Genomic DNA, 57039 nt, shown 5'->3' with positions numbered 1-57039 from the left:
AGCGCGGTCAGGACGCGGCCGATTTCGCCGGTCCAGGTCAGCAGCGGGGCGCCCTTGAACGGGGCCGCCTGGTAGCTCTCCTCGTCGATGGCGACCACCACCGCCGGACTTGTTGCGGCGTCGTGACGGTTGCCGAAGGCCTCGAAGCGCAGCCATGTCAGCGCATCCAGCGACAGGCCGCGGGCGCGCTCGAACGCCGGCGACGCAAACAACGCCGCGCAGGCCAGCGCGATGACGATCACGGCGAGCGCGTCGCGCGTCCGGCGTCCGATCGCCACCGCCACCTGCGTTCAGTCTCAGTTGAGCCGGATCAACCGCCCGACCGCAGGGCCGGGGCCCGCTTTGGCCTGTGCGTCGACCTTGAAGACGATCCGGGACGGCCCGAAGCTCGCGGCATAGATACCACCCGGAGTCAGAGGGTGGCTGGTGCCGGCAAAATCGTAGAAGCGGCCTTTGAATTGCCGGCCGGAGAGCTCGACCTGCTGACGCTCGCCGGGCTGGTCGATGCGCTCGACGATCAGGGTGCCGCGGCCCTTGGCTTCAAAGATCGGTGACGCGCCGTAGATGACCGCCTGTGCCACCGGCGCGCTATCCGGCCCGACGCTGCGTACGATCGTCGCCGCGACCTCGCTGGTCTCGCGGGAGGTCGCCTGCGCGTGGCTGGCGTCGCAATTGACGATGTCGCTCTTGAGCGTCGCGCCGTCGACCTTGCTCTCGGAGGGGCCGACCGTGACGCTGCCGGCGCCGCTGACGCTCTCGCGGCGGCAGGATTTGAGATAGCTCATGACCACCGCGCCATCGGGGCCGAGCTTGATGACCTGTCCGGGCGCGACGTAATCCATCAGCTCGGCGCCGGCGACCTCGCCCTGGACGTCCTCGACCAGAGCGGCGGCGGGCCCGGCCCAAGCCGTCGGCGGCCCGGCAAGAGCCAGAGCGGCGAGCCCGGCCAGGGCTGCGACGATGAACGTCGGTAATTTCATGATGAGCTCCGTGATCGCAACCGGCGGCGCCTTGTCCCCAACCGCAGCTGTCCCAGTGGTGGGACGTCGGAGGGGATCGAGAGGTTCGAGCGCATAGCATACCCAGGGGAAACAGGCATCGCCCCGATGTGACCTGGATCACGGAAGAGTTGGTTGAGGTTGGTCCCAAGCCGCGGTTGATGCGTTGCATGAGGTCGCGACCGCGTTGATGCGCAGCTGAGGGAGTGAGTTGATGGCGGGTTTGAAGTCGATGGTCGTGCGGCCGAGTCTTTCGGTTTCGGGGCTGGCGGTCTCGGCTCTGGCGGTGTTGGCTCTGGCGCTCTTGGTTGCTGGCCCGGCCCTGCATGCCCAGGATGCGCCGGCAGCCGCGCAGGAGCACGCGGCGTCCGGCAGCGGCCCGCGCAGCGGTTCCGCCGGCAACCGCGCCGCCAACGCGCCGGCCTCGCCGTCGGCTGCCGAGCAGCACAAGCTGCCGGCGGATTCCACGACCAGCCAGACGATCGAACTGCCCGGCCGCACGCTGTCCTTCAGCGCGACCGCGGGATCGATCCGCCTGTTCGACGACAAGAGCGAGCCGCAGGCCGACATCGCCTACACCTCGTATCAGCTTGAGGGCACCGAGCGCGCCAGCCGCCCGGTCACGTTCTTCTTCAATGGCGGGCCCGGCGCGTCCTCGGCCTATCTGCAGCTCGGAAACGCCGGGCCGTGGCGGATCTCGATCGATGCGGCCAGCATCACGCCCTCATCGAAGCCTGATCTGATGCCCAATGCCGACACCTGGCTCGATTTCACTGATCTTGTCTTCATCGATCCTGTCGGCACCGGCTACAGCCGCTTCGTCGCGTCCGGCGACGAGGTCCGCAAGCGCTTCTTCTCGGTCGATGGCGATGTGCGCTCGCTGGCGCTGGTGGTTCGCCGCTGGCTGGAGAAGCACGACCGGCTGGCATCGCCGAAATTCATCGCGGCCGAGAGTTATGGCGGCATTCGCGGTCCGAAGATCGTGAACAACCTGCAGCACGATCAGGGAATTGGCATCAATGGTCTGATCCTGCTGTCGCCGCTGATGGATTTCCGCGACTATTCCGGCTCGAGCCTGATGCAATATGTCGCCAGCCTGCCAAGCTATGCCGCCGTGGCGAAGCAGCTCAAGGGGCCGGTGACCCGCGCCGATCTCGCCGACGTCGAGCGTTACGCCAGCGGCGATTTCCTGCTCGATCTCGTCAAGGGCGAGGCCGATCTGGACGCGACCAACCGGCTCGCGGACAAAGTTGCAAGCCTGACCGGGATCGACCCGGCGGTCAGCCGCAGGCTGGCCGGCCGCTTCGACGTCTCCGAGTTTCGCCGCGAGTTCGATCGCAAGAACGGCCGCATCGCCGGGCGCTATGACGGCTCGGTGCTGGGCATCGATCCCTATCCGGATTCGAGCCGGTCACGCAGCGCCGATCCCTCCGGTGACGTGCTGACGGCGCCGCTCACCAGCGCGGCTGTCGAATTGACGACCCGCAAGCTGAACTGGCGGCCCGACGGATCCTACGAACTTCTGAGCGGGGCGGTGAACCGGTCGTGGGATTTCGGCCGCGGCATCAGCCCGCCGGAGTCGACCAGCGAACTTCGGCAGATCCTCGCGCTCGATCCCAAGCTCAAGCTCCTGGTCGGACATGGTCTGTTCGACCTCGCGACGCCGTATTACGGCTCCAAGATCCTGCTCGATCAATTGCCCGCCTTCGCGCGGCCGCCGCGGGTGAAGCTCGTGGTCTATCCGGGCGGCCACATGTTCTATTCGCGCGACGATGCACGGCAGGCGTTCCGCGGCGAGGCCGAGGCGCTGATGAAGTAGGGCAGGCAGGTCGCCAATGCGGGAGGGCTTCGTCCATCGTCGTTGCGAGCGCAGCGAAGCAAACCCGAATCCCGCGCACGACTCTGGATTGCTTCGCTGCGCTCGCAAGGACGGTGGAGAGAGCGTCGCGCACAGCATGACCCCGGATGCCGCGATCGCTCTGCCGGTGATCGCGGCTATATCGTCTTCTTGCGGCGGCCTTTCGGGTATTTGCGTTCCATCTCTGCCCGGAGCACGCGCTCCGGCCGGACCCGCGCACCGGCCAGCCAGATCTCGCTGATGCCGGACTTGGTGCGGACACGTCTCACCGCTTCGCCATGGCTGGCATAGCCGGCGGCCTGCACGATGCGGCCGGCATCGCGGCCGGTGACCTCGATGCGGGCGGCATCCAGGAATGGGTTGATGAACACCGGATTGGCGACCATCACCTGCGTGTTGAAAGGCACGAGATCGACGGCGCCCCACAGCGTCCACCAACGTCCGGTCCAGTCACGGGTGGTGCGCGAGGGCGCGCCATGGGTGGCGAAGGCCTGCAGGATGAACTTGACGCCGTTGGCCCAGCCGGGCGCCCAGCCATCGATGGCGTTGGTCAGCACGGTGATCGCGATCTCCCGTGCAGGGATCACCGAGGTCCGCGAAATATAGCCCTGGAAGCCACCGCCATGGCCGAACCAGTCGAAGCCCGCGGTGGTGCCGCTCATCAGCGCGAGGCCGTAATAGGCTTCCTCGATATCCTGCGGGACGCGCCATTGCCGGCGGATCATTTCGCGGCGGCTTGCCACGGATAGCAGGCTCTTTTTTGAGTTGGGCGCGAGCTGGGCGAAGAAGCGCGCGGTGTCGGCGGCGGTGGCGACCACGCCGGCGGCGGCCATGATGGCCTGGGTCGGGTTGTCGCCGGGAATGACCACGCGGCGGCCCACCGGCACGGTGCGCGAATGACCGCGGGCGAACGGGACACCTTTGCCAAGCAGCGTCATGTCGGGCGCGCTCTCGCGCAAGCCCAGTGGCGTCATGATCTCGCGCTGCAGCCAGGAAGGGTAGGGCTCACCGGTGATCTGCTCGATCACGAGACCGAGCAGGCCATAGCCATGGTTGGAATATTTGAAGCGGCTGTTCGGCTCGATCGCCGGCGCGAGCCTCAACTCGGCGAGCAACTCGTCCTTGTCGAGGTAAGGCCGCCCATTGGTGAACTGCCCAGAATCGTTTCCATCCCGCAGCAGGCCCGCGGTATGCGACAGCAATTGGCTGAGGGTGGCCGTGGCGACGTCCGGATGCAGATCCTTGACGTAGTCGCCGACCGGATCGTCCAGCTTCAGCCGCTTCTGCTCGCGCAGCCGCATGATGCCGGCGGCCGTGAACGCCTTGGTGTGCGAGGCGATCCGGAAGCGATGCCGCGGCGTCAGCTTCTCGCCGCTGTCGAGATTGGCGTGGCCATAGGCCGCCTCCAGGACGATCTCGCCGCGATGAGCGATCGCGAGGATACAGCCGGGCTGGCCGGAGACCTCGACCTGGAACGCCAGCCAATCCTTGATGTAACCGAGGGCGGCGCCGAGCCAGGGCTCCACGAGGCAATCTCCCGTTCAAAGGACGAAATGAAAATGGACTGCAGCCATCCCCCATCCTTAGCCGACAAGTGGCGATCAACAAACGAAAATGGCGCAACCCTTTCGGGTTGCGCCACTGTCGAGATCGGCTCTGGTCCGATCGCGTCTTAGTAGACGAGGCCGGTGCCCGGCTGCTTCTCGAGCGCGTCGGCCAGCGAGCGATATTCGGCGCTGTTGGTACCGGCGAGCTGCGCCACCTTGTCGAGGTGGTACCTGGCCTGCTCGCGGTTGCCCTGCTCGAGCTGCCACAGGCCGTAATACTGCCAGGTGCGCACATGGTTCGGATCATCCGCCAGCGCCTGCTCGTAATACTGCTTGGAGGCCTGGTAGTTGCCGAGCTTGCGGTAGGAGTAGCCAATGAGGTTGGCGACGTCGGCGACGTCCTCACGGTTCAGCGCCTTGAGCTGTTCGATCGCGGTGGCGTAGTCGCCGCGGTCATAGATCGAGGTGTAGGCCGTGCGATAGGCTGCGAGGAACTTCGGATCTTCGATGCTCGAGCTCTTGTCCTTCTTCTTCTTGGACGAATCCGAGGCCGGCGGCGACGACGGGGTGTCGCTGCCCGCGGCATAGGCCTTAGACAGAAGCAGCGGCCCGGAGGCCACGGCCATCGAGAACAGCGCCAGCGTGGCGATCCTGATCGCAGACTTTTTCATTCGTATCTCCCGAGTTGTCGATCCAACAGGTGACTGCATGCGGAGAAGAACTTCCGCAGCTGCGAAATATTCCCGGCCATTTGCGCGGATTTTGCGCCGCGATCGGTGCATTATACTGGCCACTTGATGACAGGCTAGTCATCTCGATGACCATCCCTTCATGTCGATGAACCGAAATCCCCGCTTTACTTCAGGGTGGGTTCAGCGCCGGTTCCTTATCGTCGTTTCCATGATCACGAGCCCATCCAGACGGGATGGTGCCTCCAGATCTTCACATCACGGAGACGACCATGCTGAAGAAAATGTCCGTCGCGCTGCTCGCCGCTTCCATCCTGGCTGCGCCTGCCTTCGCCGCTGGTCCTGCAAAAACCGATACGTCCGCGAAGTCCACGCAGACCACGGGCACGGCCAAGCCCGATGCAACGAAGACCGAGGCGACGAAGACCGATGCCTCCAAGACCGTCGGCGGGACGCAGGCTGGCGACAAGAGCAACGAGATGAAGCCGGCCGTCGACAAGGCGAAGGGCAAGCCTCATGCGTCGCTGCTCCGCCACAAGCATCGCCACGTTGCTCACCTTCGCCATCACCACAACGTGAAGGTCTCGCACGCCGCCGTGAAGAAGTCGGCCCACGCCAAACTGAGCCTCAAGCGTGTGACCCCGGCGACCCGCCGCGGGTGAGCGGCGATCCCTGGACACGGATACGGATAGAGTGGAGTCTGCCGCCGGAGCGCCTTGGGCGCGGCCGGCGGCAGCCGGCTGACGCCGGTGTGAGGCGTGACGGATAGGCTCGCGGCCTGCTTTGGGCTAGAAGCACCCGTGGAGAGGTCTTCAGGGTCGGGCGCTGTGGGCATGGGGAAAACGAGCTGGTGGCCGGCGTTGCTGGCGCTGCTGCTGATGGGATGTGCGAGCGGCGGTCCCGCGGCGTTCATGAGCGAGGATAGCCGCGGTATCTCCTACACGGGCGATCGCGGCGTCGGCAGCCAGCATTTTCCGCCGAACTACCGCAGTGAAATCCTGGCCTATCTGAAAACCTATCTGAACAATCCGGTCGGTGTGCGCGACGGCGTGATGGCAGAGCCTGTGCAAAGGACCGTCGGCGGCCGCCTGCGCTATGTCAGCTGTCTGCGCTTTGCGGCGCGCGAGTCCGACGGGAGCTACCGTTCGCCGCGAGAGCGCGCGGCGGTGTTCGTGGACGGCCGTTTCGATCGCCTGATCGAGGAGGCCGGTGAGCTTTGTGCCGGATCGACCTATGTTGCGTTTCCGGAACTGGCCAGCCTGACCCGGTAGTGCGCGCCCAATCGCCGCCGTCGCCCGGATGAGCAGGCGCCGATCGGCGCCGGCGGAAGCAACATGAGGGGGCCGCGGGCAGACTTGGCGGGCTGCTCGCTCCCTGCAGCTTTGCATCTCTGCCACGTCGTCGCAGGGGCTTGTCGGGGCGGCCTGTCGATCACAACTCCGAGACGGGTTCAAACGCGTTGCCGCCTCATCTCGACCAAATGTCGGGCGAGGCGTGCAGCTTCACGAAATATTCGGGAAGCCTATGGAACAAAAGGCCTTTGTTGCTCGCTGGTGACATGCGCGGACCAATCACAGCTGCGTCAGCGCCATCGGGCAACCCAAATGCGGCCATGATGTTCGATAGATGTCGCAAACGAAGAACGGGGACGTCCCATGAAGCGCGTTTTTTTGAGTGCAGTGGCTTTGACTGTTTTGGCTGCGCCGGCATTCGCCGCGGACATGCCGGCCCGCACCTACACCAAGGCGCCAGTCTACACCCCGCCACAGGCGATCTATAACTGGACCGGCTTCTATATCGGCGGTCATCTCGGCGGTGCCTTCGCGGGCAACAACAGCCTGGAGGGCAACAACGGCCGTTTCCTCGGGGGCGTCCAGGGCGGGTTCGATTACCAGTTCGCGCCGAATTGGGTGCTGGGTATCGAGGCCCAGTACAGCTGGATGGATCGCAACACGACCAATTTCGGCTTCCCGGGGGCCACGGTGGTGAGCTCGACCGGGGCCAACCAACTCGGCTCGGTCACCGGCCGGCTGGGCTACACCTGGGGACCGGCGCTGCTCTACGCCAAGGGCGGTTATGCTTGGCGTGACGGCAATGCGCTCGGCGTGAACGTCGCCGGCGTGCCCGCCGGGTTCACCACCAGCGGCAACACCAAGGATGGCTATACCGTTGGCGGCGGCCTGGAATACATGTTCGCGCCGAACTGGTCGGCCAAAGCCGAGTATCAGTACTATAATTTTGGCAATACCACCTTTACGGGAGGTCCAGCCCCGGTGGTGGGGAGCCGCTTCAACAGCGACGAGCATACCGTCAAGGTCGGTGTGAACTATCGCTTTGGCTGGAGTGGCCCAACCAGCAAGTACTGACCGCGTCGCGGACCCCCAGGGGGCGGCGATATGGACTTCAAAGAATTGGAAACGCCCGCGCAAGCCGCGGGCGTTTTGCTGTCCGGCGGGGGCGCGGGGGCGGTGGTTTCGAAGCCGCTCACGCACTGCAAAAAAATTTTCACACCGTCGTGAAACTTTCGACACGAGTTGTTATTATGAGTCCGCCGGTTTGATGGATCATCCCACATGCGTATCTTGGTGTCCGTGCTGTTGTTGTCCGCGGCTGCTTTGCCGTGCTCCGCCCAGACCGTCTTGAAGTCCGAACCGTTGATGCTGGCGCCTTACGAGGTCGCGCTGGTGCAAGCCGCGTCCTGCCCGTCAGGGAAGGTGCTGAAGGTGACCGGGGCGATCCGCGGCGTCAGCCGCAAGCGTTCCTGTGTTGCCCTCCCGGCCGAAACCGCTTCGCTGGCAACTGCGACGCCGTAAGGTCTGCTTCGTAACGGTCTGCTTCATGGCGACTATCCGGCGGGCTGCTCCCAGGGCTGCCCGGCGGCTAGCTTTATCCCGATTACAGGCTCCATCCCGCTACGGGGCTTCGGTGCGCGATCTCCTGCGTCAGGACGCGAACGGGATGTTGAACTCCTGCTCGGCTTCGGCGCGGTTCTGCCAGGGATCTTCCTCCGGCTCCGGCGCGCAGGCCCGGATCTCGTAATCATTGTCGAGCTGCAGATGCACGGATGACCGGCGGGCGCTGATCGTCACGTCAACCACCAGCCCGCTCTGCCGCGCCAATCTCCAGACATCCCCCTCGGTTGGATAGGCCTTGCTCAACTTGGCTTCGTTACAGAACAGGGCATAGGGCATTCCAAACAGCTCCAGAGAGGCGAAGGATGAACCGAGGATGAATGGCGGTTGCAGCAAGAGACGGGCGTGTTCTGGGCCGGAAAGCGGCCTTTTCGGTTCGTCCGAGTCGTAAACGAGTCCTAAATTTTTGGAAAAATAAACCGTGGGACTCCCAGGCTAGAATCGCCAGATGGTTAAGCCATGGGAACCGATCTCCACATCTTTTGCGGGCGGATCCAGCTCACGCTCGCCTTTGGGCTGTTGCTCGCCTTTGTCGCCAATGTGGCGCTGCTGTGCGCGTGGCTGTAGCGCAAGCACGTCGATGTTCGGCTTCATTTCGATCGTCATGGTGGCGTGGTGGTTCAAACAGGCGGCTCCGGGCCGCCTCAATCCTCGGGGATCACGGTCCCGGCGGCCGAGGCCTTCAGCCGTTCAAGCGTCGCGCTGAAATATTCCTGGCGTTCACGATTGAAGCGCTCCTGGTGAGCCCGGAAACGGGCGACCCGGGCGCGAATTTCCGCCTGCATGTCGCGTTGCAGATCGAGCTGTGAGGCGATGCTGGTGAAGGCCTCGCGCCGCGGCCGATCTGCCCGCGTGAGATCGAGGCGACGCGTCTCGGCGTCCGCTGTGAGGTTGAGGTCGGATGGCTCAGCCTGGCCCGATCGCTCGGGGACCTCACGCGGCGGCTCGCGCCACTCCGGAGCCGGAGCCAAGGACGCCAGTGCGGCCGTCGTCGACGCGGTGCGCGCCGCATCGGGCAACGGTGTGACGGGCAGTGCGGTGACGGGCGGTTGTGGTGAGACCGCTGCTTTCGTCGCCGCAGACGGCAGTTCGAACTGCGAGAAGTCAGCCGGCTTGCCGGTGACCGCCTGCACGAACGCCATCGTCTGCGCGATCAAGGCGTCGCGATCTTCCTTCCAGGTCATCACGCTCGTCCCCCGTCGCTGCCACAATTGCAGCAAAGCCAGAGATTCAAATCAAGCTGATCTACCAGCAGCTTCTGGGGACAAATGAGAGTCGGCTATGAGATGTGGCAACAATATCGCCACAGTTGAGGCGGCCATGGAGGCCGCCTACCCAAAGCGGTATGCCCAACGCAAAGCGCGTTGAGATCGTTCCCGTGCATATAGGCTTTTTCTGCTTGGCTTGACAGAGCAGGGTGGCTCTCGTCATGACGTGCCAGGCAGCCCGGACGTCGGGAGGCCTGCAGCTCGCAACCTGGACGCCTCCGGCGCACCCCGCAATTTCCCAATGGACAACCCGTCGCGCTCCGAGCGGTCGCGCAAGGCCGCGCTCACCGCCGCTCTCACCATCATCGCTCGCGATGGGCCGGGGCGGCTGACGCTCGACGCGATCGCGCGCGAGAGCGGGCTGAGCAAGGGGGGGCTGATGCACCAGTTTCCCAACAAGGAGGCTGTGCTTAAGGCTCTGCTTGAACAGCAATTCGCGCATTTCGACGAATTCGCTCGCAAGTTCAGGGCTGAAGCAGGACAAGCGACGAACCAGCCTGAACTGGCCACGCAGATCGCGATTTCGCGCGAACTGATCGCCCAGCAATATTCGGTGGCGCAGGCCATGCTGGGCGCGCTCGCTCAGGAGCCCGGTCTGCTCGCCGACGCCCGCGCCAAGGATGGCGAGAGGGTGGCCGAGATCCGCGGTGAGGCTCAAGACGCCGATCTTGCCGTGCTCCGCTGGGCCGCGGCGCGGGGGCTGGCGTTGATGGCGATGCTGCGCGTCTCGCCTCTGGAGCAGGTGGATCTCGACCGGCTGTTCGCGCGCCTGCTCGATGACACCCAATGGGCCGGATTCGCGCAGGCCGATCGCCCGCGCTGAGGCCGCGCTCGGCCCGGGAGCCTCCCGCAATGTCGCCGGGATGCAACCGGGGCCAGAGCGAGACGAGCCTGTCCCCGGAGGAGAGTTGATTTCGCACCCGACATTGTTTCCCTTTACAAACCGTCTGGTCGGTTTTATTGATGGCAGTTGTTGTGCTACGCAACATCCAGAGCACCCGAGGGAGATGATGATGATGACGGTTCGAGTCCGCGCGTCCGGTGCTGCGGCGCTCGCCGTGGCAGGGCTTTGCGCCGGCTGCAATACGGTGACGCCGGTCGCTTATTCCGAGGTGGCTTCGGCGCGCTATCTCGCGCCGAACGCCGCCGATGCCTCGGGGCGGATGCCTTATCGCTACAGCGCGCCTGCCGACTGGCGCAGCTACGACAAGGTGATGCTCGATCCCGTCGTGATCTATCGCGGCAGGGACCACCAGTTCGGCGACATGTCGGAGGCAGACAAAGCGAAGCTCGCCGGCTACATGCGGACGCGCTTTTTGGACAGCCTGTCGGCGCGCTTCCAGCCGGTCCATCGGCGCGGGCCGAACACGCTGCGGGTGCGGCTCACCTTGACGGGCGCCGTCGCCAACACGCCGGTGCTCGGTACGGCCTCGCGCTTCGATCTCGCCGGCGCCGTCTACAACGGCGTGCAGAGTGCGCGCGACGGGGAGGGACTGCTGACCGGATCGGTGTTCTACGCCGCGGAGATCTTCGATGCCGCGGATGGTCGGCTGCTGAACGCCTTCGTCAGCAAGCAATATCCCACCCCCTACGACATCAAGGCCAGTGTCGGCGCGCTCGCGGCCGCCGAAGCCGGGATCGACAAGGGCGCCGATGCCCTGGTCGCCCAGCTGCAGTGAGCGGCCGCCGGGCGCCGGCGCGCGCATGTCAGTGCCTGCCGCGTCGTGCCGCGCCTGGGCTCGCAGGGGTTCGGGCAGGGCTTGGAGCGGGGATTGGAATTGAAGGCACCGGCATCGCGACCGACCGTCCGCGGAGCAGCCATGCGGCACGCCAGCCGCACCATCGCAAGCGCCGCCTGAGTGCGTGGCTCGAGGCGGTGGAGACCATGAGGGTCCTGGACATGACATTGAGATTCGTCTTGCGCGTCGGCCTGCGCATCGTCGTCAGCCTGCTCCTGTCCATGGCGGAGGGCCGCGGTCATGCTGCGCCCGTCAGCGATCCGCTCGGCACCTGGCTGACGGAGGACGGCCGCGCCCGGATCCGGATCGAACGCTGTGGCGCGATGACGGACCGCATTTGCGGCTACGTGGTCTGGATGAAGGAGACGGCCGACGCCAAGGGGCAGCCATTCCGCGACCGGCTGAACCCTGATCCAGCGCGGCGCAGCCGGCCATTGCTCGGCCATCAGATGCTGCTGGGCTTGAAGTTGAACGCAGACGGTCGCCATGCCGGCGAGGTCTATAACGCCGAGGACGGCAAGACCTATAGTGTCTCGATCTGGCGCGAGGGCCCGAAGATGCTCGCCGTCAAGGGCTGCCTGCTCGGCCTGTTCTGCGCCACCCAGGGCTGGGCGCTGACGACGGACCTGGTGCCGGGTCAACTCGTCGCCGCAACCGGCGAGGGCGGGGGGCCGGTGGCCGATCCGGAATGGGCCGCGCCAAAGCTGTCCCCGGCCGTCAAGCCCCCGGCGGCGGCACCGATCAAGATGAAGGCGAATTGAGCACGAGCTGCGGGCCGAGCCCTGATCCGACCGCGCAGGGCGATGGTGCCGGCTGAGGGGATTGAACCCCCGACCTTCGGTTTACAAAACCGCTGCTCTACCGCTGAGCTAAGCCGGCGAATGGCGCCAGGAATCGCACCATGAGAGGTTGCACGACTGGCGCGGAAGTCTCGCGCTCAAATCGCGGGTGCGAGGCTCCGAAGCGCGGTGTTCCTACCAGAGTTGTTCGGCGGAGGCTACTGCCGTCGCACCGGCTTGGCGGTCGCTTGCAGGCCATAACTTGCGGGTCATAAAAAGGGCGGCCTCGCGGCCGCCCTTTACGACGCTGTCCGTGGTGGACGTTATTGGCAGATGTGCATGGCGCCGTCGCTGCCCTTGAACATGGTGCCGGGACGGCAGACCAGGCCGTTGCGGGTGGCGTAGCTGTTCCAGTCGCCGTAATAGCCGTTCGGACCGCGATCATAGGTCGGCTGGCCGTATCGGTAGGGACCGGCATCGTAGGCATAGGCGTCAGCGGTGCGGAACGGCGCCGTGGCGATGGCGCCAGCGGTTCCGATGGCCGCGCCAGCCACGCCGGCGGCGGTGCCAACGGCCCCGGCCGCGATATCGGCCGGCCAGAAGCCGGTGCTGCGGCGGTTCCAGTCATTATTCCAGCCGTTGTTGTTCCAGCCCTCATCGCCGCGCCGTTGCATCATCCCGGCATCGCCGCGGCGTTGCATCATCCCGGCATCGCCGCGGCGTTGCATCATCCCGGCGTCGCCGCGGCGCTGCATCATCCCCGCGTCGCCGCGGCTTTGCATCATTCCGGCATCGTCGTGCTGCTGCATCATCGCGGCGTCGTGGCGGGCCATGTGACGGTGGTGCATGTCGCGCGCCATCGCGGGGCCGGCCAGGGCCGTCGCGACAAGGGAAGCGCCGAGAATTGCTGATCGGATCATTTGTAACTCCGTCGTTGCGCCCCGACTCCTAAGCACGTGATCGTTGCGATGTTCCGCCGCACCCCGATGTTTTTGATCGGCCACGCGCGCGATCGAGCTGCGCAAGGTGTTCACCACGACGCGCGCATGATGGTGAGTCGTTAACCGTCCGTCGTGAAGCCGCCCTACGCTTTAACTCGGATGAATGGCCGACGCGTTAGGCTTACCGGCAGATTGAGCCGTGCTCTTAACCCATCGGAGCGCGCGCTGCGGTAATTCTGGTAGGGCAATCGGGGCGTGAATTCATGCGTTTTGCAACAGCTATTGCAATTCTGATCGGCACGGCGCCGGTCGCGCTCGCCAGCGAAGGCTTCGAGATCGTGATTCCGCAGCGCCCCGGCGTGCCTGTCGTCATCAATGGCATCGACGCGTCTTACGCCGTGGTCGAAGGCCAGTACGGTCTCGGCCGAGGCAACTACATGCAGCCCATGATCTATGGTGGCCGGCCGGTCGAGCCCGAGCCGCATGTCGGCCACTATTACCCGAGTCTCGGATCGAAGCCGGGCTATGGCCGGATGGAAATCGAGCCGCCGGCCGAGCGCAAGCTGCCGAAGCCGGCCGAGAGCTATTCCCGCTCATGGGGCGCCGAATCCATGATGCAGCCGGCTGAACCCCAGGTGCCGATGTATCCGCCCGCCGTCATCCTTGCGCCGGAGCGGGGCGGGCCGCGCGGCTACGACACGCCACCGCGGCCCTATCGACGTTAGCGCAGCCTGATGCGCCGGTTGAGTTGACGAAGTTCGAAACAAAAAAGCAGATCCAGGAGAAAATAATGCGTCGCGTGATTTCAGGACTGATCGGCATTGCCGGCCTCGCTCTTGCGGGCAGCGCGCCCGCGATGGCCTGCGGCTATTCCTCATGCGCGCCGTGCGGCTATGCGAGCCCGTGCGCGCCGAGCGTCGCCTATCAGCCGGCCTACACCTACCAGCCGGCCTACAGCTATCATTACGGCCACGCCTATGGCGCGGCGGGCTGCGGCAGCTGCGGCGTGCGTTACGAGCGTCTCGCCGAGCCGACGCATCAATACTACTACGTCAACCAGGGGCCGACCTACACCGGTCCGGGCGCGTTCGCGCCTTATCCCGTCTACCAGGAGAGCGCGATCCCGGTTTATCGCTATCACCATCGCCACCACGCCTATGAGGAGACCCGCGTCGCCCCTCCCATGGTGTATGGCCATCCTCGCAGCGCCTATCGCTGGGGGGCCTCGTCCTATTATCACGGCCACCGCGTGCTGCGCCGCTACTACTGAGCTTTTCGGCTGAGCTGATCGCAAACGCCCGTGCGCTCCGGCGCGCGGGCGTTTCGTCATTTGGGCATCAATCCAAGCCGGCTCGCGCCGATATAGAGCGCGAGCACGGCGGCATTGGAGACGTTGAGACTCTTGATGGCGCCGGGCATGTCGAGCCGGGCGACCACGCTGCAGGTCTCGCGCGTCAACTGCCGCAGGCCCTTGCCCTCGGCCCCGAGCACCAGCGCCAGCGGCTCGCGCAGCGCCACCGCGGCGATGTCGGTCGGGCCGGCGCTGTCGAGGCCGACCGTCTGGAAGCCGCGCTCGTCGAGCCGGGTCAGCGCGCGGGCGAGGTTCTGCACCGCGATGATCGGCACCAGCTCCAGCGCCCCGGACGCGGACTTCGCCAGCACGCCGGTGGCCTCCGGGCTGTGGCGCGCGGTGGTCACGATCGCCTTGACGTCGAACGCCGCCGCCGACCGCAGGATGGCGCCGACATTGTGCGGATCGGTGATCTGGTCGAGCACCAGGATCATGCCCTCGGCCGCCAGCGTGTCGATGTCGGGCGAGGGCAGGGGATCAGCTTCGGCGAGCAGGCCCTGGTGCACGGCGTCCGGGCCGAGCCGCTGGTCGATCTGGCTCGGACGCACGATCTCCGGTGTCACTCTGGTCTCGATCCGCTCGTCGGCGAGCCGGCGCGCGGCGTTTTCGGTCAGATACAGCTTGCGAATCCTGCGTTTCGGATTGCCGAGCGCCAGCGTCACGGTGTGCCAGCCGTAGAGGATGACAGGGCCGTCCGACCCCTGTTCGCGGTCCCGCCACGGCTGCGGACGCTCGAATTTGCGCGGCTTGCCGGCGAATTTGCCGGAAGATTTGCCGCCTTGGCGGGGAAATGGGGGCTTTCGGTCGCGGTCGCTCATGCCAGAGCTTCTGTCACGGCGAACGGATTCTGGCAATTTGGCACCGCCAAGGCGGGAAAAATCGTTGTCCTTGGTTGACTTTGAGGGGCCGGTTCGATCATAAGGGCCCCGGCCGCGCACGCCCCTCATTTGGGCTCCGCGGTCTTACCGTCTCCATGGCGCTGATGGTCCCCAACCGCTGTTCCGCGGCCGGCCTTCAACTGCCATCGACACGGGGGAGTGTCCCGAGTGGCAAAGGGAGCTGACTGTAAATCAGCCGCCTCATGGCTTCGCAGGTTCGAGTCCTGCCTCCCCCACCATCGAATGCCTCCTAAAGATCGAGCTGATCGAGAAGCCGCCGAAAGACGGCAGCGTGCTGACTGAATCGCATCCGGGTCTCGGGCGGGATCAGACAGTGTCCGCCGTAAGCTTCCGGCGGGGACCATATCCCCAACTTGCGACAAAGGCCCGTCGCTCCCCGATGTCCCGAAGGATGATTCGCGACCAGGAGGGGGAGGGCATGGTGGCCGGCTCGCCCCGCATGCCTTGAACGGGCTGGTCGAGGTCTTCAAGCGCAGTGCCGCCCTGTCGGTGATCCCAGGTCGTGACGGTTGCGTCGGATTGCCGCTGCGAGCTCATCGCGAGCCCCACCAGCGAAATCATCAAGAGCCGCAGCCATTGGCGAGCCAAAAGTCTTTGGTTCGAAATCAGAACGAATATCCGCGGCAATAAGGGCCGCTTGCGTCGGGAAGACCGCCGGGACTCCACGTCAAATTCGGCGGACATGAGCGCCTTTCCCCGAAGCCGGCCGGAGTCGTCGAGTGCAGAGCGGCAGGGCCCGAGCCCGATTGTCTCTTGACGGGTTCAAAAATAGAACTGTAGGCTCTCGTCCAGGTCGAACGCGATGGCCATGCTGTTTCGCTGTGCGCGCTCCCTCGTGGGGAGACGCCGGCGAGCCAAGAACAATCGTGTACCACGCGCCAAAAGGTGCGGGTTTGGGAGGACAACGAATGAAGACACAGTGGATTCTCGCCGCGGCGCTGTCGCTCGTCGCCGGGCAGGTGGCCGTCGCCGCAGACACGCCCGGCGTCACGGCGACAGAAATCAAGATCGGCGGCGTATTCCCCTTCAGCGGGCCGGCGTCGTCGCTCGGTCTCGTTGGTCGCGGGCTGATCGCCTATATCCAGTCGCTCAACGATCGCGGCGGCATTAATGGGCGCAAGATCAACTACATCACGTATGATGACGGCTACAGCCCGCCCAAGACGGTCGAGCACGTCCGCAAGCTGGTCGAGAGCGACGAGGTCGCCTTCATGTATGGCCAGCTCGGGACCGCAGGAATCTCGGCCACGGCGAAGTATCTGCGGACGAAGGGGGTGCCCAGCGTCGCCATCATCAGCGGCTCGGCCAAGTTCACGAATGTCTCGGACTATCCGCTGATCACCACCGGGCTCGTCAGCTACGACACGGAAGGAAAGATCTACGCGAAGTACCTGACGAAGGCGCTGCCGAACGCCAAATACGCCATTCTTTATCAGAACGATGATCTTGGGAAAGACTACGTCAACGCCTTCAAGTCCTATCTCGGCAAGAACTTCGACAGCAAGGTCGTCAGCGCCTCCTACGAGGTCAGCGAGCCGACCATCGATTCGCAAGTCACCAACCTGAAGAGCTCGGGCGCCGAGGCGCTGGTGATCGCCGGCACGCCGAAATTCGCCGCGCAGGCGATCCGGCAGGCCTATTTGATCGGCTGGAAGGCCACGGTGATCGTCAACTTTCCCTCCGGATCAGTCGGCGGGACGCTGGCGCCTGCTGGGCTCGACAAGTCGGTCGGGGTGATCGTCGGCAGCACCAACAAGGATGCGCTCGACGAGTCCTGGAAGAGCGATCCGGGCGTGCAGGCCTACCGGGCCTTTTTCGACAAATATCTGCAGGGCGCGGACCTGTCCAACGGCAGTTATCTGACCGGCTATCAGCAGGGCCTGGTGCTGGAACAGATTCTCAAGCAATGCGGCGACGACCTGTCGCGCAAGAACATCCTCGCCCAGGCCAAGAGCCTGCGCGACTTCGTCGTGCCGACGGCGCTTCCGGGAGTCAAGGTCAACACGAGCGAGACGGAGAACATGATCTGGACCCAGATGCGTCTGCAACGCTGGACTGGTTCGGCCTGGGAAGCCTTCGGCGACGTTCTGGACGCCAAGTCTGACTGATGAGTCTGAGCTGACAAGTCCGACCGATCCTTCGCACAAGTCGGGTGCCGCCGAGGCGGCATCCGTGCCGGTGGGACGTGTGCCGCCTGATTGCGACGGTGTGCATCCTTGCTTGCGGCCGTCGCCGCGCCCGGCCGTGCTTTTTGTGTTTTGCTGCAATCCGGGTGGGAGATCTCAATGTCGACACATAAGCTGACATTTGCGCCGAGGGAGCTGTCGATCGACACTCGGTCCGATGGAACGCTGATTCTGCGCTCGCCGATCGCATGGAGTCCGTGCGAATGGCGGATCACCGATTTTCTTCCGCACTGGGCCGGCGCGGCTTCGGACCGCGTCTTTCTCGCGCAACGCAACCAGGCAGGCGGGTGGGACGAGATCAGCTACGGCGAAGCCTGGCTGCAGGTACAGGCGGTCGGCCAAAGCCTGATCGACCTGGGCGCCACGACCGGCGACCGGCTGGCGATTCTGTCCGGCAACTCGATCGAGCATGCAATCGTGGCGTTCGCCGCAATGTCGATCGGCGTGATTGTGGCGCCGGTGTCGCCGAACTACTCGATGATGCCGGGCGGGCTGGCGCGCTTGAAGGACATCGCCGAGGTGCTGCAGCCGCGCTTCGTGTTCGTGCAGAGCGGCTCGCAATTCTCTGCAGGGCGCGCCATTCCAGAATTGGCCGCAGCGACGTGGATCAGCGTCGACGGTGCACCTGAGACGATCCCCTTCCGCGCGCTCGCCGTCAAGGCGCCTGGAGACGGGTTCGCCCAGGCTGCCGCAGCATTGTCCTGCGACGCCGTCGCCAAGATCCTGTTCACCTCGGGCTCGACCGGCCTGCCGAAGGGCGTCCTGAATACCCACCGCATGATGGCCAGCGCGCTGCAGATGGGCATCCTGCTGGTTTCGCCTTCGCCGCATCCGATCCAGGTCGAATGGCTGCCCTGGCATCATACCATGGGCGGCAACGTCATTCTTCACGGCATTCTCAAGAATGGTGGGACGCTCTATATCGACGATGGCCGGCCTTTGCCGCAACTCTTCCACAAGACGATCGCCAATCTCACCGAGATCTCGCCGACGGCGATGTTCAACGTGCCCGCCGGCTACAATCTGTTGTGCGAGGCGATCGAGCGGGATGCGGACATCGGTGCGCGGGTGTTCAAACGCATGGACCGGCTGAGCTACGCCGGAGCCGCCATCTCCGAGGGGACGCTCGAGAAGCTTTATCGGCTGACCTCGTCGATCACTGGACGCCAGATTCCGGTGATGTCGGGCTATGGCACGACCGAGACCGCGCCGACGATCAGCACGACGCACTGGGCGACCGATCAACCGGGCGAGATCGGCCTGCCGGCGCCCGGGCTGCAGCTGAAGCTGATCCCGGTGTCCGACACTTACGAGGTGCGGGTGAAGGGGCCGAACGTCACGCCGGGCTATCTCGGTCGGCCCGATCTCACCGCGATGGCGTTCGATGAGGAGGGGTTCTATCGCATCGGCGATACGGTCTCGTTCATCGATCCGGACCGGCCGGAGCGCGGGCTGCGCTTCACCGGGCGCATCTCGGAGAACTTCAAGCTGGCGAACGGCACCTGGGTCTCGATCGGCGCGATGCGCGCCTCGATCCTGGCGGCGACGCGCGGCGTGCTGCTGGACATCGTCGTCGCCGGAGAGAACCGCGACTCCTGCACCCTTTTGTGCTGGCTCAATCCGGCCGAAGCGAAGCGCGTGGCGATGGATCCCGACTCCGACCTGACCGCCGACCCCGGCGTGGCCGCATTCCTCAAAGACAGGCTCAGCGAGTACAACGCCACGGTCGGCAGCAGCGAGCGGGTGTGCGCGTTCCTGCTCTTGAAGGAGCCGGCGTCGATGGCCGCGGGAGAGATCACCGACAAGGCCTATGTCAACCAGCGCGCGGTGCTCAAGCATCGCGGCGAGCATGTCGAACGACTATACGCTGCCGAGCCAGCTCGCGAGGTGGTCCGGTTGTGAGGCTAAGCCGGCACTGGGCGTGAGAACTGCCCCGGGCCGGCTCAGGCCGCCCGGGTGCGCGACTTCGCCTTGGGCTGGACGGTCTTGGAGCGGGCGGCTTTGGGGCCGCCGGTTGATGGCTCGGAGGGCAAATCGGCCGGCGGCGGTACCGAAGCGGCCCAGCCACCCGGGCCCGGATGGGTGTGGACTTCCTTGGCCAGGAGCGGCTCGCCGCATTCCGAGCAGATCATGACCGGCTCGAAGAGCTTGCCGCATTTCTTGTGCTCGTGCAGCACGGGCCGGCCGCGCTCGTCGACCATATGGGTGTCGCCCCAATGCACGATCGCCATCATGATCGGGTAGAGATCGAGGCCCTTTTGCGTCAGAATGTATTCGTGGCGCTTCGGCGACTCCTGATAGGGGACGCGGCGCAGAATGCCCTGGCGCACCAGCTTCTTCAGCCGTTCGGCGAGCAGGTGGCGCGTGATGCCGAGTGAGGACTGAAACGCCTCGAAGCGTCGCTTGCGCAGAAAGCACTCGCGCAGGATCAGCAGAGTCCAGCGATCACCGATCACCGCGATCGTCCGCGCCATCGAGCACGGTTCTTCCTCGAGTTCCTTCCACTTCATGCACGTCTCCAGCCGACCCCGCCGGAGGGACCGAGCCGCATCGGCTTCCCCCGGATCATCCATTCTAGAACGGTACTGAGCCCCGGACAACCCCGGTGCTGTCAGCCGAGGGGCCGGCCTGTTCTGATGGCGCGCGGAAAGCGCGGCCTGAGCAAAGCTATGAAAGCAAGTGGCCCGAGAGGACCTCGCGTTCGACGGCCCGATCGCGCAGGCGTGAAAAATCCTGTCATAATGAGTTTGACAGTTCTATTTTAGAACCATAAGAATGACGGCCAGATAATCGGTCGGGCATCTGCGCCAGGCCATAAACGCGGTCGGGGAGAAGGCGGTCATGACTGTGAAGGTCGAGTTCCTGTTCGATTTCGGTAGCCCTAATGCCTATCTGGCGGAGGTTGCCATAGCCGGTATCGAGCAGCGCACCGGCGTGAAGTTCGACTACGTGCCGGTGCTGCTTGGCGGCATCTACAAGGCCACCGGCAACATGTCGCCGTTCGAATCGCTTCGCGGCATCAAGAACAAGCCGGAGTATCAGGCGCTCGAAACCCAGCGCTTCATCCGTCGCCACGGCATCGTCAAATTCCGCTCCAATCCGTTCTTCCCGGTCAACACCCTGATGCTGATGCGGGGCGCTGTCGCGGCGCAGTTTGAAGGTGTGTTCGAACCGTATTTCCGGGCCGCCTATCACCACATGTGGGAAGAGCCCAAAAAGATGGATGATCCCGCGATCTTCCGCAGCGCCTTCCTGTCGTCGGGGATCGACATCGACAGGCTCGCTGCCCGGGCGCAGCAGGACGACGTCAAGAAGAAGTTGATCGAGCTTACCGAAAATGCGGTCCGTCGTGGTGCGTTCGGTTCGCCGACCTTTTTCGTCGGCAACGAAATGTTCTTCGGCAAGGATCAGCTTCGCGACGTCGAGGAATCGATCGTCGAGCAGACCCGGCAGCCGGTGTCGCAGACGGCCTGAGGCGCGGCCGCGCGAGCGGTATCTCGCAGTCGGTGGCTGTCGCGGACAGCAGGGAGCCCGTCACGATCCACATGATGATGGGTTCTGAAAAAGAATGATGTAGCTCCACAAGCGCGCCGGTCAGGAATTTGGCGCGTGTCGGTCGGGAGGTTGCCATGCCGGGAGTTTCAGCCGCAGCGACGCTCGCATCCATTCCGATGATCCGGCGCGGCGTCCAATGCCGCGCCGGCTGAGCGCGGCGCACTGCCTTTGCCCATCCATTTAACCCAGCGGGAGAAGACCCTTGCAGAAGAGGAACGCAACTGTCGCCGTGATCGGCGCCGGCGACTATATCGGCGGCGAGATCGCCAAGAAGTTCGCCGCGGAAGGGTTCACGGTGTTCGCCGGGCGCCGCAACGGCGCCAAGCTCGAGCCTCTCGTCAAGGAGATCGAGCAGGCCGGCGGCGAAATCCACGCGCGGTCGCTCGACGCCCGCAAGGAAGAGGAGGTCGTCGCGTTTCTGCAGGACGCCGACAAGCACGCTCCGCTCGATGTCTGTATTTTCAACATCGGCGCGAACGTCAATTTTCCGATCCTCGACACCACCGAGCGGGTCTTCCGCAAGGTCTGGGAGATGGCGTGCTATTCCGGCTTCCTCGCCGGACGCGAGGCTGCGCGCCTGATGGTGCCGCGCGGGCAGGGCAACATCTTCTTCACCGGTGCGACCGCCAGCCTGCGCGGCGGTGCGGGCTATGCGGCGTTCGCCAGCGCCAAGTTCGGTCTGCGCGCCGTGGCGCAGGCGATGGCCCGCGAACTCGGGCCGAAGAACATTCACGTCGCGCATCTCATCATCGATTCCGGCGTCGATACCGAATGGGTGCGGCAGCGCCGGCTCGAGGCACTCGGACCGACCGCGCTCGACAATCCCGATCTCTTGATGCCGCCGTCGTCGGTCGCCAGTTCGTACTGGCAGCTCTATCAGCAGCCGCGCAGCGCCTGGACCTTCGAGCTGGAAATCCGCCCCTTCGGCGAGAAATGGTGACGGGGAGCCGGAGCGATGGAGCTGAAGCTGTCGAAGGAAGACGCGGCGTTCCGCGATGAGGTTCGCGCCTTCATCGCGGAAAACTATCCGGCCGAGATGCGCGTGCCGAATCCGGAGACGGATCTCACCAAGGAGCAGTCGCTGCTGTGGCATCGCATCCTGTATCGCAAGGGATGGATTGCACCGCTCTGGCCGAAGGAATATGGCGGTCCGGGCTGGTCGATCACGCAGCGCTTCATCTTCGAGCAGGAGACCTCGCGCGCCGGCACGCTGCCGCCGCTCGCTTTCAGCGTCACCATGGTCGGACCGGTGATCTACACCTTCGGCAATGCGGCACAGAAGGCCAGGTTTCTGCCGCGCATTCTCTCCGGCGAGGACTGGTGGTGCCAGGGCTATTCGGAGCCGGGGGCCGGCTCCGATCTTGCCGCGGTGCGCACAAGGGCGGTGCGCGACGGCGATCATTACGTCGTCAACGGTCACAAGACCTGGACCACGCTGGCGCAGCATGCCGACTGGATCTTCTGCCTGGTGCGGACGGATCCCGCCGCCAAGCCGCAGGCGGGCATTTCGTTTCTGCTGATCGACATGAAGACGCCCGGCGTGACCGTCCGTCCGATCATCACCATCGACGGTTCGCACGAGGTCAACGACGTCTTTCTCGAGGATGTCCGCGTCCCCGTGGAGAACCTGATCGGCGAGGAAAACAAGGGCTGGACCTATGCCAAGTTCCTGCTGGGCAATGAGCGCACCAGCATGGCCGGCATCGGCCGCTCGACCCGCTACCTGCAGCGGCTGAAGCAGATCGTCAAAAGCGAGATCGCCGAAGACGATCCCACATATCGAGATTTCATCAGGGAGATCGCGCGGGTCGAGCTCGATCTGCTCGCGCTGGAGGCGACCGAGCTGCGCATCGTCGCGCAGATGGCGCGCGGCATCGATCCTGGCCCTGCGGCGTCGCTGTTCAAGATCCGGGGCACCGAGATTTTCCAGCGCATCACCGAATTGACGCATCAGGCGATCGGCAATGACGGGCTGGCGCTGCGCGAGCAGCCGTCCAGCGCCAACCGGTTTATGCCCGGGCCTGACTACGGCCACACCGCGACCGAGAAATATCTCAACGCGCGCAAGCTCAGCATCTACGGCGGATCGAACGAGATCCAGCACAACATTATCGCGAAAGCGGTCCTCGGTCTCTGACCGGTTCGCACGAGGCTCCGATGGACATTCAATTCACCGAAGAACAAGAGCTGCTGCGCGCCAGCATCCAGCGGCTGCTGCACGATCAGTACGCCTTCGACGCGCGCCGCAAGATCGTGGCAAGCGATGAAGGCTTCAGCCGGAGGCATTGGACGGCACTCGCAGACCTCGGACTCTGCGCCGCGCCATTCGACGAGAGTGTCGGCGGCCTGGGCGGCGGCGCGCTCGCCACCATGATCGTGATGCAGGAGTTCGGCCGCCATTTGGTGGTCGAGCCCTATTTCGAAACGGTGGTGCTCGCCGGCGGCCTGATCGCCGCCGTAGGCAGCGCCGCGCAGCGCGCCGCCTACTTGCCGAAGATCATGGACGGCAGCACGATCTGGACCCTGGGCTGGGCCGAGCGGCCGTCGCGCTACGATTTCGACAAGGTCGAGACCACTGCCCGGCGCGATGGAGAGCATTACGTTCTGAGCGGCAAGAAGGTCGCCGTGACAGCCGCGCCCTGGGCCGACAAGCTGATCGTCTCGGCGCGGACCGTGGGTGACAGCGGCGACGGCACCGGGCTCAGCCTATTCGTGGTCGACCGTCATGCCGCTAATCTGCATCTGCAGAGCTTTCGGACCATCGACGGACGGCGCGCCGCCGAACTCGTGCTGATGGATGTCAGGGTTCCGGCGGACGACAGGCTGGGCGCCGAAGGCGAGGGGACGGCCGCGCTCGAAGCCTGCCGCGACCGTGCGATCGCCGCCCAATGCGCCGAGGCCGTCGGGGCGATGACCGAGCTGAACGCCGCGACCTTGGCGTACAGCAAGACCCGCAAGCAGTTCGGCGTGACGCTCGGAACGTTTCAGGTGCTGCAGCACCGGATGGTGGACATGTTCATCGCGCTCGAGGAGTCGATCTCGCTCACCCAGCACCTGAACCTCAGTCTTGCGTCGAACGAACCGCACCTCTCGCGGTTGGCGTCGGGAGCCAAGTCCAAGGTCGGAACAGCCGCGCGCTTCGTCGCCGATCAGTCGGTCCAGCTGCATGGCGGCATGGGCATGAGCGATGAGCTCAATGTGGGCCATTACTTCAAGCGGATCAGCGCGATCAACATCCAGTTCGGCGATCCTGCATTTCATCTGATGCGTTACGCCCAGCAGAGCTGAGCTTGCCTCATCGACCCCAAGGCCTGGCCTCAACCGGAGAACTACAAGTGACCGAAGCTGTGATCGTTTCGACGGCCCGCACCCCGATCGGGAAGGCCTATAAGGGAGCACTCAACCACACCGGCGGCGCGACGTTGCTCGGCCACGCGATCTCGGCGGCGTTGTCCCGCTCCGGGGTCGATGGCGCCGAGGTCGAGGATGTGGTGATGGGCTGCGCGATGCAGCAGGGGACGACGGGCTCCAACATCGCCCGCAAGGCGCTGCTGCGGGCTGGCCTGCCGGTGAGCGTCGCCGCGACGACGATCGATCGCCAATGCGCCTCCGGCCTGCAGGCGATCGCGCTGGCGGCGCGTTCGGTCCTGTTCGACGGCGTCACGGTGGCGATCGCCGGCGGCGGTGAATCGATCAGCCTGGTTCAGAACGACAAGATGAACGCGTTCCATGCTGTCGATCCGGAGCTTCACGCGATGAAGGCGGACGCCTATATCGCCATGCTGGACACCGCGGAGGTGGTCGCCGAGCGCTATGGTATCTCGCGGGAGCGGCAGGATGAATACAGCCTCGAGAGCCAGCGGCGCACCGCGGCGGCGCAGCAGGCCGGTCGCTTCAATGACGAACTTGCGCCGATCAGCACCACCATGGCGGTCGCCGACAAGGCGACCGGCACCATCTCCTATCAGCCGGTGACGCTGTCGACCGATGAGGGGCCGCGTCCGGACACGACGGCTGCGGGGCTCGCCGGGCTCAAGCCGGCCAAGGGACCCGGCTTCACCGTGTCCGCCGGCAACGCCAGCCAATTGTCCGACGGCGCCAGCGCGGCCGTGATCATGAGCGACACGCTGGCCGCGCAAAAGGGCCTGAAGCCGCTCGGCATCTTCCGCGGCTTCGTCTCGGCGGGCTGCGAGCCGAACGAGATGGGAATCGGCCCGGTCCTCGCCGTACCGCGGCTGCTGGCGCGCCACGGGCTGAAGGTCGACGACATCGATCTGTGGGAGCTCAACGAAGCCTTTGCGGTGCAGGTGGTGTATTGTCGGGACAAGCTCGGCATCGACCCGGAGAGGCTGAACGTGAATGGCGGCTCGATCGCGCTCGGCCATCCCTACGGCATGACCGGCGCGCGGCTGGTGGGCCACGCGCTGATCGAGGGACGGCGGCGCAAGGCGAAATACGCCGTCGTGACGATGTGCGTCGGCGGCGGCATGGGGGCCGCGGGTCTGCTCGAAATCGTGCACTAAGGGCCGCCCCAGGGCTCATCGACAACAACAGACATTGGAGAAACGCGCGTGAAGACGGCCATCACCGAAATGCTTGGGATTGAACATCCGATCGTCCAGGGCGGAATGCACTATGTCGGCTTCGCCGAACTCGCCGCCGCGGTATCGAATGCCGGCGGGCTCGGCATCATCACCGGCCTGACGCAGCGCACGCCCGAACTGCTCGCCAAGGAAATCGCGCGCTGCCGCGACATGACCGACAAGCCGTTCGGCGTCAATCTGACGTTCCTGCCGACGTTCACCGCGCCGCCTTATCCGGAATACATCGCCGCCATCAAGGAAGGCGGCGTCCGCGTCGTCGAGACGGCGGGCCGCAGTCCGGAGCAGTACATGCCGGCGCTGAAGGCGGCAGGCATCAAGGTGATCCACAAATGCACTTCGGTGCGGCACTCGCTGAAGGCCCAGCAGATCGGCTGCGACGCGGTGAGCGTCGATGGTTTCGAGTGCGGTGGTCATCCCGGCGAGGACGACATGCCGAACATGATCCTGCTGCCGCGCGCCGCCGACGAGCTGACGATTCCGTTCATCGCGTCCGGTGGGATGGCGGACGGACGCAGCCTGGTGGCTGCGCTGGCGCTCGGCGCGGCCGGCGTCAACATGGGCACGCGCTTCATTGCGACCAAGGAGGCGCCGGTGCACCAGAACGTCAAGGACGCCCTGTTGAAAGCCACCGAACTCGACACCAGGCTGGTCATGCGGGCGCTGCGTAACACCGAACGCGTGCTGACCAACAAGGGCGTCGAGCGTCTGATCGAGATCGAACGCGAGAAGGGCAAGAACCTCACCATCCAGGACATTCACGACGAAGTCGCCGGCGTCTATCCGAAGGTGATGGTCGACGGTGACATGGACGCGGGCGCCTGGAGCTGCGGGCTGGTGGTCGGCCTGATCCACGACATTCCGACCGTCAAGGAACTGATCGACCGGATCATGGCGGAAGCCGAGCGCCTGATCCGCAGCCGGCTGACCGGCTTCCTGGACGGTGACATTTCGGGCGCGCGGAAGGTCGCGTAAGCGCTGAGCTCATCAGGACATGCAAGACGCCCCGCCGAGGCAATCCGGCGGGGCGTTCGCATGTTCGGGGTTCGCCAACCCGCATCAGGGGTTGGTGCCGGACTGGTGCTGAGCATTGACCATGAACGGATCGTAGCCTGGATGAGCGAACGACTGCGCCCGGAGGGCGGAGGCGGACGCGACATCCGGGTTCTCACGCGCTGTCGCCGGTGAACCCGGATGTCGCTCTCGCCGACGCCGAAGCGGCGTCGGCTGGCGCTTATCCGGGCTACGAGGAGCCAACTCGCCGCTCTGTCAGCCGACCCGCTTGGCGTAGCGCGCGGCCGGCCGGCCGGACTGCGTCAGCGCGCGGATCAGCTCGCCGCGAGCGGCTTCGTAGGCTGTCCACGCCGACAGGTCTTGCAGCGCGGGGAGGCAGATGAGTTCGTCCTGATCCAGCGCCGTGAGCGCCGTGTCGACCAGTTCCTCGGGCGTCATGAACAATTCGTCGGGGAAGGGCGCCTGCTTCAGGCCGGAGGCTTCGAAGAACTCGGTGCGGACCGGGCCGGGAAGGACGGCCTGGACCTTCACCTTGGTGTTTGCCAGCTCCATCTGCAGCGATCGGGTGAAGTTCAGCACATACGCCTTCGAACCTGAATAGCCCGCGCCGGTCGGGGTCGGCATCAGCGCGATGATCGAGGCGATGTTGATGATCGTGCCGCGGTCGCGGCGCAGGAAACCAGGCAGCGCCGCATGGGTCAGGCGCGTCAGCGCCTGAACGTTGATCTTGATCAGATTGTCGAGTGCCGCGGCGGACACCTGAGCGGTCAGGCCGAGCGCGCCGAGGCCGGCATTGTTGACGAGAAGATCGATGTCCTCGCGCCCCTCGATCAGCGTGGCGACGCGCGACAGGTCGTTGCTGTCGCCGAGGTCGGCCGTCACGATCTCGACCGTGACATTGGTCTTGGCGCGAATGTTGCGCGCGGTCTCTTCGAGACGCTCGCGGCGGCGCGCGACGAGGATCAGATGATAGCCGCGGGCGGCGAGCCGCTCCGCATAGGCGACACCGATCCCCGACGACGCGCCGGTGACAACTGCGAAACGCTGGTGATCACTCATTGATCAATTCTCCGATTGAGCGGCTGGAGCCGGGTCTTGAATGGGGTAGGGCACCGGCTTGTTCTCCTGAACCCACAGCTTCTCGTGGTCGGAATGCGGCGGTGGCGGCGCGATGCCCTGGATCTGCCAGAGATCGAATGGGGTTTCGTCGATGTGGATTTCCCAATCGTAGCCCCTGTCCTTGATGTAGGGCGCGAGAGCCGCTTCAGCCCAGCTCAGCCATTTGGCTTTCCGCTCCTTGGCATCAGGCGGGAAGGACCGGGCGATATGGTCGACCCAGATCCGAACGAAATTGCTCGCCTCTTCGCCGCCCTTGTAGAACGAGTCCGGCGCAACCTCCTGAAACACGACGATGACGTAGAACTTCGGTAGCCCGCGATAGCAGCCGGTGATGCGCTCCGAGAGAGCGCGCTTATCCTCGGCGGTGAACGCTCCCACCGGATGATAGATCTTCCAGAACGGCATGACTCCTCCCTCGTGGCCCGTGGTGGCCTCTCTATGATGACAATCATCATCATTGTCTCAGCGGTTGTCAATCTCCATTGATGACGTCTATCATCGTTGTGGGAATGGTAATTGGAGGGATGATCGGTGCGGATTACCGAGAGCCAGACGCTGAAGAACAGGCAGAAGGTGGTCGCGAAGGCGGCCCGGCTGTTTCGAGAGCGCGGTTTCGAAAATATTTCAGTGGGGGCACTGATGAAGGCCGCCGGCTTCACCCATGGCGGCTTCTACAATCATTTCGAGTCCAAGAGCGCGCTGGCCGGCGAGGCGCTCGCGCATGCGTTCCACGAGATGGAGCGGGTCCGCGAAACCATGCCGGGGCGCGAGGCCTTTGTGAAATCCTATATGTCGGACGCGGCCCGCGACGCGCCCGGAGCGACATGTCCGGCCGCCTCGCTGGCTGGCGATATCGCGCGGCAGCCGGACGCCATCAAGGAGGTCTTTGCCGAAGGCATCGAACGCATGATCGACTGGATGCAGAACGCGTCGTCAGCGACGCCCATGGCGCGTGAGGAGGCGGTGGACCTGATCTGCCGCATGGTCGGGGCGCTGATGCTGGCCCGCGCCATGCCGGCGTCGAGCGATCTCCGGCGCGAACTGCTTGCGACCGAGACGCAGCAATGTCTGATCGACCTGCCGAAATCTGCCGGCGAGCCGCGCCGTCGTCCCAAATCGCCGTGATCCTCATATCCGCGAACTGATCACCGAGGTTGGCCGCAACAACGTCCATCTCGCTCCCGGTCGGGCGGTGGGAGTGGTTTGCCGCGTTGCGCTGACGCGTGGGCGCAAGATGCGCAACGATCGTAGATAGTCCAGTTTTAGAACGAACGTGATCCCGCCGCGCACCGCGTGGGCGGAATATCTTGGCTTTCAGGCGTGGATTGTGGCTCCGCAAATGATCCGCCGGCTTCCACAAGCAGGGTAACATGATTTTCCCGCCAATAATCATCTCTCCGACGATCATCAATGCGAGCCCGCATCGCTGCTGCCGGATAGATCCGGCGCCATAGCGTCACCTCCGCCGGTTGGTCCGTTCGAATGATGCTTGCTTGACGAGTTCGAAAAAAGAACTTTAAATGCCTGGCGGCGATCAGGAGGCGGTTGGTCGGTGGTGCGCCGAAATCGGCAAGGCTCTGCTGGGGCTGCCGCTTGGAGATCGGCGAAGGTCCGTCGGAAGCGACGGGGCACGCTCGCTCCTACAAACGATAACAAACAAGGAAACGTCCATGACCAAGGTGGGACTGCATCAATATCCTCCGATGGAGCAGGTCATTTTCGGCAAGCCGGCGGGCCTCGCGTTGCGCGAGGAGGCCGAGCGGAAGGGCGCGCAGCGCGTCTTCCTGATCGCAAGCCGGACGCTGAACACGACGACGGACGAGATCGACAAGATCAGGTCGGCGCTGGGCGAACGCTATGCGGGCACGTTCGATCAGGTGCCGCAGCACACCACGCGGGATTCGGTGGTCGAGGCCGCCGGCCATGCCGCGCAGGCGAAGGCCGATCTCGTCGTCGCGATCGGCGGCGGCTCGGTGGTCGACGCCGCCAAGATCGTGCTGATGTGCCTCGAGCACAGCATCACGGATGCGTCCGGGCTCGATGGTTTCGAACTGGTCTCGACGCCCCAAGGACCGCGTCCGGGGCCATTCCGCAATCCCAAGGTGAGGATGATCGCCATCCCGAGCACTCTGTCCGGCGGAGAGTACAATGCCGGCACGCTGGTGACCGATACACGTCGCAAGCTCAAGCAGATCTTCGTGCATCCGCTGATGATGCCGATCTCGATCATTCTGGATCCGGCCATCACCGTGCACACGCCGAGAACCCTGTGGCTCGGCTCGGGCACGCGAGCGATGGATCACGGCATCGAGGCGGTTTGCTCGCCCCGCGGCAATCCGCTGGTCGAGAGCGTCTGCCTGCGCGGTCTCCGCTATCTCTATGATGGTCTGCTGGCCTATGCCGACAACGCGGACAGTCTCGAAGCCCGCCAGATGTGCCAGCTCGGATCCTGGCTGTCGGCCTTCGGGCTGCAATGCCGCGTGCCGATGGGCGCCAGCCACGCGATCGGGCACGTCCTCGGCGGGACCTGCGACGTGCCGCATTATCTGTGCACGGCAGTGATGATGCCGAGCGTGCTGAAGTACAACAAACCGGCGACCGGCGCCGCGCAGAAGCTGCTGGCCGAGGCGTGGCACGAACCGGAGGCCGACGCCAGCGAACTGTTCGCACGCTTCATCGCCCGCCTCGGATTGCCGACGCGGCTGGCCGATGTCGGCGTCACGGAGGATCGCTTCGGCCTGATCGGAAACAACGCGATGCTCTCGGTCTTCACGCCCGCCAACCCGCGGCCGATCAAGGGGCCGGACGACGTCGTCGAGATTCTTCGGCTGGCGGCATAGCGTCCGCGGCCTCGCGCCGGCCGACACGCGTTGCTCCGCGCCGCCCGCGAATGCGAGGGTGGCGTGGAGCGTCAGGCGGGGACGTCGGCGCTCTCGATATGAATTGAAGACGTCATGAACTGAAAAGGGCGGGGAGCGCGTCCCGGCGCCGCGCAACATGCCAGCAAGACGGCCTCGCGGAGTCGTCTCAGGGAGGGCCAGGTCAGGCATGCGACCCGCGTCGGCACGGCCGCCGGGTCGGAGGGCGGGGCCCTGAAGCTGTATCGTCGTCAGGACTGGCGGGCTCTCTGAAGAGCGCGGCGGCGAAGTCCGGCCGGCCGTCTGTTCCCGTCGGGCGTTCGGCCGGTGACCTCGTCGATCAGAACTTGTTGGAGAGATCTCCGGGGAATCGCAGGGCGGGCCATTTGGGTGCTCTGCTCATCGTGCGGCCTGCATGGAGAGAGAACTCGTCGCTCGGGCCGGGTCTCGGAGGTCATATCTTCTGCAGGCGTCTCGCAAATAAAAATCCTCCTCCACTTCCAGAAGCCGTCCGAAAGAGAAAGAATGGTCTGTCTACTTTTGGAGGGCCTCGTGAAGCTGCTTGAACCCGTCCGGATCGGCCGGCATCTGCTGAAAAACCGCATTGTGATGGCGCCGCTCGCCCGAGCGCGGGGAGACGAGCGTCGCGCGCCGAAAGACATTGTCGGCACGTATTACAGTCAGCGGGCGACCGCCGGGCTGATCGTCACCGAGGCCTGTCACGTCTCGCCGACGAGCGCCACCCGTGCGCGCGCCACCGCGAACCACGACGCCCATCAGACGCTGGCCTGGAAGCAGGTCGTCGACGCCGTCCATGCGGCGGGAGGGGTCATCTTCCAGCAGATCTATCACGTCGGGCGGAAATCACTGCTGTCCGGAATGCCGAATGGGCAGGTGCCCGTGGCGCCATCGGCCATTGCCGCTTACGGCGGGATCATGAAGGAGGATGGGCTCGAAGAATTTCCTGTGCCGCGCGCGCTCGCACTGCATGAGATCGCACCGATCGTCGAGGATCATCGACAGGCGGTGCGGCGAGCCGGTGAGGCGGGCTTCGATGGCGTGGAGATCCTCGCGGGCAATGGCTTCCTGATCGATCAGTTCTTGCGCGACTCCACCAACAAGCGCACCGACAGCTACGGCGGTTCGAAAGAGAACCGCGCCCGCTTCCTGTTCGAAGTGGTGGATGCGGCGATCGCCGAGCTGGGCGCCGATCGTGTCGGCGTCCGTCTGTCACCGCATTTCCGCGCGGATCATATCGACGACTCCGATCCGGTCGGCACGTTCTCCTATGTCGTGTCGGAGCTGGACCGGCGCGGCATCGCCTTCATCCATCTGCTGGAAGGTACCAGCTACGACAATTCCGGTGATATTCCGTTGTATCAGCGACTGGTGAAGAAACCGTCGGCAGGCGGCGGCGGGGCAGGGCCGCGCAGCGGCGAGCCGTTCCTGGCGCCCATCCTGCGGCCACTGTTCCGGGGGGCGCTGATCCTGAACAGCGGCTATACGCGTGACAGCGCGGAGCAGGCCGTGCGCAGTGGCGCCGCGGACGCGATTTCGTTCGGCCGCCTCTACATCTCCAATCCCGACCTTCCGGAGCGCTTCCGGCTGAACGCGCCGCTCACCGAGCCGGACACCGCGACCTACTACACCAACGGGCCCGAAGGCTACATCGACTACCCGTCGCTCGGCGATCGCGTAGCTCAGGTCCCCGCAGCCTGACGATTTGACGTCTTCAGCTCAGCTCCGAAAGAATACACCCATGCTGTCTTTATCCGGCACGTCGTCCGACCCGATCCTGACCGATCAGTTGCTGTCCGAACTGCGTCAGGAGTTTGCCGCGACCGCCGCCCAGCACGACGCGGATGGAAGTTTTCCGTTCGCCAATTTCAAGAAGCTGGCCGAAGCCGGGCTGCTGGCACTGACCGTGCCCAAGAGCTTCGGCGGGCTCGGCGGCGGAATTTCCGAGGCCGCGCGCTTGGTCGCCGCGGTCGGGGCCGGCGAGGCTTCCACAGGGCTCGTGCTGCAGATGAACTGCATGATGCATTATCTGCTCGGGCGGCGTCAGCCGCCCGGCTACGACGCGATCGCGCGCGCGGCCGTCGCAGGCACCGGCACGGTGAACGCGCTTCAGGCCGAGCCGGACCTCGGCTCGGTGGTCCGCGGCGGACTGCCCGGGACCGTTGCGTCGCGATCCGCCGATGGGACGTGGCGGATCAATGGCCGCAAATCCTATGCGACCGGCAGTCCGATCGTCGGATGGTGGCTGACATTGGTGCGCACCGACGAGGATACGCCGCGCGTCGGCACCGTCATCGTGCCCGCAGCTTCGCCAGGCATCAGCGTGGTGCCGAGCTGGAATCACGCCGGCCTGCGCGCCACCGCCAGCCACGAATTGCGGTTCGACAATGTCGTCCTGCCCGCGGGCGCCGATCAGGCGCTGCTGCCGGCCGGTTCGCCGGAACAGGTCGCCGGTCGCGCGCTGGTCGACGAATGGTTCTGCCTCCTGACGGCGGCCTTGTACGACGGCATCGCGAGGGCGGGGCGGGACTGGCTGCTGCATTTCCTGCATTCCCGCGTTCCCAGCAATCTCGGCCAGCCGCTCGCCACCGTGCCGCGCCTGCAGGGCGTCGTCGGAGAGATCGAGTCGCTGCTGCTGATCAATCGCTCGCTGATCGACGACGCGATCCTGCGCGCGGAGGGCGCATCGGAGCCCGATCAGCTTCGCGCGCAGCTGGTCAAGCATGTGGTCACCAACAATGTCGTGCGCGCGCTCGAGCTCGCGCTCAGCATCACCGGCAATCACGGCCTTGACCGCGCCAATCCGCTGGAACGGCACTACCGCGACGCGCTGTGCGGGCGTGTGCATGCGCCGCAATCCGATTCCATCCTCACCAATGCCGGACGCGCCGCCTTGGCGGCCTGATATTCCGCTTCATCTCCAGAGAGACCCATCATGGCCTTGACTGCCTTTCCCGCGTGGACGGATCGGCGAACCGTGTGTGCGATGCTGATCGGCATCGCGCTCGCGCCCGGCTTGGCGCGCGCGGAGACTCCTGTCACGGGAGGCACCCTTGTCGCGGTGTCGAATCCCGGCGAGCCGAATGTCCTGACCACCGGCGTGGGCCAGGCGGGAGCGGTCCTCGCAGTGTCCTCTAAGATCTTCGACGGGCTGCTCCGCTACGGCGAGAACTTCGCACTCGAACCCGAACTTGCGACCGCCTGGGTGACCAGCGCGGACGGCAAGGAAATCCGCTTCACCTTGCGGCCGAACGTGCGTTGGCACGACGGCGCTCCGTTCACGTCTGCCGATGTGAAGTTCAGTTTCGAGCAGGTGTGGATGAAGGTCCATCCGCGTGCACGCGCGACCTTTGCCGCGGTCGAAGCGGTCGAAACGCCCGACCCGCTGACCGTGGTGTTCAAGCTCCGCAATCCGTCCGGCGTGATCCTCAGTGCGCTCAACAGCACCGAGTCCACGGTGCTGCCGAAACATCTCTACGAAGGCACCGACATCCTCACCAATCCGTACAACGTCAAACCGGTCGGCACCGGCCCGTTCCGGTTCGTCGAATGGGTGCGCGGCGAACGCATCGTGCTGGAGCGCAACCCCGATTATTGGGACACCGGCAAGCCGTATCTCGATCGTGTCATCTATCGCATGATTCCGGACGCGACCGCGCGCTACGCCGCGTTCGAATCCGGGGCGGTGCATCTCGGGGTCCATTCGCCGATCTCGATCAACGATCTGGCGCGGGCCGAGAAGAACCCGGCCCTGCGCGTCGAGTTTCGCGGCTATGAGTGGCTGGGTTCGTCGATCGTCGGCGAGTTCAACGTGCGCCGTCCGCCGTTCGACGACGTCCGGGTCCGCCGGGCTGTGGTACACGCGATCGATCTGCAGGCCTTCTCGCGCGTGACGATGCGTGGCATCGGCAAGCCGGGTACGTCGCCCGTGCTGTCGTCGCAGACCAAGTTCTTCGTCGAGAGCGGCCTTGCGAGCTATCCGTTCGACCGCGCCAAGGCCGAGGCGCTGCTGGACGAAGCCGGGTATCCGCGCAAGGCCGACGGCAAGCGCCTGGAGATCACGCTCGACTGGCTGCCGTTCGGCGAAAGCTTCCAGCGCTTCGGCGAATTCCTGAAGCAGTCGCTGAAGGCGGTCGGCATCGAAGCGACGCTGCGGAGCCAGGATCTGCCGCAGTTCTTCCGCAGGGTCTATTCGCTCAACGATTTCGATTTCATCGTCACGCACCATTCTGGTTTCGCGGATCCGCAGATTGGGCTCGATCGCGTGTTCTGGTCGAAGGCCATCCTGAAGGACGTGCCGTGGTCGAACGGATCGGGTTATGCCAGCCCGGCCATGGATCGGCTGATCGAGGCCGCGCACATCGCCGCGACGGAAGACCAGCGCGTCGCGCTCTACAAGCAGGTGCAGGCGCAGGCCCAGCTTGACGTTCCGCGGTTCACGCTGGCGGAAAACCGGCAGTACACCATCGTGTCGGCCCGGGTCCGGGACCTCGATACCGGGGTCATCGGCATCTATGATTCGCTCAAGAACACGTGGCTGGCGCCATGACATCCGCAGCACCGGCAGCGACGGGACCGTCGGCACGGCCGCATTCGACTGGCCGCTATGTCGGCCTGCGTCTGCTGCAGATGGTGCCGACATTGCTGCTGATCCTGGTCACGGCGTTCCTGTTGCTCAAGCTCGCGCCGGGCGATGCGGCTCAGGTGCTGGCGGGAGACAGCGGCGGCGGCGACGCTGCCTATATCGCGACCCTGCGCCAGCGCTTCGGGCTCGACCAGCCGATCGCGATCCAGCTCCTGCTGTACGCGCGCAATGTGCTGACGGGCGAATTGGGGTTCTCGTTCCGCAACAACATGCCGGTTGCCGAGTTGATCGCCGCGCGGGTGGTGCCGACGCTGCTGCTGACCGGGCTCGCATTGTTGGTCGCCGTTCTGCTCGGCGTCGCCGGCGGCGTGACCGCGGCGCTGACACGGGGCCGGCTTGCCGACAGGCTGATCGGAGCGATCGCCTTGCTGCTCTATGCGACGCCTGGCTTCCTGCTCGGCATCGGCCTGATGATCCTGTTCGGCGTCGTGCTGTTGTGGCTGCCGACCGGCGGCTATGCCGACGCGAACGGAGCCGCGGAGGGATGGGCCCATGCGGGGAGCGTGGCGCGCCACCTGGTGCTCCCCGTGGTCACGCTCGGGATGCTGTATGCGGCGATCTACAGCCGGTTCACCCGCAGCGCGATGATCGAGATCTATGCCCAGGACTACATCCGGACCGCGCGCGCAAAAGGCCTCGCGCCCGCCCGCATCGCGTGGCGGCACGGCGTGCGCAATGCGCTGTTGCCGTTGGTGACGATCATTGGACTGCAGGCGGGCTCGCTGCTCAGCGGCGCGATCGTGGTGGAAACCGTGTTCGCCTGGCCCGGTCTGGGACGTCTGGCATTCGAGGCTGTGCAGCAGCGCGACTATAACCTGCTGTCCGGTCTCGTTCTATGCACCGGCGCGCTGGTCGTGATCACGAACCTGATCGTCGATCTGTTGTACGCCACGCTCGATCCTCGTGTGCGCCTGCGATGACGCTGATCTCCGACATCGCTGCGCCACGGACGCTGCTGCGCCTCGATACGCTGCGGCGGCTGCCATTCGCGCTGCGTTCAGGCCTCGTCATTCTCACCGCCGAGGTCGTGATCGCCGTCCTGGCCAATTGGCTCTATCCCGGCGATCCGTTCGATCTTGCTGGTGCGCCGTTCCTTGCGCCGGGCGACGATCCGCAGTTTCCGCTGGGCACCGACATTCTCGGGCGCGACATTGCGGCGGGGCTGGTGCACGGGGCGCGGATCTCGCTGATCGTCGGCTTTTCCGCCACGGCGCTGGCGGTGACGGTCGGGACGACCGTCGGGCTGCTGTCCGGCTATCTCGGCGGCTGGGTGGATCATGTCCTGATGCGCGTGACGGAGCTCTTCCAGGTGATCCCGCATTTTCTGCTCGCGATCATCCTGGTCGCGATCCTCGGGGCGCGGATCGAATTCATCGTTCTGGCGATCGGCCTGACGAGCTGGTCGATGGTGGCGCGGCTGGTGCGGGCGGAGACGCTGGCGCTTCGCGAACTCGACTATGTCCGCATCTGCGTGGCGATGGGCGGCGGCCCGGTGCGCGTGATGCTCACGCATATTTTGCCCAACGTGCTGCCGCCGATCATCGTGGCGGCCTCCATCCTCACGGCGCTCGCCGTGCTGACCGAGGCCGGACTTGCGTTCTTCGGTCTCAGCGACAGCAATCACATCAGTTGGGGAGGGATGATCGGCGCGTCGCGCGACGCGCTGCTGACGGCACCCTATATGACACTGATTCCGGGGCTCGCCATCGTCGTGACCGTCATGGCGCTCAGCCTGATCGGCGACGGCTTGACCGCGTTGCTGCGCCGCGGAGACGGCGCGTGAACGCGGCTCCGGTTCTCAGCGTGCGCGATCTGAACGTCGGCGTGCGCAGCGCCCGCGGTGAGGTCGACGCTGTGCGTGGTCTCGATCTCGACGTCGCCCGCGGCGAGACGCTGGCGCTGGTCGGCGAGTCCGGTTGCGGCAAATCGTTGACGGCGCTCGCGCTCGCAGGCCTGCTGCCTGACGGTGCGCGGATCAGGTCCGGCAGGATCGTGCTCGGCGGCGTCAGCATCGAAGGGCTGCCGGAGCGGCGGCTTCGCCGTCTGCGCGGGCAGCGCGTCGGCATGGTGTTTCAGGATCCCATGGCGGCGCTCAATCCGGTGCTGACCATTGGCGAACAGATCGTCGAGGCGATCCGTGCGCATCGCAGCGTCTCGCGCGCGCAGGCGCGCAGCGATGCGGAGAGCCTGCTCGCACGGGTGCGGCTTCGCGAGGGCGCGCAATTGTTGCAGGCCTTTCCGCATCAGCTGTCGGGCGGGATGCGACAGCGGATCCTGATCGCGATCGCGATCGCCAACCGGCCTGATATGCTGATCGCGGACGAGCCGACCACGGCACTCGACGCCACCGTCCAGGCCGAGATTCTGGCGCTGCTCGACGAATTGCGCCGCGACAGCGGCATGGCACTGGTCCTGATCACCCATGATCTCGGCCTCGTCTCGCGCTGGGCCGACCGGATCGCGGTGATGTATGCCGGCCGCGCCGTGGAAACCCGGTCGGCCGCGACGCTTGCCGACGCCGCGCATCCCTACACCCGCGCGCTGCTGGCGGCCCGGCCACGCCGCCGTCCGCTGCGTGGCCCGCGGCAGCGTCTTGCGGAGATCACCGGCCGCGTGCCGCTTCCCGGAGAGGTGATCAGCGGCTGCGCCTTCGCGGACCGTTGCGCCGCCATGACCGCCTTGTGCCGCCGGCAAGCGCCGGAAACGCAGCGCCTCGGCGATGCCGGTGTTTCCTGCCACCATCCGTTTGCACCGAGGCGGGAGGTTGCCCTGCCATGACCCTGGCGCTGGCGCGCAGCGAGCCGCTGCTGCAGGCGGACGATCTGTCGGTCACCTTCGCCACGGCCGGGCGGCGCGTCGAGGCCGTCCGCGGCGTGTCGCTCGCGGTGCATCGGGGCGAGGTTCTAGCCGTGATCGGCGAATCCGGATCCGGCAAGTCGACACTGGCCCGCGCCATCCTCGGGTTGACCCCGCCGCACAGCGGGACGCTGCGGCTGGACGGCGAACGGGTGCCGCTTGCCGTTACCGCACGCAGCAGGGTTCAGCGTCGCAAACTCGGCATGGTGTTTCAGGATAGCGGTGCCGCCTTCAATCCGCGGTTCTCGGTGGCACGGATCCTCAACGAACCGATCCGGTTGCTCGGCGGCGACGCGGGCAAGGGCGCGGCGGAGGAACTGCTCGACGCGGTCGGTCTGTCCGGCGCATTGCTGGGGCGGCGTCCGCATGAACTCTCCGGCGGCCAGCGCCAGCGCGTCGGGATCGCCCGCGCACTCGCGGGCAATCCCGAGGTCCTGATCTGCGATGAGGCGGTCTCCGCGCTCGATTTGTCGGTGCAGGCGCAGATCCTCAATCTCCTCGCCGATCTGCTGCTGCGCCGCGGCCTCGCCATTCTGTTCATCACTCACGACATCTCGGTTGTGTCCTATCTTGCCGACCGGATTGCCGTCATGCATCAGGGAAAGATCGTGGAATCCGGGCCGGCAAGTGCTGTTCTCGACACGCCGCGGATGGCGTATACGCGGACCTTGCTGGCGTCCGCGCCCGAACCCGTCCTGAGAGGCTAGCTTCGTTACGATTGGATTCGCTCATGCCCCCAGACATTTTGCCTCCGATCGCCGAGCACATCATCGACGTCGCTGGCGGCCTGTTCTATCGCGAGGGCATCAACGCCGTCGGCATCGATCGCATTATCCGCGAAGCGGATGTGGCCAAGGCGACGATGTACCGCCATTTCGAGAGCAAGGACGATCTGATCGCGGCCTGCCTGACCCGCCGCCATGCCGCCGTCGTCGCGGCGCTCCAGGACGGGTTGCGTCGCTCGCGTGCCAAGGGGATCGACAAGGTCCTCACGATCTTCGACCTGCTCGCGGTCAAGGCGCGAGCCGACACGTTCCGCGGCTGCGCATTCATGATCGCCACCGCGGAGAGCGGTGGCTCGGAGACGGTGCGGAAGATCGCGCGCGAGCACAAGGACGCGGTGCGGGCGATCTTCTCGGGTCTTCTTCCGGTTACCTGGTCGCACCGCGACAAGGTCTCTGCGCGGCTCAATCTGCTGTATGACGGCGCGCTCGCTCAGATCCTGATCTATCAGGATGACGGAGCCGTGCGCACTGCGCGCGATTGTGCAAAGGTGATCCTGGAGGACGCTGCGCGCACCGCCTAGTCGACTGCATGCCTGCGCGGTCCGGCGCAAGCGGCACCTGCGCATCGGCCGGGGGACGGACTTTCCGGCCTCCTCAATCCACGGAATCCGTGGTAGATGGCCGCTACTCCGGGAGAAGCTCAACGAAGTCAGCTTCTCAGGACCGTGCATCAGGATGCTGAGAATTGCGACATGGACCGACGGCAAACCCGCCCGCATGACATCCGCGGTCTTGAAATCCGCCGTCATGGCTTCGTGGCTTCACGTCCTGGTTCGACCATCCTTCGGCTGCGGCCGGCCCCATGACGTCTGGACGTTGGGCCAAACATAGCCGTTCCCGCCATCTTGTCAGCACCGCCCGGCCAATGTCCTGCCTCGCGACACCAATGATGCGGGCCGATCGGGTCGATCTCGTGATGCCCTCCCGGCTGAAGGCTCAGCCAGCGCTGCGGCGTCGGTTGTTCGATCGATCTTGATATGGCCGTAAACAGCTCTGGCGCGTATCGCGCCGATATTGACGGTCTGCGCGCCATCGCCGTCGCCGTCGTCGTGTTGTTTCACCTCAAAGTGAGCGGCTTCGGCGGCGGATTCGCCGGGGTCGACATTTTTTTCGTCATCTCCGGATATCTGATCACCGGACACATCCTGCGTGACCTCGACCGCGGCAGCTTCTCATTTGCCGCATTCTACACCCGCCGCGCGTGCCGCATTTTGCCGGCCCTCATCGCCACCATCATGCTCAGCGTCGCGATCGGCTGGCTGTGGCTTCCGCCCGACGCGTTGCGTCAGCTGGCCAAGGAGGCGACGCACGGCCTGTTGTCGATCGCCAACATCCAATATTGGCGCGAGGCCAACCAATATTTCGCCCCGAGCTCGGACCAGCTCGGCCTGCTGCATCTGTGGTCGCTGTCGGCCGAGGAGCAGTTCTATCTCGTCAGTCCCCTGATGCTGGTGCTGTTGAACCGGACCCGGCACGTGTTTGCGGGCATCGCGCTGGCAGGAGCGGTGTCGCTCGCGGCGGCGATCCTGTGGCTGCCGAGAGATCCCGAGGCCGTGTTCTTCCTCACGCCGTTCCGCGCGTTCGAATTCGTGCTCGGCGCGCTGGCGATCGTGTTGGAGCGGCGGATCGCGACCAGGCCGACGGCGCGCACCGTCGCCGCCTGGCTCGGCTATGCCGTGCTCTGCGGAAGCCTCCTGGTCATCGAGCGGTTCCAGCGCGAGGCCGGGCTCGGCGCCTTGCCCCCGAGCCTCGCGACCGCGGTCATCATCGCCGCCAACCGGCCGACAGGGCTGTTCGCCAATCGCGCCGTTCTGGCCGTCGGGCGCTCGTCCTACTCGCTCTATCTCGTGCATTGGCCGGTGATCTATTTCGCCCACTTCATCTTCGGCGAGCCGACAGGCAGCGCTCTCGGCGTGGTGACGCAATTGCTGGTCATGGCGGCGCTCACGGCCGCGATGTTTTTTCTCGTCGAACAGCCGGTTCGGCAGATGCGGGGCGTACAGTGGAAGCAGGCCTGCGCCTTCGCGGCAGTGATCGTGATGTGCGCCGCGGCCACCCATGCGACGTTCAAGGCCGATGGCGTGACCTGGCGCTTGCCCGCGGAGCAGCGCGCCCGGCTCGAGCTGCAACGCTTCGGCATGAGCCCGTGTACGCGGACGAGCGATTTCTGCCAGTTCGGCGATCCCGCAGGGGCAGGCCGGCTGGAGCTTCTGGGCGATTCCTACGTTCACCACTACGTGGCCGCGCTGGATGACGCACTCAAGCGGCGCGCCATCCGCGGCACGACCTCGACCGTCGGCGGCTGCCCGATGCTTCCCGGCGTTGCTCCGCGTCCGCCCCGTGTCGCCGAATGCGTGGCCCTGCGCGACCGCGAGCTGTCACGCGTCAGAGCGTCGTCCGCCGATGTCGTCGTGGTCGGGCAGGCTTGGCACCTGTATCTGGACGGCACCGACGCCGACAAGGCGCGACAGGCGGCAGAGATTCGCGACGGGCTACAGGCCCTGCTGCGCCTGCTCGATCGGCCGGGGCGGCGCTTCCTGATCATCGGCGGCCAGGTGCGGCCAACGGACTGCAGCTTCGACTCGGTGCGCATGCAACCCGGCCCGTTGTGGCACGCGCCGCCGGCGCCCTGTCGGCCGTTGGCAGCAGCCAGCGCGCGTGCCGACAGCCGCGAGATCGATGCTGTGCTGGCGGCGGCGCTCGAGCAACGCAGCAATGCCGAGCTGCTGCGGCCGGCCGAGATCTATTGCGGCGAGAGCTGTCCCATCGTCCGTGACGATGGCGTGTGGCTGTTCCTCGATGCCGGCCACTTCACCGTGGCGGGCGCGCAACTGATGGGCCAACGGGCGGTCGCCCAGATCTCCCATGTCTTGTCCGGCGTGTCGCAACCCTAGCTGACGATCGCCGGCCGTCGCGCGGAGCTGCGGCCGCCGATCGCCACAGCCTTTCTGGTGTCCAAGGCCGCTCTTATACGCGGCGGCTCTGCCTCAGGCCCGCCTGTTGTCCGACACCACATTGGTCCGATCGCGTCACGACTGTTTCCCGCTGTTGCCATTCGTGTCTGCGCATCTCGTCCGCCTCGAAGGATGCACGGGGTGGACCACATTGCAACGCAATCATCGTGCTGACATCGATGGCCTCCGGGCCATCGCCGTCATCATCGTCATTCTCTTCCACCTGAGAATTGCGGGCTTCGAGGCGGGCTTCGCCGGCGTCGACATCTTCTTCGTCATCTCCGGCTATCTCATCACCGGCCAGATCCTGCGCGATCTCAGGGCCGGACGGTTCGCGCTGTCGGAGTTCTATCTGCGGCGCGCGCGGCGCATCCTGCCGGCGCTGATCACGACGATTGCCGCGAGCTTTGCGGTCGGCTGGCTGTTCCTGTCGCCCGAAGCCCTGCGCCAGCTGGCGAAGGAGGCGACGCACGGGCTGCTGTCGATCGCCAACGTGCAATATTGGCGCGAGGCGAGCGCCTATTTCGCGCCGAATGCGGACCAGCTGCCGCTGTTGCATCTGTGGTCGCTGTCGCTGGAAGTGCAGTTCTATGCGTTGGCGCCGCTGCTCCTGATGTGGATCGGCCATGGCCGGGCGGTGTTTCGCGCCATCGCGGCCGTCGGATTGGCGTCCTTCGTCCTGGCGATCCTGTACTTGCCTTATGATTCCGACGCCGTGTTCTTCCTGACGCCATTCCGGGTGTTCGAGTTCGCGCTCGGGGCGCTCGCCATTCCGCTGGAGGCGCGTCTCGCATCGGCGCCGCGGGCCCGCGCCGTCGCGGCGGCCTGCGGCGATGTCGTCCTGCTCGGCAGCCTCGCGGTGATCGGACGCTATCAGGCCTATGCAGGCGTGGCCGCGATCCTGCCGTGCCTCGCGGCCATGATCATCATCGCAGCCAACGCGCCGACATCGCTGATGATGGCTGGTCCGGTCCGTGCCATCGGCGCGGCGTCCTACTCGCTCTATCTCGTGCATTGGCCGGTGATCTTTTTCGCCGGCTTCATCTTCGGCGACGCCGCGCAGACATTCGCGGGACTTGTCGCACAGCTTGCGCTGATGGCGGCACTGGCGGCGCTCATGTTCGTCGCGGTCGAGCAGCCGATGCGCCGGCTGCGCTGGCCGCGCTGGACGCAGGTGGCCGGCTTCGCCTCCGTTCTGCTCGCCGTCACCGCGGTCACCCATCTGACGTTCCGCGCCCATGGGGTCGTCTCGCGGCTGCCGGCAGATCAGCTTGCGCTGTTCCAATTGCAGGGCTTCGGTCTCAACAAATGCGGCCGCGCGGTCGATCGCATCTGCGTATTTGGCGACCTCGCGGGCACGCGCGGCGTCGAGCTGCTGGGCGATTCCTATGTGCAGCAATATGTCGCCGCACTCGATACGACCCTCAAGACCCGCGGCATGATCGGACATGTCTCGACGATGAGCGGCTGTCCGGTTCTGTCGGGTCTGAGCGCCGAAGGAGCGCGCGCACGGGTCTGCGCGGAGCTGCGCGACAGCGAACTGCCGCGGGTCCGGCAATCGCAAGCCGATTACGTCGTGATCGGCCAAGCTTGGCAGAACTATCTGGATCTCGGTGACGGCCCAGCGGCCGAGGCCCGCAACGCCGAGGTCGCGGCCGATCTGGTCGAGACGATCCGTCTGCTCGACCGGCCGGGCCGGCATTTCCTGGTCATCGGCGGCCAGGTCAGGCCGGTGAATTGCGGCTTCGATCAGCTGCGCATGCTGCCGGGACCGCGCTGGCATGCGCCGGCCAAGCCGTGCGATCCCGTGCCGAAGGCCGAAGCCGTCGCCGCCAATCGCACCATCGATGCCGTGCTGTCGCAGGCGATCAGGCCATTGGCCAAGGTGGCGCTGCTCAGGCCGTCCGAGGTTTATTGCGACCGGGACTGTCCGGTCGTGCAGGACGGCGTGTGGCTGTTTCAGGATGCCGGTCACTTCACCGTGGCAGGAGCGCAGCGCATGGGCGAGCGCGCCGCCCCGATCTTTGCGCGGTTCCTGGCAGACGACTAGCGCGATTGCGCAGCGCCTTGTTCGCCGATGGACGATATGGTGCCGGCCGAGCTCAGCGCCGGCGACGCCGCGACGATGCGGGTGGCCGCAAGCTCCGATCCCTGCGCGGTGAAATGGCCGTCGTCCCAGGCGAGGGGAGCGCCGTCCGCCGTCTGCAGCACGCAGTGCTTGTCGGGGCAGAGCAGATCGAGCAGCGACACGTAGTCCGTCTGCGGCACACTCTTCAGCAGGTCGCGAAGGAAGTCGTCGACCGCGAAGAACATCGTCGGCACATGGCCGTCGCTGTCGACGCCGAAGCGCGATGAAGCGATCAGCAGATGAGGCAAGGGCCGGTCGAATTGCGGGCTCGGCCCGATCACCACGACGCGGCTGCCGGCGGCCGTCGCCGCGGCGATCGTGGCAAAGAGATCCGCGCGCGCGGCCGGCGCCATCACGCTGCGCGTCCAATTGCCGGAGAGGATCACGATATCAGGCGCGTGCTCGCGCAGCAGCTCAGGCAGGCGGCGATTGAATTCGCCGCACGCCGCCGACTGGCCGCGCTCCAGGTAGGGAACGCACTGCGCCATCGTGGCGCGGCGCAACGTCGCCTGCGACATGGCCCGCTTCAGCCCGTCAACGAGGTGCGCGGCATGGCTGTCGCCCCACAGCAGGATGTTGGAGCCGGGACCGCGCGCGAGGCACGACGGCTGCAACGCTTCGAACGTCTGACCCGGGCTCAGGAAGCAGGTGCCTTCCTCATAGACGCCGCTGTGGTCGTAGTTGATAAAACCCGCCAAAGCCTGCTGTTGCGGCGAGAAACGGCCGGGAAAGCCGGCGGACCAGATCGTGATGACCGCAATCAGCAGCGCCGCGGCGCCGCTCGCCGCGAGCCTCCGCGCCGTGACCGGCCATTCGGCGCGGCGTGCCGGCTGCTCGACCAGATAGAAGCTCGCCAGCGCCAGCGCGGTGCAGGCGGCGAGCAGACCGAGCTTGTCCATCGCCGAGCTCGGCGGACCCCAGATGGCGGTTGCGAAGGAGACGACCGGCCAGTGCCAGAGATAGAGCGAGTAGGACCACAGGCCGACGGCGATCATCGGGCGTGTGGCCGCGAGGACGAGCCTGTTCGGTGTCGGCTGGGCCCAGATCACCGCGGCCGTGCCGAGGCAGGGCAGCAGCGCGGCGACGCCGGGGTAGGGCGTGCGCGGCGAGAACACATTGACTGAGGCGCCGAGCGCGATCCATCCCAAGGTCGCCGCGCCGATCCGAAGTCGCTGGCTTCGGAGTGGCGGCACGATCTCGACCGCGAGCAGCGCGCCAAGCGCGAGCTGCCAGGCGCGCGCCGGCAGCAGATAGAAGGCGGCTGCCGGCTGGATCCGGGTCTGCACCACGCAGAGCAGGAACGAGGCGACACAGATCGCAACCAGGCTCGCCAGCATCAGAGACCGCCGTCGTGCGAAGATGGCCGGCGCGAGCGCGGGGAAGATGAAGTAATATTGCTCCTCGACGCCGAGCGACCAGGTGTGCAGCAGCGGCTTGGTGATGGCGGCCGCGTCGAAATAGCCCTGCTGGGACCAGAACAGGATGTTCGAGCTGAACGCCAGGACGGAAAGCGCCTGCTGCGCCGCGGACAAGGTCTGCTGCGGCAACAGGACGACGCACGCCGCCAGCAAGGTGGCGCACAGCATCGCAAAGGCGGCCGGCAGGATGCGGCGGGCGCGACGCCGATAGAAGGCCGCGATCGAAAACGTGCCGGCACGGGTCTCCGCGCGGATGATCCGGGTGATCAGAAAGCCCGAGATCACGAAGAAGACGTCCACACCGACATAACCGCTGCGGAACGGCGAGATGTCGTAATGGAATGCGATCACCGACGACACGGCAAACGCGCGCAGGCAGTCGATGTCGGGACGATACTCGGTCGAACTCACGATGGTGTCCGGGCGCTGCCACACGCCGACCACACGGCCGGTCCTCGCATTCGAGGCGCCCTCATGAGCTCGGATTGTCGCCATATTATGAGAAGAATCTCGCACGAACTGGATCATGTCGGCAAGCCACAATGCCGATGAATTGACGGGGGCGCGGGCCTCTGCGGCTTGCCTTCACAGACTTGCCTCAATGGCGTGGTGGCCTCGTTGCAGTTTGTGCGTCGAGCGAGCGTGTCATGCGTACATTGGGGCGGAATGCCGGTTATGCCGGCTTGTTATGCGGCGTTGTTCTATTTCAGGTTGCTTTGACGGCCGTCCAAGCGCAGGGCGCGGAACCCGGTGGAGGCGCAGCCGCAGCCCCCGTGGGTGAGGTCGCCAAGGACGCGGCGACGACGGATGCGCTCAAGGACAGTGGCCCATTCGGTGGCTGCGAGCCGATCGGCATGACCGCATCCGGCGAACTGGTGTTTCCGCTCGACTGCAAGAAGGTGATCAAGAAGCCAGCCGCGGCGCCGGTGGCCGAGGACAAGCCGCCGGGAGACGACAAGACGGCATCCACGGATGCGAAACCGAACCCGCCGAGCCAGGCTGCCGTGGATGACACGCCTGCCGCTGCCGAGACCAAGGCTGCGGGCGAGGCGACCGCGCAGGCCCCCGCGACGCCCCCCGAATCGAAGCACCCGGCGACCTCCGACAAGGTCGGGCCGGCCCAGAAGGCCGCCGCCGATCCCGTCGCGGGGTCCAAGCTTGCAACGGGCAAGGCGGCCGCGAGCGCGAGCAAGAGCGCCACGAGCAAGGCAGCGTCCAGCAAGGCGATGCCGGACGAGCCGGGGGCGGGTCATTTGACGCCGGGTACGATGCCGCCGGGCAGGGCAGCATCCGGCAGGACGGCCGCGGCGACCAAGGACCCGTCGGTCAAGGGCGGCCAGCCCGCCGCGCCGAAGGGGGCGAGTGAGGATCGGGGCAAGGAGGCCAAGGCCGGGGAGAAGGGCAAGGAGGCCAGCAAGCGCACGACGGCGTCTGACAAGAAGCCGCTGATCGTGATGGCCAAGCCGGCTGCCGTCACCACGCCGGTGGCGGCGCGCCCGCAAGCGGAGGAAACGCCAAGGCTCCGCACCGCCGGCATGCCGGCCTGTGTCCAGTTCCGCAGTTATAATCCGACGACGCGGAGCTATCGCGGCTTCGACGGCCATGTCTATGAGTGCAAGTGAAACCGGCTGAAACCGGCGGCTGAGCCGCGGCTTCCTCCAGCGGCCCCGTTAAAGGGGGATGCTGCTTGGGCATCGGCGTGCCGCCGGTCGGCAAGCGGGCTCCGGACATGCTATAGACCGGAACCGACTTGCCTCCTGCGTGCGCCTGCCGACCTGACATGACCGATCCTCAATCCGACCTGTTCGAGATGCGCCGGCTGGAATCGCTGTCCAACACCATTTTCGGTGTGGCGATGACGCTGCTGGCCTACGACCTGCCGAAGCCGAATTTCGCCCAACTGCCCGGCTGGACGGAGCTGGCGCACACCTATTCGGGCCGGCTGGCCGGGCTGGTCCTGAGCTTCATCATCGCTGGCGTGTTCTGGATCAGCCATCACCGCAGGCTGGCGCGGCAGCCATTCGGCAGCCGATTCATCGTGATCCTCAATTTGTTCTTCCTGCTGTCCATCGTGCTGCTGCCGGTGACCAACGGCCTCTATGGCAGCTACCGTCTCTCGAGCGCGGTGGCCGTGCTCTATGGCGTTCACCTGACCATCATCGCGGCGTTGAACGCCGCGCTGTGGTGGCTTGCGCTTCCGGGCGCCCGCTCCGCCGAGATCGTCGGCGCCGTCTTCCCCGTCATCGTGTTCGTGCCCGGGATCGCGATCGCGGCGTTCTCGCCCGATTATGTGCAGTATTTCTGGATGCTCGGCTTCGGCGGGTTCCTCGCCCGGCGCTGGGTGCGCCCGGCGCCGGCAAAGGCGGCCGAGAAAATTCCTCAATAAAAAACGCGGCGGGCCGTTGGACCCGCCGCGCTTCCGATCTTGAACTCGCTGGTCCAGGGCTGAGATCGCCCCGTTGCCGAGCCGCGATGGCGCTGCGACGCTGACGAATCACGCGCTCATCGCATACTGCTCATCGAGAGCCGCTGCTCAGCGGGCGATCCCAGCGAGGTGACAGCGCTTGGTGAAAGACACTGGATCACCTCCTTTCGTTGTTGACGATAAAACCAGTATAGGGCGCTCCCGGCCGCCTGGGTAGGGGGGACGATTACGGAACCCGATGACCCACCCCTCCGTGCTGCGTTGCGGTTTGCTGGTCGGCGTGACCGCTGATTCGGGCGTCCATTGGGGACAATTGATCCGATTCAATCCGCTGACCAACCTGTCCCGAAGAGGTTGAGACCCGGCGCGGACCATGTTAGGGAACGCCCCGATGCGGGTGTAGCTCAATGGTAGAGCAGCAGCCTTCCAAGCTGAATACGAGGGTTCGATTCCCTTCACCCGCTCCATCCCCTCCCATCGTCGGAGGGGGCATTCGGCGACGCGCCCGCCATTCGGCCGACTAATCGCAATAGATGTTGTTGCCGATCCGCCGGCATGTCCGGCCGTCGCTGAAATAGGTCGTGTTGCCGATCGTATGGGATGACTCGCCGTCGCTGTAATAGGTGTGATTGCCGATCTGCTGCGAGCTGGAGCCGTCGCTGTTGTAGGTGAATGGCCCGATCTGCCGCGACGAGGAGCCGTCGCTCCAATAGGTGTTGTTGCCGATCCGTTGCCCGGATACGCCATTGTCGCAAATGATCTGATGGCCGAGCAGCTGGCAATTCTCCGCCACGGCCGCGGTTGTCATCGACAGGCTGACGGCGATCGCGAAAACATGGCGCATGGGGAAGTTTCCTTGGATTGCGGCATCAAAACGCAACCTCGGCGAGCGCGCAACAGAAAAGCGGTCGGCAGTCGCTGTCAGCGGCGGGTCGCGCGCGGCTTCATCTTGGCGGCCGGCTCGCCGGCCCGGAAGGCCCGCATCTGTCCGCTCAGGAAGCGCAGCAGCTGACCCGCGGCATGCGGCAGCTCGCGGCCGCGGCGGGTGATGACGCAGGCTTCGCTCGACGACAGCAGGCGGTTGTCGATCGGGATCGCTGCAAGCGAGCCGTCGGCGAGATCGGCGGCGATCGAGAACGCCGGCAGCAGCGTCAGGCCGAGGCCGCTCTTGACGAAATGGCGGAGCACATTGATGGAGCTGGTGGTGAGCTTGGGTGCGAGGGCGATCCGTTCCGCCGCCTCTGCCATGGCCAGGATCTGCCGCGTGCCATAGCTTGGATGCATCAGGCCGAGCGGGTGATCGACGAGCTCGTGCAGGCGCAAGGGACGGTTGAGGCCGGCCAGCGCGTGACCGGGCGGCAGGATGGCGCACAGCGGCTGCCGGCTTGCGGTCGCCACGCGGATGCGAGGATCGGCGCTCGGGTTGAACACCAGGCCGATGTGATAGCGGTCCTCGGCCACGGCGTTGACGACCTCGTTGGTGCCGGCGAGATCGAACGCCATGGTCAGATCCGGATGGCGCAGCCAGAAGCGGCCGAGCGGGCCCGACATCAGGTCGCTGACGAAGCCTTCGCCGAGCACGATGTCGACATGGCCGCGTTTGAGCCCCTGCAGCTCGCGCAGCTTCGCAACCGTGTCGGCCTGGTCGGCCTCCCATTTCCGGAAACGCTCGACCAGCAGCGCGCCGGCTTCGGTGGCGCGAATGCCGCGACTGAGGCGCTCGATCAGGCTGAGCCCCAGCTCCTTCTCCAACAGCGCGATCTGTCGGCTGACCACCGAGGCGTTGATGTCGAGCGCTTCCGCTGCGGCGCGCACCGAGCCCAGCCGCACCGCTTCATGGAGATATTGCAGACGATGATGGTCGAGCAGGACGGCGGACATGATGCATCGGGAGTGTTGACCTGCAGTCAACACTAGCGCGACGCGCCGCTGATGTCTGCCGCAAATCGAGGCGGCTACGCTTCGCAGGCAATCTCGGCAGGAGGCGTCGTGACCGCAGTCGGTATCATCGGACTTGGCAATATGGGGCGGGGCATGGCGCTGACCCTCAAGGGCGCGGGCTTCGCCGTGACCGGCTATGACGCAGCCGCGGCCACGCGGGAGATGCTGGCCGCCGAGGGCATCGCGATCGCCGACGGGATCGACGCGGTGGTCGCCGCGGCCGATATCGTGATCCTCTCGCTGCCGACCGCCGAGATCGTCGAGCGCGTGGTGGAAGGCGCCGGCGGCATTCTTGCGCATGCGCGGGCCGGTGTCATCATCGTCGACACCTCGACCTCCCATCCCGAGACCTCGCGCCGGCTGGCGAGCCTGCTCAAGGCGTGCGGCATGGGCTTCGTCGATGCGCCGGTCAGCGGCGGACCGAAGGGCGCCGCGACGGGCACCATGACCATGGTGATCGGCGCCGACGACGCCGATCTCGCTTGCGTCCTGCCGGTGCTGGAGCGCATGAGCGCCAAGCGCGTGCATGTCGGCGGGGTCGGTGCGGGCAACGTCGCCAAGATCGTCAACAACCTGCTATGCGCGGCGCATCTGCTCACCGCCGCCGAGGCGCTGCGTATCGCCAAGGCCGCCGGCGTCGATGCCGGGCGGCTGCTCGAAGGGCTCAACGCCGGTTCGGGGCGATCGGGCGTCACGCTCGTCAACGTGCCCAACTGGATCCTCAACGGCGCCTTCGATTCCGGCTTCACCATGCAGCTGATGCGCAAGGACGTCCGGTTGGCGGCGCAGTTCATCGGCGAGCTGGGCCTGGCTCTGCCCATGGCTGCCGATACAGCGCGCATCTGGGCGGAGAGCGCAACCCGCATCGCCGATCCCGAGGATTTCAACCGCGTCGTCGAGCTACAGCTCGGTCCGATCGCGAAGCCATGAGAGCAGCCATGACCCATTTCATCGATTCCCGCTTGCGCGACGCCGCGCTGCCGTTCTGGCCTGACGTCGCGAGCATCGGCTCGCATGTCGGCGGTGATATCGTCATCGGCCGCGGCGCGACGATCTCCGTCAATGATCCCGCCACCGGGCAATTGCTGTTCAGCTATGCGGATGCCGGCGCCGACGTGGCGGCCAAGGCCGCGGCGGCGGCCGTGGCGGGGCAGGCCGAATGGGCGCGCCTCACGGCGGCCGGTCGCGGCCGCATGATGCAGGCGATCGCCCGCGCGATCCTCGCCGCCGCCGAGCCATTGGCGCAGCTTGAAGCCTTGTCCGCCGGCAAGCCGATCCGCGACACCAGAGGCGAGGTCGCCAAGGTCGCGGAGATGTTCGAATATTATGCCGGATGGGCCGACAAATTCCACGGCGAGGTCATCCCGGTGCCCTCGAGCCATCTCAACTACACACGCCGCGAGCCCATGGGCGTGGTGTTGCAGATCACGCCGTGGAATGCGCCGATCTTCACCGCCGGCTGGCAGATCGCGCCTGCCATCAGCATGGGCAATGCGGTCATCCTCAAGCCCTCGGAGCTGACGCCGCTGACCTCGCTGGCGCTGGCGCTGATCGCCGAGCGCGCGGGCCTGCCGAAGGGCGTCGTCAACGTGCTCGCCGGCTTCGGCCACAGCACGGGGCAGGCGGCACTGGCGCAGCCGGCGGTCAAGAAGGTGGTGTTCGTCGGCTCGGTGCCGACCGGGCGGCTGATCGGCGAGGCTGCGGCGCGGCGGCTGTTGCCGTCGGTGCTCGAGCTCGGCGGCAAGTCGGCCAATATCGTGTTCGCCGATGCCGATCTCGAACGCGCCGCCATCGGCGCGCAGGCGGCGATCTTCGGCGGCGCCGGGCAGAGCTGCGTTGCGGGCTCCCGGCTGCTGGTGCAGAGCGCGGTCTATGACCGCTTCGTCGATCTGGTCGCGCAGGGCGCGGCCAAGATCAAATGCGGCGATCCGCTGTCGGCCGAGACCGAGATCGGTCCCGTCAACAACGCCAAGCAATATGATCACGTGCTGTCGCTGATCCGCGAGGGCGCGGACGAGGGCGCCGAGATCGTGGCCGGCAGCAATGGTGAGAGCACGCCCGGCGGCTACTACGTGAGGCCGACCGTGCTCAAGAACGTCACCAATACGATGGGCATCGCGCGCAAGGAAGTGTTCGGCCCCGTCGTCGCCGCGATCCGCTTCGAGACCGAAGAGGAGGCGATCGCCATCGCCAATGACAGCGAGTTCGGCCTCGCTGGCGCGGTGTGGACGACGGATGTCGCGCGCGCACATCGCGTGGCCGCACAGGTCAAGGCCGGCACGTTCTGGATCAACTCCTACAAGACGATCAACGTCGCCTCACCCTTCGGTGGCTACAATCACAGCGGTCACGGTCGCTCCTCCGGCGTCGAGGCGCTGTATGAATATACGCAGGTGAAGAGCGTATGGGTCGAGACCGCGGCGGAGCCGGCGGTGGCGTTCGGCTACGCGCCGGGCCTGCGCGAATGAGACGGCTTGCGCGGGCGCCGCTCCATGGCATGATCAGTGCAAGAGCTGCGCGCCCACATCACGACAATTGAGTTCCGGAATAAGGAACGGATCATGCCGCGCTTTGTCAACGTCGCCATCGGCCAGCTCGGCCCCATCGCCAGGAGCGAGCCGCGCCACGCGGTGGTCAGGCGGCTGACGGCGTTGATGCGCCAGGCGCACGCCAATGGCTGCGACCTCATCGTCTATCCCGAGCTCGCGCTCACGACCTTCTTCCCGCGCTGGTACATGGCCGATCAGGCCGAGATCGACTCGTATTTCGAGCGCGAGATGCCGGGGCCGGAGACGCAGGCGCTGTTCGCACTCGCAAACGAGCTGCGCATCGGCTTTTGCTTAGGCTATGCCGAGCTCGCGGTCGAGGACGGCGTCGTGCATCGCTACAACACCGCGATTCTGGTCGACAAGTCCGGCCAGATCGTCGCGAAATACCGCAAGGTGCATCTGCCCGGGCATGCCGAGCACGAGCCGTGGCGCAAGTTCCAGCATCTCGAGAAGCGCTATTTCGAGCCCGGCAAGGCCTTCGGCGTTACCGATGCGTTCGGCGGCGTGATCGGCATGGCGATCTGCAACGACCGCCGCTGGCCCGAGACCTATCGCGTGATGGGGCTGCAGGGCGTCGAGATGGTGCTGATCGGCTACAACACGCCGGTGCACAATCCGCCGGCGCCGGAGCATGACGACCTCTCGCTGTTCCACAATCGCCTCGTGATGCAGTCCGGTGCCTATCAGAACGGCACCTGGGTGATCGGCGTCGCCAAGGGCGGCATCGAGGAAGGCGTCGACCACATCGCCGGCAGCTGCATCATCGCACCCTCCGGCGAGATCGTGGCCGCATGCGCCACCAAGGGCGACGAGATCGCGCTGGCGCGCTGCGACCTCGATCTGTGCAACTCCTATAAGCAGACGATCTTCAATTTCGACGTCCATCGCCAGCCGCAGGCCTATCGCATGATCGTCGAGCGCAGGGGCACGACGCGGATGGCCGATGGCGCGCCGGTGCGGAAGCCGTGATGGGCGATGTTGCTGCACGGCACAGTGCCGTAGCCCGCATGAGCGCAGCGACATGCGGGTTTACACGAGCTGTAGTTGAGAACCCGGGGTCACTGCGCTCGCCCGGGCTACGACATCCTTGCACCCCATGCCTCATTTGCGTTCAAATGAATGCACTCCGGGCGCATGGCATGGGCCTTGCTTACATTTTCGGCAGTTGAACTCAGGCACGTTGCATCAGTTGCATCAGGAGAGAACATGGATCGCAGAACGGTATTGAAGGGATTGGCGGGCGCGGGTGGCCTCGCTCTGACCGGCGGCTTCGCGGCGCCGGCGATCGCGCAAGGCGCTGCCGCTCGCACCCTGCGCTTTGTGCCGCAGGCCAATCTCGCCAATTTCGATCCGATCTGGGGCACGCAATATGTCGTGCGCAACGCGGCGGCGATGGTGTGGGACACGCTGTATGGCATCGACGACCAGTTCGTGCCGCAGCGCCAGATGGTGGAATCGGAAGAAGTCTCCTCCGACGGCCTGACCTGGACCTTCAAGCTGCGCCCGGGGCTGAAATTCCATGACGGCACGCCGGTGCTCGCCAAGGACGTCGTGGCCAGCCTGACACGCTGGTCGGCGCGCGACCCGATGGGCCTGATGCTCAAGGCGCTGCAGAACGAGCTCACCGCGGTCGACGACAAGACCTTCAAATGGGTCCTGAAGCAGCCTTATCCGAAGATGCTGTTCGCACTCGGTAAGGGCAATGCGCCCTGCGCCTTCATCATGCCCGAGCGCATCGCGCAGACCGATCCGTTCAAACAGATGACCGAATATGTCGGCTCTGGCCCGTTCAAATTCGTCAAGGGCGAATGGGTGCCGGGCGCCAAGGCCGTGTTCGAGAAGTTCACCGACTACGTGCCGCGCCAGGAGAAACCGGTATGGCTCGCCGGCGGCAAGCAGGTGCTGGTCGATCGCGTCGAATGGGTGATCATGCCGGATCCGGCGACCGCTGCTGCCGCGCTGCAGAATGGTGAGGTCGATTGGTGGGAGAACCCGATCACCGATCTGGTGCCGGTCCTGAAGGGCAACAAGAACATCGGCGTCGACATCGGCGATCCCCTGGGCAATGTCGGCGCGTTCCGCATCAATCATCTGCATGCGCCGTTCAACAATGTGAAGGCGCGCCAGGCCATCCTGATGGCGATGAGCCAGGAAGACTACATGCGCGCCCTGGTCGGCGACGACAACTCGCTGTGGAAGCCGCTGCCGGGCTTCTTCACGCCGGGCACGCCGCTCTACACCGAGGCCGGCGGCGAGATCCTGAAAGGCAAGCGCGATCTCGCGGCAGCGAAGAAGCTGCTCGAGGAAGCCGGCTACAAGGGTGAGCCGATCACCTGCGTGGTGGCGCAGGACCAGCCGATCACCAAGGCCTTCGGCGATGTCACGGCCGATCTGCTCAAGAAGCTCGGCATGAATGTCGACTTCGTCGCCACCGATTGGGGCACGGTCGGCGCCCGCCGCGCCCAGAAGACGCCGCCCGCGCAAGGCGGCTGGCACATGTTCCACACCTGGCACGCCGGCGCGGACTGCATCAACCCGGCGGCCTACAACGCGCTGCGCGCCAATGGCGACAAGGCCTGGTTCGGCTGGCCGACCAGCGAGCCGGTCGAGACGGAGATCACCAACTGGTTCAACGCCAAGTCGCTGGACGAGGAGAAGGCGGTCGCCGCGCGCATCAACAAGGCCGCGATCGACGACGTTGTGTTCGCACCCACCGGCTTCTTCCTCGGCTACACCGCGTGGCGCAAAAACGTTTCCGGCGTGACCAAGGGGCCGATCCCGCTGTTCTGGGGCGTATCGAAGACCGCATAACGCATGATCCGGAAAGTGGGAACCGGTTGTCCTCGCGACGAGCGCCGATTGCGCTCGTTGCGGAGATCATGCGCAAGGTGAAAGACATCTGATGCTCGCTTATGCGCTTCGACGAGTCCTGTCGACCTTGCCAGTGATGGCGATTGTCGCGCTGTTCGTCTTCAGCCTGCTGTACATCGCGCCGGGCGATCCGGCCGTTGTCATCGCCGGCGACCAGGCGAGCCCGGCCGACGTCGAGCGCATCAGAGCCAATCTCGGACTGGACCAGCCCTTCCTGGTCCAGTTCGGCAGCTGGGTCTGGCGCCTGCTGCATTTCGATCTGGGCACCTCGATCTTCACCAATCTTCCAGTGTCGGCGATGATCGCCCAGCGCATCGAGCCAACCCTGTCGCTGATGATGGTCACCCTGGTCCTGACCATCCTCATCGCGGTACCGCTCGGCGTCATCGCGGCGTGGAAGGCGGGCACCTGGATCGATCGCGTGATCATGGCGTTCGCCGTGTTCGGCTTCTCGGTGCCGGTGTTCGTGGTCGGCTACATCCTCGCTTATGTGTTTGCGTTGAAGTTCGACCTGCTGCCGGTGCAGGGCTACACGCCGCTTGCGCAGGGGTTCTGGCCCTGGCTGCAGAACCTGATCCTGCCGGCGGTGGCGCTCGGCTGCGTCTACATCGCGCTGATCGCGCGCATCACCCGCGCCGCGATGCTCGAAGTGCTGCAGCAGGACTATATCCGCACCGCGCGCGCCAAGGGGCTCGGGCAGGGCGGTATCCTGTTCATCCACGCGCTGAAGAACGCCGCGGTGCCGATCGTCACCGTCGTCGGCATCGGCATTGCGCTCTTGATCGGCGGCGCCGTCGTCACCGAGAGCGTGTTCGCCATTCCCGGCCTCGGCCGGCTCACCATCGACGCCATCCTGCGCCGTGACTATCCGGTGATCCAGGGCATCGTGCTGCTGTTCAGCTTCGTCTACGTGCTCGTCAATCTCCTGATCGACGTCACCTACACATTGGTCGACCCGAGGATCCGCTATTGACCGCCACGACCACAACATCGCCGCCGCCGGGCCTCGTCGTCGCGCCCCGCCTGCCGGACCTGATGGCCGCGCCGAAGATCCGGCGCGGCACGATCGGCTTCCTCCGCAACCATCCGACGGTGGCGATCGGCGGCGCGCTGCTGCTGCTGCTCGTCATCATCGGCGTGTTTGCGCCGTTTCTGTTCACCGTCGATCCCACCGCGATCGCGCCGGCCAAGCGCACGCGGCTGCCGTCGGCGGATTTCTGGTTCGGCACCGACGCGCTCGGCCGCGACATCTATTCGCGCGTGCTCTACGGCACCCGCGTCTCGCTCACGGTGGGGTTGGCGGTGGCGCTCGCGGCCTCGCTGATCGGACTCTCGATCGGCCTTGTCGCCGGCTTCGTGCGCTGGGCCGATGGCGTCCTGATGCGCTGCATGGACGGGCTGATGTCGATCCCGCCGATTTTGCTCGCGGTGGCGCTGATGGCGCTCACGCGCGGCAGCGTCGGCAACGTGATCCTCGCCATCACCATCGCCGAGATTCCGCGCGTCGCGCGGCTCGTCCGCGGCGTGGTGCTGTCGTTGCGCGAGCAGCCTTATGTCGACGGCGCGGTGGCCTCGGGCACGCGTACGCCGATGGTGATCCTGCGCCACATCCTGCCTAACACGATGGCGCCGATGCTGGTGCAGGCGACCTATATCTGCGCCAGCGCCATGATCACCGAGGCCATCCTGTCCTTCATCGGCGCCGGCACGCCGCCGACGATTCCGTCCTGGGGCAACATCATGGCGGAGGGCCGCGCGCTGTGGCAGGTCAAGCCCTACATCGTGTTCTTCCCGGCCGCGTTCCTCTCGGTAACCGTGCTCGCCGTCAACCTCGTCGGCGACGGCCTCCGCGACGCGCTCGACCCGCGCATGGCGAAGAGCCCATGAGCGGGGTGATTTCAAAAGTTGACGCCCGAGTTGGGGCCTCGCCCTTCGAGACGCTCGCCTTCGGCGAGCTCCTCGAGGGGAGGGGGGAAAGCGTTGTCCCTGGCGGCCGCAAAGCACCCGTTCCGCAATTGAGTTCACATGGTGAGAACCATGCCTCTTCAAGACCGTCCTCCCCACCGCACGCAAATGCGCCAAGACTGCTCCCTCCGTCATTGCGAGCGCAGTGTTCAGCCCGGGGACATAGCTTA

The 57039-nt window shown here is 65.7% G+C and carries 55 protein-coding genes and 3 tRNA genes (1 of these 58 only partly in view); 41 read left to right on the top strand and 17 right to left on the bottom strand.

What is annotated here, in order from left to right; translation table 11 throughout:
* On the bottom strand, positions 1-284 hold the start of the coding sequence (locus tag HL671_RS19600; RefSeq protein WP_172237690.1) for an adenylate/guanylate cyclase domain-containing protein. It extends 1870 nt beyond the left edge of the window; the window shows 284 of its 2154 coding nt (coding positions 1-284); the start codon lies at positions 282-284; the stop codon falls past the left edge of the window.
* A gap of 12 nt (positions 285-296) precedes the next feature.
* A complete protein-coding gene (locus HL671_RS19595) occupies positions 297-980 on the bottom strand; it encodes a hypothetical protein (RefSeq protein WP_172237687.1) in 684 nt (227 codons plus the stop codon).
* Positions 981-1212: 232 nt separating this feature from the next.
* On the opposite strand from HL671_RS19595, the gene HL671_RS19590 reads away from it, so the two are divergent.
* A complete protein-coding gene (locus HL671_RS19590) occupies positions 1213-2817 on the top strand; it encodes a S10 family peptidase (protein WP_172237684.1) in 1605 nt (534 codons plus the stop codon).
* A gap of 176 nt (positions 2818-2993) precedes the next feature.
* Here the strand turns inward: HL671_RS19590 and HL671_RS19585 are convergent, their stop codons facing one another.
* Together HL671_RS19585 and HL671_RS19580 are read right to left on the bottom strand one after the other, a co-directional pair.
* Positions 2994-4382: a serine hydrolase domain-containing protein gene (locus HL671_RS19585; RefSeq protein ID WP_012045134.1), complete on the bottom strand. Its 1389-nt coding sequence runs from the start codon at positions 4380-4382 to the stop codon at positions 2994-2996.
* A gap of 146 nt (positions 4383-4528) precedes the next feature.
* A complete protein-coding gene (locus tag HL671_RS19580) occupies positions 4529-5074 on the bottom strand; it encodes a tetratricopeptide repeat protein (RefSeq protein ID WP_012045133.1) in 546 nt (181 codons plus the stop codon).
* A gap of 290 nt (positions 5075-5364) precedes the next feature.
* Between HL671_RS19580 and HL671_RS19575 the strand changes: the two genes are divergently transcribed.
* The 5 genes from HL671_RS19575 to HL671_RS19560 all read left to right on the top strand — a co-directional run bounded on the left by HL671_RS19575 (position 5365) and on the right by HL671_RS19560 (position 7905).
* A complete protein-coding gene (locus tag HL671_RS19575; protein WP_012045132.1) occupies positions 5365-5754 on the top strand; it encodes a hypothetical protein in 390 nt (129 codons plus the stop codon).
* Positions 5755-5919: 165 nt separating this feature from the next.
* Positions 5920-6363, top strand: coding sequence for a hypothetical protein (locus tag HL671_RS19570; RefSeq protein WP_172237681.1), 444 nt, complete (start codon positions 5920-5922; stop codon positions 6361-6363).
* Positions 6364-6747: 384 nt separating this feature from the next.
* A complete protein-coding gene (locus HL671_RS19565; protein ID WP_012045129.1) occupies positions 6748-7458 on the top strand; it encodes an outer membrane protein in 711 nt (236 codons plus the stop codon).
* Positions 7459-7488: 30 nt separating this feature from the next.
* Positions 7489-7611 carry a hypothetical protein gene (locus tag HL671_RS38805; protein ID WP_283813091.1) on the top strand — a complete coding sequence of 41 codons (123 nt, stop codon included), beginning with the start codon at positions 7489-7491 and terminating at the stop codon, positions 7609-7611.
* Positions 7612-7665: 54 nt separating this feature from the next.
* Positions 7666-7905, top strand: a complete 240-nt coding sequence (locus HL671_RS19560; RefSeq protein ID WP_012045128.1) for a DUF6719 family protein — start codon at positions 7666-7668, stop codon at positions 7903-7905.
* A 129-nt stretch (positions 7906-8034) separates the two neighbouring features.
* Here the strand turns inward: HL671_RS19560 and HL671_RS19555 are convergent, their stop codons facing one another.
* From HL671_RS19555 to HL671_RS19545, 3 genes are all read right to left on the bottom strand, one after another.
* Positions 8035-8283 carry a hypothetical protein gene (locus HL671_RS19555; RefSeq protein WP_012045127.1) on the bottom strand — a complete coding sequence of 83 codons (249 nt, stop codon included), beginning with the start codon at positions 8281-8283 and terminating at the stop codon, positions 8035-8037.
* A 156-nt stretch (positions 8284-8439) separates the two neighbouring features.
* Complete coding sequence (locus HL671_RS19550; RefSeq protein ID WP_172237678.1) at positions 8440-8628, bottom strand: hypothetical protein; 189 nt, start codon at positions 8626-8628, stop codon at positions 8440-8442.
* Between the two features lie 20 nt (positions 8629-8648).
* A complete protein-coding gene (locus HL671_RS19545; protein ID WP_172237675.1) occupies positions 8649-9188 on the bottom strand; it encodes a hypothetical protein in 540 nt (179 codons plus the stop codon).
* Between the two features lie 250 nt (positions 9189-9438).
* Between HL671_RS19545 and HL671_RS19540 the strand changes: the two genes are divergently transcribed.
* The 3 genes from HL671_RS19540 to HL671_RS19530 all read left to right on the top strand — a co-directional run bounded on the left by HL671_RS19540 (position 9439) and on the right by HL671_RS19530 (position 11772).
* Complete coding sequence (locus tag HL671_RS19540) at positions 9439-10095, top strand: TetR/AcrR family transcriptional regulator (RefSeq protein WP_307769036.1); 657 nt, start codon at positions 9439-9441, stop codon at positions 10093-10095.
* A 190-nt stretch (positions 10096-10285) separates the two neighbouring features.
* On the top strand, positions 10286-10951 hold the full coding sequence (locus tag HL671_RS19535) for a DUF3313 domain-containing protein (RefSeq protein ID WP_172237672.1): 666 nt from the start codon (positions 10286-10288) through the stop codon (positions 10949-10951).
* A 221-nt stretch (positions 10952-11172) separates the two neighbouring features.
* The gene (locus tag HL671_RS19530) at positions 11173-11772 is read left to right on the top strand and encodes a DUF2147 domain-containing protein (protein WP_148221495.1); all 600 of its coding nucleotides are present in this window, start codon (positions 11173-11175) and stop codon (positions 11770-11772) included.
* 43 nt (positions 11773-11815) lie between these two features.
* Here the strand turns inward: HL671_RS19530 and HL671_RS19525 are convergent.
* Both HL671_RS19525 and HL671_RS19520 read right to left on the bottom strand, forming a co-directional pair.
* A tRNA-Thr gene (locus HL671_RS19525) sits at positions 11816-11890 on the bottom strand.
* A 223-nt stretch (positions 11891-12113) separates the two neighbouring features.
* The gene (locus tag HL671_RS19520) at positions 12114-12518 is read right to left on the bottom strand and encodes a hypothetical protein (RefSeq protein ID WP_246579704.1); all 405 of its coding nucleotides are present in this window, start codon (positions 12516-12518) and stop codon (positions 12114-12116) included.
* A gap of 476 nt (positions 12519-12994) precedes the next feature.
* Here HL671_RS19520 and HL671_RS19515 point away from each other — a divergent pair, with 476 nt between their 5' ends.
* Both HL671_RS19515 and HL671_RS19510 read left to right on the top strand, forming a co-directional pair.
* Positions 12995-13456: a hypothetical protein gene (locus HL671_RS19515; RefSeq protein WP_172237669.1), complete on the top strand. Its 462-nt coding sequence runs from the start codon at positions 12995-12997 to the stop codon at positions 13454-13456.
* 65 nt (positions 13457-13521) lie between these two features.
* Complete coding sequence (locus HL671_RS19510; RefSeq protein ID WP_172237666.1) at positions 13522-14001, top strand: hypothetical protein; 480 nt, start codon at positions 13522-13524, stop codon at positions 13999-14001.
* Positions 14002-14057: 56 nt separating this feature from the next.
* Here HL671_RS19510 and rlmB read toward each other — a convergent pair whose 3' ends face one another.
* Positions 14058-14900: a 23S rRNA (guanosine(2251)-2'-O)-methyltransferase RlmB gene (rlmB, locus tag HL671_RS19505; RefSeq protein ID WP_172237663.1), complete on the bottom strand. Its 843-nt coding sequence runs from the start codon at positions 14898-14900 to the stop codon at positions 14058-14060.
* 213 nt (positions 14901-15113) lie between these two features.
* On the opposite strand from rlmB, the gene HL671_RS19500 reads away from it, so the two are divergent.
* A tRNA-Tyr gene (locus tag HL671_RS19500) sits at positions 15114-15199 on the top strand.
* 88 nt (positions 15200-15287) lie between these two features.
* On the opposite strand, the gene HL671_RS38015 is transcribed toward HL671_RS19500, so the two are convergent.
* Complete coding sequence (locus tag HL671_RS38015; RefSeq protein WP_210263976.1) at positions 15288-15665, bottom strand: hypothetical protein; 378 nt, start codon at positions 15663-15665, stop codon at positions 15288-15290.
* A 224-nt stretch (positions 15666-15889) separates the two neighbouring features.
* Here HL671_RS38015 and HL671_RS19495 point away from each other — a divergent pair, with 224 nt between their 5' ends.
* Together HL671_RS19495 and HL671_RS19490 are read left to right on the top strand one after the other, a co-directional pair.
* Positions 15890-17089, top strand: a complete 1200-nt coding sequence (locus HL671_RS19495) for an ABC transporter substrate-binding protein (protein ID WP_172237660.1) — start codon at positions 15890-15892, stop codon at positions 17087-17089.
* Between the two features lie 177 nt (positions 17090-17266).
* Positions 17267-19069 (top strand): AMP-binding protein, encoded by a 1803-nt coding sequence (locus tag HL671_RS19490; RefSeq protein ID WP_246579700.1) that lies wholly within the window; start codon positions 17267-17269, stop codon positions 19067-19069.
* Positions 19070-19110: 41 nt separating this feature from the next.
* On the opposite strand, the gene HL671_RS19485 is transcribed toward HL671_RS19490, so the two are convergent.
* On the bottom strand, positions 19111-19677 hold the full coding sequence (locus tag HL671_RS19485; RefSeq protein WP_012045116.1) for a winged helix-turn-helix transcriptional regulator: 567 nt from the start codon (positions 19675-19677) through the stop codon (positions 19111-19113).
* Positions 19678-20008: 331 nt separating this feature from the next.
* Between HL671_RS19485 and HL671_RS19480 the strand changes: the two genes are divergently transcribed.
* The 6 genes from HL671_RS19480 to HL671_RS19455 all read left to right on the top strand — a co-directional run bounded on the left by HL671_RS19480 (position 20009) and on the right by HL671_RS19455 (position 26298).
* A complete protein-coding gene (locus HL671_RS19480; protein ID WP_172237654.1) occupies positions 20009-20641 on the top strand; it encodes a 2-hydroxychromene-2-carboxylate isomerase in 633 nt (210 codons plus the stop codon).
* A 283-nt stretch (positions 20642-20924) separates the two neighbouring features.
* Positions 20925-21662 (top strand): SDR family oxidoreductase, encoded by a 738-nt coding sequence (locus HL671_RS19475; RefSeq protein ID WP_012045114.1) that lies wholly within the window; start codon positions 20925-20927, stop codon positions 21660-21662.
* A 15-nt stretch (positions 21663-21677) separates the two neighbouring features.
* Positions 21678-22859 carry an acyl-CoA dehydrogenase family protein gene (locus HL671_RS19470; protein WP_012045113.1) on the top strand — a complete coding sequence of 394 codons (1182 nt, stop codon included), beginning with the start codon at positions 21678-21680 and terminating at the stop codon, positions 22857-22859.
* Positions 22860-22879: 20 nt separating this feature from the next.
* The gene (locus tag HL671_RS19465; protein ID WP_012045112.1) at positions 22880-24010 is read left to right on the top strand and encodes an acyl-CoA dehydrogenase family protein; all 1131 of its coding nucleotides are present in this window, start codon (positions 22880-22882) and stop codon (positions 24008-24010) included.
* A 47-nt stretch (positions 24011-24057) separates the two neighbouring features.
* The gene (locus HL671_RS19460; RefSeq protein WP_012045111.1) at positions 24058-25245 is read left to right on the top strand and encodes an acetyl-CoA C-acyltransferase; all 1188 of its coding nucleotides are present in this window, start codon (positions 24058-24060) and stop codon (positions 25243-25245) included.
* Positions 25246-25293: 48 nt separating this feature from the next.
* Positions 25294-26298, top strand: coding sequence for an NAD(P)H-dependent flavin oxidoreductase (locus HL671_RS19455; RefSeq protein ID WP_172237651.1), 1005 nt, complete (start codon positions 25294-25296; stop codon positions 26296-26298).
* A gap of 294 nt (positions 26299-26592) precedes the next feature.
* On the opposite strand, the gene HL671_RS19450 is transcribed toward HL671_RS19455, so the two are convergent.
* Together HL671_RS19450 and HL671_RS19445 are read right to left on the bottom strand one after the other, a co-directional pair.
* On the bottom strand, positions 26593-27396 hold the full coding sequence (locus HL671_RS19450) for an SDR family NAD(P)-dependent oxidoreductase (protein WP_172237648.1): 804 nt from the start codon (positions 27394-27396) through the stop codon (positions 26593-26595).
* Between the two features lie 3 nt (positions 27397-27399).
* Entirely contained in the window at positions 27400-27861 is a 462-nt protein-coding gene (locus HL671_RS19445) for a tautomerase family protein (RefSeq protein ID WP_012045108.1), read from the bottom strand.
* Positions 27862-27987: 126 nt separating this feature from the next.
* Between HL671_RS19445 and HL671_RS19440 the strand changes: the two genes are divergently transcribed.
* From HL671_RS19440 to HL671_RS19385, 12 genes are all read left to right on the top strand, one after another.
* Positions 27988-28581, top strand: coding sequence for a TetR/AcrR family transcriptional regulator (locus tag HL671_RS19440; RefSeq protein ID WP_172237645.1), 594 nt, complete (start codon positions 27988-27990; stop codon positions 28579-28581).
* Between the two features lie 545 nt (positions 28582-29126).
* Positions 29127-30296 carry an iron-containing alcohol dehydrogenase gene (locus tag HL671_RS19435; protein ID WP_172237642.1) on the top strand — a complete coding sequence of 390 codons (1170 nt, stop codon included), beginning with the start codon at positions 29127-29129 and terminating at the stop codon, positions 30294-30296.
* 345 nt (positions 30297-30641) lie between these two features.
* Positions 30642-32033, top strand: coding sequence for an alkene reductase (locus tag HL671_RS19430; protein WP_307769037.1), 1392 nt, complete (start codon positions 30642-30644; stop codon positions 32031-32033).
* A 40-nt stretch (positions 32034-32073) separates the two neighbouring features.
* Positions 32074-33237, top strand: a complete 1164-nt coding sequence (locus tag HL671_RS19425) for an acyl-CoA dehydrogenase family protein (protein ID WP_172237639.1) — start codon at positions 32074-32076, stop codon at positions 33235-33237.
* Between the two features lie 30 nt (positions 33238-33267).
* Positions 33268-34881 carry an ABC transporter substrate-binding protein gene (locus tag HL671_RS19420; protein WP_211400788.1) on the top strand — a complete coding sequence of 538 codons (1614 nt, stop codon included), beginning with the start codon at positions 33268-33270 and terminating at the stop codon, positions 34879-34881.
* A complete protein-coding gene (locus tag HL671_RS19415; protein WP_012045102.1) occupies positions 34878-35897 on the top strand; it encodes an ABC transporter permease in 1020 nt (339 codons plus the stop codon). Before HL671_RS19420 ends, HL671_RS19415 begins: the two co-directional genes overlap by 4 nt.
* Complete coding sequence (locus tag HL671_RS19410) at positions 35894-36760, top strand: ABC transporter permease (RefSeq protein ID WP_012045101.1); 867 nt, start codon at positions 35894-35896, stop codon at positions 36758-36760. The genes HL671_RS19415 and HL671_RS19410 overlap by 4 nt, the downstream gene beginning before the upstream one ends.
* Positions 36757-37755 (top strand): ABC transporter ATP-binding protein, encoded by a 999-nt coding sequence (locus tag HL671_RS19405; protein ID WP_172237636.1) that lies wholly within the window; start codon positions 36757-36759, stop codon positions 37753-37755. The genes HL671_RS19410 and HL671_RS19405 overlap by 4 nt, the downstream gene beginning before the upstream one ends.
* On the top strand, positions 37752-38540 hold the full coding sequence (locus HL671_RS19400) for an ABC transporter ATP-binding protein (protein ID WP_172237633.1): 789 nt from the start codon (positions 37752-37754) through the stop codon (positions 38538-38540). The genes HL671_RS19405 and HL671_RS19400 overlap by 4 nt, the downstream gene beginning before the upstream one ends.
* A 23-nt stretch (positions 38541-38563) precedes the next feature.
* A complete protein-coding gene (locus HL671_RS19395) occupies positions 38564-39139 on the top strand; it encodes a TetR/AcrR family transcriptional regulator (protein ID WP_210263975.1) in 576 nt (191 codons plus the stop codon).
* A 456-nt stretch (positions 39140-39595) separates the two neighbouring features.
* Complete coding sequence (locus tag HL671_RS19390) at positions 39596-41512, top strand: acyltransferase family protein (RefSeq protein WP_172237630.1); 1917 nt, start codon at positions 39596-39598, stop codon at positions 41510-41512.
* Positions 41513-41723: 211 nt separating this feature from the next.
* Positions 41724-43622: an acyltransferase family protein gene (locus tag HL671_RS19385; protein ID WP_012045096.1), complete on the top strand. Its 1899-nt coding sequence runs from the start codon at positions 41724-41726 to the stop codon at positions 43620-43622.
* Here HL671_RS19385 and HL671_RS19380 read toward each other — a convergent pair.
* Positions 43619-45529 (bottom strand): acyltransferase family protein, encoded by a 1911-nt coding sequence (locus tag HL671_RS19380; RefSeq protein WP_172237627.1) that lies wholly within the window; start codon positions 45527-45529, stop codon positions 43619-43621. The two genes, HL671_RS19385 and HL671_RS19380, sit on opposite strands and share 4 nt — an antisense overlap.
* Positions 45530-45891: 362 nt before the next feature.
* Between HL671_RS19380 and HL671_RS19375 the strand changes: the two genes are divergently transcribed.
* The 3 genes from HL671_RS19375 to HL671_RS19365 all read left to right on the top strand — a co-directional run bounded on the left by HL671_RS19375 (position 45892) and on the right by HL671_RS19365 (position 48010).
* A complete protein-coding gene (locus tag HL671_RS19375) occupies positions 45892-46740 on the top strand; it encodes a hypothetical protein (RefSeq protein WP_307769039.1) in 849 nt (282 codons plus the stop codon).
* Positions 46741-46898: 158 nt separating this feature from the next.
* Positions 46899-47504 (top strand): TMEM175 family protein, encoded by a 606-nt coding sequence (locus HL671_RS19370; protein ID WP_012045093.1) that lies wholly within the window; start codon positions 46899-46901, stop codon positions 47502-47504.
* Positions 47505-47936: 432 nt separating this feature from the next.
* Positions 47937-48010 (top strand) — tRNA-Gly (locus HL671_RS19365).
* Between the two features lie 53 nt (positions 48011-48063).
* Here the strand turns inward: HL671_RS19365 and HL671_RS19360 are convergent.
* Both HL671_RS19360 and HL671_RS19355 read right to left on the bottom strand, forming a co-directional pair.
* Complete coding sequence (locus HL671_RS19360) at positions 48064-48387, bottom strand: hypothetical protein (RefSeq protein WP_012045092.1); 324 nt, start codon at positions 48385-48387, stop codon at positions 48064-48066.
* Between the two features lie 77 nt (positions 48388-48464).
* Positions 48465-49424 carry a LysR family transcriptional regulator gene (locus tag HL671_RS19355; protein WP_012045091.1) on the bottom strand — a complete coding sequence of 320 codons (960 nt, stop codon included), beginning with the start codon at positions 49422-49424 and terminating at the stop codon, positions 48465-48467.
* Positions 49425-49532: 108 nt separating this feature from the next.
* Between HL671_RS19355 and HL671_RS19350 the strand changes: the two genes are divergently transcribed.
* The 6 genes from HL671_RS19350 to HL671_RS19325 all read left to right on the top strand — a co-directional run bounded on the left by HL671_RS19350 (position 49533) and on the right by HL671_RS19325 (position 56791).
* The gene (locus tag HL671_RS19350; RefSeq protein ID WP_012045090.1) at positions 49533-50414 is read left to right on the top strand and encodes an NAD(P)-dependent oxidoreductase; all 882 of its coding nucleotides are present in this window, start codon (positions 49533-49535) and stop codon (positions 50412-50414) included.
* Positions 50415-50422: 8 nt separating this feature from the next.
* On the top strand, positions 50423-51952 hold the full coding sequence (locus HL671_RS19345; RefSeq protein WP_172237621.1) for an aldehyde dehydrogenase family protein: 1530 nt from the start codon (positions 50423-50425) through the stop codon (positions 51950-51952).
* Between the two features lie 93 nt (positions 51953-52045).
* On the top strand, positions 52046-53002 hold the full coding sequence (locus HL671_RS19340) for an N-carbamoyl-D-amino-acid hydrolase (RefSeq protein WP_012045088.1): 957 nt from the start codon (positions 52046-52048) through the stop codon (positions 53000-53002).
* A gap of 237 nt (positions 53003-53239) precedes the next feature.
* Positions 53240-54844: an ABC transporter substrate-binding protein gene (locus HL671_RS19335; protein WP_172237618.1), complete on the top strand. Its 1605-nt coding sequence runs from the start codon at positions 53240-53242 to the stop codon at positions 54842-54844.
* Between the two features lie 91 nt (positions 54845-54935).
* Positions 54936-55877: an ABC transporter permease gene (locus HL671_RS19330; RefSeq protein WP_041750852.1), complete on the top strand. Its 942-nt coding sequence runs from the start codon at positions 54936-54938 to the stop codon at positions 55875-55877.
* On the top strand, positions 55874-56791 hold the full coding sequence (locus HL671_RS19325; protein ID WP_012045085.1) for an ABC transporter permease: 918 nt from the start codon (positions 55874-55876) through the stop codon (positions 56789-56791). Before HL671_RS19330 ends, HL671_RS19325 begins: the two co-directional genes overlap by 4 nt.
* The last annotated feature ends 248 nt before the right edge of the window (positions 56792-57039 follow it).

Origin of the sequence: Bradyrhizobium denitrificans (genome assembly GCF_013179005.1) — a bacterium.
Classification (GTDB): Bacteria; Pseudomonadota; Alphaproteobacteria; order Rhizobiales; family Xanthobacteraceae; genus Bradyrhizobium; species Bradyrhizobium denitrificans.
The sequence above is the reverse complement of the archived record's forward strand: the minus strand, read 5'-3'. Positions and strand labels throughout refer to the sequence as shown.

Coding starts and splice junctions, on each gene's coding strand:
- HL671_RS19595 (WP_172237687.1), bottom strand. CDS start 980: ATGAAATTACCGACGTTCATCGTCGCAGCCCTGGCCGGGCTCGCCGCT.
- HL671_RS19590 (WP_172237684.1), top strand. CDS start 1,213: ATGGCGGGTTTGAAGTCGATGGTCGTGCGGCCGAGTCTTTCGGTTTCG.
- HL671_RS19580 (WP_012045133.1), bottom strand. CDS start 5,074: ATGAAAAAGTCTGCGATCAGGATCGCCACGCTGGCGCTGTTCTCGATG.
- HL671_RS19575 (WP_012045132.1), top strand. CDS start 5,365: ATGCTGAAGAAAATGTCCGTCGCGCTGCTCGCCGCTTCCATCCTGGCT.
- HL671_RS19565 (WP_012045129.1), top strand. CDS start 6,748: ATGAAGCGCGTTTTTTTGAGTGCAGTGGCTTTGACTGTTTTGGCTGCG.
- HL671_RS38805 (WP_283813091.1), top strand. CDS start 7,489: ATGGACTTCAAAGAATTGGAAACGCCCGCGCAAGCCGCGGGCGTTTTG.
- HL671_RS19560 (WP_012045128.1), top strand. CDS start 7,666: ATGCGTATCTTGGTGTCCGTGCTGTTGTTGTCCGCGGCTGCTTTGCCG.
- HL671_RS19555 (WP_012045127.1), bottom strand. CDS start 8,283: ATGCCCTATGCCCTGTTCTGTAACGAAGCCAAGTTGAGCAAGGCCTAT.
- HL671_RS19545 (WP_172237675.1), bottom strand. CDS start 9,188: ATGACCTGGAAGGAAGATCGCGACGCCTTGATCGCGCAGACGATGGCG.
- HL671_RS19535 (WP_172237672.1), top strand. CDS start 10,286: ATGATGACGGTTCGAGTCCGCGCGTCCGGTGCTGCGGCGCTCGCCGTG.
- HL671_RS19530 (WP_148221495.1), top strand. CDS start 11,173: ATGACATTGAGATTCGTCTTGCGCGTCGGCCTGCGCATCGTCGTCAGC.
- HL671_RS19520 (WP_246579704.1), bottom strand. CDS start 12,518: ATGCAACGCCGCGGCGATGCCGGGATGATGCAACGCCGCGGCGATGCC.
- HL671_RS19515 (WP_172237669.1), top strand. CDS start 12,995: ATGCGTTTTGCAACAGCTATTGCAATTCTGATCGGCACGGCGCCGGTC.
- HL671_RS19510 (WP_172237666.1), top strand. CDS start 13,522: ATGCGTCGCGTGATTTCAGGACTGATCGGCATTGCCGGCCTCGCTCTT.
- rlmB (WP_172237663.1), bottom strand. CDS start 14,900: ATGAGCGACCGCGACCGAAAGCCCCCATTTCCCCGCCAAGGCGGCAAA.
- HL671_RS38015 (WP_210263976.1), bottom strand. CDS start 15,665: ATGTCCGCCGAATTTGACGTGGAGTCCCGGCGGTCTTCCCGACGCAAG.
- HL671_RS19495 (WP_172237660.1), top strand. CDS start 15,890: ATGAAGACACAGTGGATTCTCGCCGCGGCGCTGTCGCTCGTCGCCGGG.
- HL671_RS19490 (WP_246579700.1), top strand. CDS start 17,267: ATGTCGACACATAAGCTGACATTTGCGCCGAGGGAGCTGTCGATCGAC.
- HL671_RS19485 (WP_012045116.1), bottom strand. CDS start 19,677: ATGAAGTGGAAGGAACTCGAGGAAGAACCGTGCTCGATGGCGCGGACG.
- HL671_RS19480 (WP_172237654.1), top strand. CDS start 20,009: ATGACTGTGAAGGTCGAGTTCCTGTTCGATTTCGGTAGCCCTAATGCC.
- HL671_RS19470 (WP_012045113.1), top strand. CDS start 21,678: ATGGAGCTGAAGCTGTCGAAGGAAGACGCGGCGTTCCGCGATGAGGTT.
- HL671_RS19465 (WP_012045112.1), top strand. CDS start 22,880: ATGGACATTCAATTCACCGAAGAACAAGAGCTGCTGCGCGCCAGCATC.
- HL671_RS19450 (WP_172237648.1), bottom strand. CDS start 27,396: ATGAGTGATCACCAGCGTTTCGCAGTTGTCACCGGCGCGTCGTCGGGG.
- HL671_RS19445 (WP_012045108.1), bottom strand. CDS start 27,861: ATGCCGTTCTGGAAGATCTATCATCCGGTGGGAGCGTTCACCGCCGAG.
- HL671_RS19435 (WP_172237642.1), top strand. CDS start 29,127: ATGACCAAGGTGGGACTGCATCAATATCCTCCGATGGAGCAGGTCATT.
- HL671_RS19425 (WP_172237639.1), top strand. CDS start 32,074: ATGCTGTCTTTATCCGGCACGTCGTCCGACCCGATCCTGACCGATCAG.
- HL671_RS19420 (WP_211400788.1), top strand. CDS start 33,268: ATGGCCTTGACTGCCTTTCCCGCGTGGACGGATCGGCGAACCGTGTGT.
- HL671_RS19415 (WP_012045102.1), top strand. CDS start 34,878: ATGACATCCGCAGCACCGGCAGCGACGGGACCGTCGGCACGGCCGCAT.
- HL671_RS19410 (WP_012045101.1), top strand. CDS start 35,894: ATGACGCTGATCTCCGACATCGCTGCGCCACGGACGCTGCTGCGCCTC.
- HL671_RS19400 (WP_172237633.1), top strand. CDS start 37,752: ATGACCCTGGCGCTGGCGCGCAGCGAGCCGCTGCTGCAGGCGGACGAT.
- HL671_RS19395 (WP_210263975.1), top strand. CDS start 38,564: ATGCCCCCAGACATTTTGCCTCCGATCGCCGAGCACATCATCGACGTC.
- HL671_RS19390 (WP_172237630.1), top strand. CDS start 39,596: ATGGCCGTAAACAGCTCTGGCGCGTATCGCGCCGATATTGACGGTCTG.
- HL671_RS19370 (WP_012045093.1), top strand. CDS start 46,899: ATGACCGATCCTCAATCCGACCTGTTCGAGATGCGCCGGCTGGAATCG.
- HL671_RS19360 (WP_012045092.1), bottom strand. CDS start 48,387: ATGCGCCATGTTTTCGCGATCGCCGTCAGCCTGTCGATGACAACCGCG.
- HL671_RS19355 (WP_012045091.1), bottom strand. CDS start 49,424: ATGTCCGCCGTCCTGCTCGACCATCATCGTCTGCAATATCTCCATGAA.
- HL671_RS19345 (WP_172237621.1), top strand. CDS start 50,423: ATGACCCATTTCATCGATTCCCGCTTGCGCGACGCCGCGCTGCCGTTC.
- HL671_RS19340 (WP_012045088.1), top strand. CDS start 52,046: ATGCCGCGCTTTGTCAACGTCGCCATCGGCCAGCTCGGCCCCATCGCC.
- HL671_RS19335 (WP_172237618.1), top strand. CDS start 53,240: ATGGATCGCAGAACGGTATTGAAGGGATTGGCGGGCGCGGGTGGCCTC.
- HL671_RS19330 (WP_041750852.1), top strand. CDS start 54,936: ATGCTCGCTTATGCGCTTCGACGAGTCCTGTCGACCTTGCCAGTGATG.